The sequence below is a fragment of the Sphingopyxis sp. genome (assembly GCF_016463645.1).
Lineage (GTDB): Bacteria > Pseudomonadota > Alphaproteobacteria > Sphingomonadales > Sphingomonadaceae > Sphingopyxis.
The window spans coordinates 1-57,671 of the sequence record NZ_JAEMQX010000008.1 but is presented as its reverse complement, the minus strand read 5'-3'; the positions used below and the strand labels follow the sequence as shown (position 1 = coordinate 57,671).

Here is a 57,671-nt window from a genome sequence, read left to right as displayed (position 1 = left end):
CGATCGGGATATAGGCGGCGGGCTTGTCGCCGCCGATGTCGAGCAGGCGGACGATGACCGGCTTCTCCGCTAGCGCATCGGCGATCTCCTGATAGGCGGTGTGCTGTTCGTCCTCCGAGGGAGCGGTCTCGCGATCGAGAAAGAGAAACTCGCTGCGGACGAGCCCCGATCCTTCGGCGCCCTGTGCCGCCGCCAACTGTGCTTCGTCGACGCTGCCGATATTGGCGAAGAGTTCGATGCGAACACCGTCGGCGCTATGGCAGGCCTCCCTTGCGGCTTGCAGCGCCGCCTCGCGCCGGGCGTCGCGTGCGGCGAGACGCGCCGCGAACGGTTCGGCCTCGGCGGGCGAGGGCGCGGCTGTGACATGCCCCGTCTCGGCGTCGAGCAGCAGCATCGTCCCGTCCTGAATGGCGTCGTCGAGCCCGTGTCCCATCGCGACAAGCGCGGGCAGGCCCATGCCGGCACACAGGATTGCGATGTGCGACGTGGGCCCGCCGCGGATGAGGCAGAGACCCGCGGGCTTCGCTGCCGCCAGCGCGACGAGTTGCGACGGAAACAGATCTTCGGCGACGACGATCGCGCCGGCGGGTATCTCGGCGCCATCGATCAAGGTTCCGGTCAGTGCCCCGAGCATTTGCCGTTCGATGTCGACGAGGTCGTCGATCCGTTCGATCAAATGCGCGTTGCCCGTCGCGCGGATCGCGTCGATCTGGTCGTGGATTGCGCCGCGCCAGGCAAAGCCGGCGCTGTTTCCTGCCACGATCCGGCTTTCAGCGGCCGCGACCAGTTCGGGATCGTCTATCAGCGCGAGGTGCGCCTGCATTACCGCGGCGATGCTGCCGCTCGCTGCATCCGCACGCGCTGCGATCCCGGCGCGAACCTCGCTTCGCGCTTCAAGTAAGGCGGCGCGTTCCCCGGCGGCACCGACGCCTTCGCGCGCGACCACGATTTCGGTCTGCCGCAGCCGCGCTGCCGGTCCCATCGCCAGCCCGGGCGACGCGATCACGCCGCCGATTTGGCCGGCGCGCAGCGGCTCCGTCGCAACCTTCGGCACAGAACGCGGCGCGACCGTCGCTCCTTCGCCCATGTCGGTTGCAAGCAGCGCGACGACCGCGGCCAGTGCCGCCTCGGCATCGTCGCCGCGCGCCCGCACGACCACCTCGTCGCCGAACGCAGTGTCGAGCGCGAGCAGCGCGACCGTGCTCCGCGCGTCGCCACGCCTGTCGCCCTTCACCAGATGCACATCGGCCTCGAAGCCGCGCGCCGCCTCGCCGATCCGCGCGGCGGGCCGCGCATGTATGCCATGCGGCAGAGACAGCGTTACCGTCTGCTCGACCAGCGTTCCGTCATCCGACCGGCGGCGCGCCTCGGCCTGCACCGGCACAAGCGTCATCAGCGTCTCGCACGCGCCCACGGCTGCCTCTGTCGTGCGGCGGCTGATGACAAAGGCCTCGGCATTGGTCACGATTACCGGCGTGATCAGGCTGGTCGCAGCGAGCGCTACGGCGTCGAGGTCGAAGCGGATCAGCGGGTCGCCGCGCGACACCCTGTCGCCGACTGCGACGAGCGGGATGAAGCCTTCGCCCTTCAGCATCACCGTATCGAGCCCGATGTGGATCAATATCTCGGCGCCTTCGGCGCTCCTCAGCGACACCGCATGGCCCGCCTCGTGCAGCGTCGCCACCTCACCATCGAACGGCGCGACGACGGTATCGCCGAGCGGCTGGATCGCGACCCCATCGCCCATCATCCGCTGGGCAAAGACCGGATCGGGGACATCGTCCAGTGTCGTCGCCCACCCTCTGAGCGGAGAGGTGATAATCAGGCTCATCGGTATAATCCCCAAAACTTCCGCCGCTTCTTGTCGTGCGGCTTGTGTATCATTGTGCGGCTTGAGCAAGGTCCGGTGCCGATTCCGAAATGATCCGCCCGCCGATCCAAGTCGCGCGCAGCGCAAGCCTGGGATCGAGCCATACCCAATCTGCCCGCTGCCCCGGCGCGATCGCCCCGATACGATCCTGTAGCGACAGGAAGGCCGCCGGTGTCGCGGTCGCCATCGCCGACACCTCGGGGACGGGCAGGCCGGTGACCTCGACCGTTTTGCGCAACGCTGACGCCATGTCGAGGTGCGTGCCCGCAAGCGTCCCGTCCTCGAAGATGCAGACACCGTCCTTCACTGCGATGCGCTTGCCCTGCAGCGTGAATTCGCCGACATCGGTGCCGACGCTCGGCATCGCATCGGTAACCAGCATGATGCGATCCCTGCCCTTGGCGTGAATAGCGAGCCGGACGACCGCGGGGTGCAGGTGAACGTCGTCGACGATCAGCCCGCACCAAGTGTCGGAATCGAACGCCGCGCCGACCGCGCCGGGATTGCGGTGGTGCAGCGGCGACATCGCATTGAACAAATGGGTGAAGCCCGACAGTCCGGCGGCGATCGCGCGCTGCGCCTCGTCATAGGTCGCATCACTATGCCCTGCGCTGACGATCACGCCGTGGCGAACCAGCGTGCGAATATCCTTCTCGTCGCACAGCTCGGGGGCGAGCGTCAGCATCACGCGCCCGCGATGCGGCGCGGTGAGTGTCGCCAATATATCAGCGTCAAGGCGACGGATGCGATGCGCCTCGTGAATGCCGCGTTTTACCTCGTTGATAAACGGGCCTTCGATATGGATGCCGACGACGCCAGGCACACCTTGCGCGATCGCCGCATCGACCGCAGCGAGCGCCGACGCGATCTGCGCCGGCGTGTCGCTGATCAGCGTCGGCAGGAAGGCGGTGGTGCCGAAACGCGCATGCGCGGCGCCGATCGCGGCGATCGCCTCGACATCGACCTGGTCGTTGAACAGCACCCCGCCGCCGCCATTGACCTGCGTGTCGACGAAGCCCGGCAAGAGCCAGCCGCCGCCAAGGTCGATCTCGAAATCGGCACGACCGGTGCCAGGCGCCGACACCGTGGCGACGGCGCCATCGGCGATCGCGATATCCGCCGCGTTGACGGCGCCGCCCGGCAGTGCGACCCGGCCGTTGTGGAAACGAAAGATCATAAAGTCTCGGTAACCTTGTTGAGGTGCGGAGGCGAGTCGGGGTCGCAGCCGCGCGCGAGCCCGAGCGCGCTCGCCATGCGGTAGAAGCTCTGGATCGTCAGGATCGGCTCGATCGCGGGATGCGCCGCGATTGCGGGCAGGTCGCCGCCAGCCGGATCGGCGAGCAACACGGTTGCGCCGCGGCCGCGGAATTCGTCTGCGGTGCTGCGCACGCTCGCCGCGGCGCGGTCGCTGCCGCCGAACGCCAACACGTGAAATGCGTCGTCGACGATCGCCATCGGGCCATGGCGCACTTCGGCGGCGCTGAAGCTTTCGGCATGGAGCGCCGATGTTTCCTTGAACTTGAGCGCGGCTTCCTGCGCGACGCCGAGGCCATAGCCGCGGCCTAGCACGAACAAATTTGTCGCGCCCTGAAACGACGTGACCGCGGGCGACCAGTCGAGCGCGAATGCTTGCGCGAGCTGTTCGGGAAGAGTGGTGAGCGCGCTTTCAAGCGCATCGTCCTCGGCCCACGCCGCGACCAGCGCGGCGATAGCTGCCAGCGAGGCGATATAGGATTTTGTCGCCGCGACGGAACGTTCGACTCCCGCCGATAGCGGAATCACGATGTCGGCGAGGCCCGCGAGCGGCGACACTCCGGCGTTGACAAGCGCGACGACAAAGGCGCCGGCGTCGCGCTGCTGTTCGACGGCGGCAAGCAGGTCGGGGCTTTTGCCCGACTGCGACACTGCGAGGCACAGCCGGTTTCCGACGACCGCGGGTGCGTCATAGAGCGACGCGATCGACAGCGCGGCCGACGCTGTAGGCGTACCCGCCTTCGTCTCGATCAGATATTTGGCGTAAGTGGCAGCATGGTCCGAGGATCCGCGCGCGCATGTCACGACCGCCGCGGGCGGCGAGGCGCGAAGGCGCTGGCCGATCTGCGTGAAGGCGTCACGATTCGCGGTCAGCATCGTGGCAACTGCCGCCGCCGCCTCCCCGGCTTCCCGCTCCATCAGCGTCTGTCGTCCGTCTACTGCGGCGCTCGGTGTCATTCATCTGTCTCCGGATCGGATGACGTAGCGGCATCCGATGCATTGGTACTATATAGGTTATATATGTCTCATCAAGGGGTATGTTCGGCGATCAGATTTTGATGATCCAACCCTTGCTGTGCAGCCATTCCATCACACCCCAGATCAGCAGCATGTAGATGAGGATCGGGAGCAGCGACGCAACTGGATCGCCCAGCGTCTCGCGCAGCGCGCGGAAGGGCAGCAGCAACAGATCCCACGTCACGACTCCGGCTGTGATCTGGTGCAGCGTATAGGCGGCAATGGCGTTGGTGCCGAAGGCGAGCATGGCAGTCGCTCCGATTCCCGGAGCGCGGCCCTCGCGGTCAAGCCCCTGGTGGAGCAGCGCGAGCGCGAGCACGGTGATCCCGCTGGTGACGAGTACGAAGCTGCTCGACCAGATATCCTTGACGATCGGGAACGCGAGACTCCATGCGCCGCCCACGACGAGCATCGCCGCGCCGATCATTGCCAGCTCGCGCGCCGCCGTGCCCTCGCGGCGGATCAGCATTTCGCCGATCGCGACCCCGATCAGCCCCTGCGCGATCGCGGGCAGGGTGCCCAATATACCCTCGGGGTCATAGCCTTGGGGTCCTTTTACATAGAGGTGGTTGTCGAGCAGAAGCCGGTCGACCGACGCGACGAAATTATGCCCGCGGACCCAGATATCGGTCCCGACGCCGTCGAGCGAGGGGAGCAGGGCCAAAGGCCAATAGACGGCGAGCATGGCGGTGATCGCGATCATCCGCGCGCGCGGCCCGATCAGCAGGAACAGAAAGGCGCAGGCGCAATAGATGAGCCCGATTCGTTGCAGCACCCCGAACAGGCGCCAGTCGCCCGAGGCAAAGCTGGTGAACCAGTACAGATTGCTGAGGATGAAACCCAGAAGCAGCAGGCGGGCAGTGCGGCCGAGGATATGGCGCCGCTGCGCCGAATCGAGCTTCGCCTCACGCATCGAAAAGGGGATCGCGATGCCCACCATCGTCAAAAAGCCTGGAAAAACAAGGTCGGCGAGCGTGAGGCCATCCCAGCTGACATGGAGAAGGATCGGCGCAACATTCGCTTCCGCGCCATATTTCATCGCCGCAGCGGAATTCACCAGAATCATTCCGGCGACGGTCAGCCCCCGGAGCACATCGAGTGAAATCAATCGCATGGCTTTGTCTCTCCCGTTGTCGCCGTCCCCGGCGCGTCCTCTTGGCTCTGCCATAAATTTGCAATGGACAGCGCCTTGGATTTGTAGTCTATTGGTAATATTCCAAAGACGCAATTGGTCTTATATGGATTGTGGGAAGGCAATCTGGACCGGACGGGATGGGGGGAAATCATAATGGTTAAGGGGCCTGCCAAGACAAACGGGATTCGCCGAGGTCTGCTTCACAGCATCTGCGGAGCGGCGCTTTCGAGCGCGATGATCCTTCCCGCCGCGGCGCAGGAAAGCCCTGCGCCGGCATCGGCCGACGAGGAAAATGCGGACGACATCGTCGTTACCGGTATTCGCGCCAATCTCGAATCAGCGCAGAACCGGAAACGTAACGCCGACACGGTCGTCGATTCGATCACCGCCGAGGACATCGGGTCCTTCCCCGACAAGTCGGTCGCCGAGGCGCTCCAGCGCGTGCCCGGCATCACCGTGATCCGTTTCGCCGGTACCGATGACACGTCGCACTTCTCGGCCGAGCCGTCCGGCGTCATCATCCGCGGTCTCAATCAGGTCCGCTCCGAATTCAACGGTCGTGATACCTTCAGCGCGAACTCGTCGCGCGGCCTGTCGTGGCAGGACATCTCGCCCGAATTGCTCGGCGGCATCGATACCTACAAGAACCAGACCGCCGACCTGATCGAGGGCGGGATCGCCGGCACCGTCAACCTGCGTACCCGCTTGCCCTTCGATCAGGATGGCCGCCTGATCTCGATTTCGATCAAGAACACCTATGGCGATATCGCCAAGAAATCGACGCCCGAAATCTCCGGCATCATTTCAAACCGTTGGGAAACGGGCATCGGCGAGATTGGCCTGATGCTCAACGGCGCCTATTCGCATGCCATCACCGCGAGCCAAGGCGTCCAGTTCGACCGCATGGGCATCTTCGACGGGGCGTTCGACACCGATGGAGACGGCGCGCTGAATGCGGGCAAGACCTACGTTCCCGGCGGCATCTATCTGCGCGAAAATGAATATGACCGGAAACGCTATGGCGTTGCGGCGGCGTTCCAGTGGCGGTCGACCGATGGATCGATGGAACTGACCGGACAATACAACCGGTCGCAATATAACAACAGCTGGCGCGAATACTCGGTGCTGTCCGCGGCGCTTATCCCCGATCTCTACGGCAAGCCCAGCGATTTCGTCTATGGCGATGCGCTGCAGGTCAGCCCGCTGGCGGGGGTCGCCAATCCCTATGCCACGGGCGCGGTCCGTGACCGTTTCACTTTCGATGACGACGGCAATTTCCTGTCGGGTTGGTGGACGCAGCCGACGGGCTATCACGGCGATTTCCCGGGTGACAATGCGGGCTATGGCCTCAACGAGGATGGCGAGCCGTTCTTCGCCCAATGCTATTCGTGGGAGGCGTCCTGCGCCAGCCCGCGCAAGGCGCCGCACGTTGATACGGCAGCCAACGCCTTGCGCAACAAGCAGATCACACAGGATTTCGGCCTCAATCTCCGCTGGGACGTGAACGACCGGCTGCGCGTGACGCTCGACGGGCAATATGTGGACGCCAGCGTCAGCAACTACAACGCATCGGTGACGACGCGCAGCTATGCGAACACCTTCGTCGATCTGACCGGCGAATATCCGCGGCTCGAGTTCATTCCGACGGTTGCGAACAATATCAACCTGTCTTTGGGCGGCCTCAACAACGCGAACAATTACCACTATTACGCGGTCACCGATCACACCGAGGACAGCGACGGCAAGGAAGTCGCGCTCCGCGCCGATGTTGAATATGATGTCGATTCGGGGTGGCTCGACGCGATCAAGGTTGGCGCGCGCTATGCCGACCGCGACCAGACGGTGCGGTGGGGTGCGTATAACTGGGCGAACATCTCCAATAACTGGACGAATACCCAGGCATCCTATTTCAACGTCGATAAGCCGGTTTACGGCGTGAACGGCTACCAGACCCACACGTTCGATCGAAGCTTCTTCGCGGGGAGCCAGACCAACCAGCATTCGTTCGTCTTTTTCAACATGGACAAGCTGGTGAACCGCGAGGATCTCGCCAGCACGCTGGGACGGCCGACGATCGGTGTCGGCGAATATTATCCGGTTTGCTCGGGCGCTGGATATCGCGCCGGCGAAACGATCGAAGGCGACTACGGCTGCTATCTGCCGAGCGAGGTGCACAAGGTAAGCGAGCGCACTGTCGCGGCCTACGCGATGGCGAAGTTCGGCGGGGACGGCCTTGCGATCGGTGGTATCGGCATTTCGGGCAACCTTGGCGTCCGGCTTGTATGGACCCGGGACAAGACGCAGGGCGCGACGACTTTCGCCAACCCGTTCACCCCAGATCAACTGGTCTGCGACCGTTCGACGCCGCCACCGCCCGCTACGCCAACCGCGACGGCCGGTTGCGTCATCACGGCGGCGGAGATCGCGTTCAACGACGGCGGGATCGTCGCGGACACGTCCAACGATAACCATTTCCACGCGCTGCCCAGCTTCAACGTCAAGTTCGACCTGACCGACAAGCTGGTGTCGCGCTTCGCCTACTCGCGCGCGATGTCGCGGCCCGACTTCGGGTTGTTGCGGAACTATCTGACGATCAATCGCCTGTCGCCCAATCTGAACGATCCGTCCGACCCCAATGTCACACGCAACGCGGCGGGCGAGGCGATCGCTTACGATTGGCAATATACCGGCACGTCGGGCAATCCCGGACTCAAGCCGATGACGGCCGACCAGTTCGACCTGACCATGGAATATTACATCGCGCCGGCTGCATCGGTGACGGTCACCGGCTTTTACAAGAAGTTCTACGACTATATTCAGGCGGGGCAGTTCAATCTGTCGATCACCAACAATGGCGTGACCGAGGATGTTCGCCTCAACCGACCGGTCAATGGCGACGGCGCCAAAATCTACGGTTTCGAAGCAGCCTTCCAGACCTTCTTCGACTTCCTCCCGGCGCCGTTTGACGGCTTCGGAATCCAGACCAACTACACTTATGTGAAGAACAGCGGGATCGAGACGGTCAATCTGACCAACGAGACCGCCGGCGGGACGGCGGGCGGTGGCATCACCTACGAAAACAGCACGGTAAAACCCGATGCGCTCGAAGGTATTTCGAAGCACAGCTACAACCTCGTCGGCATGTTTGAAAAGGGCCCGGTATCGGCGCGCGTCGCCTACAACTGGCGCTCGAAATATCTGGTGACCGCGATCGATTGCTGCGTGGGTTTCCCGATCTGGCAGAAGAGTACGGGCTATCTCGACGCATCGCTTCGCCTCCGCGCGACCGATCGCCTCGAATTCGTCCTCGAAGGCACCAACCTGCTCGGTACCGACACGGTCCTGATGCAGCAGGTGGATTCGGATGGCCTGCTCAAACCGAATGCCTGGTTCAAGAACGACCGGCGCTACCAGTTCGGCGTGCGGCTCAACTTCTAAAGGGGGAGCGGTGTCGGCCCTGTCACGGGGCTGGCGCCTGCTTTCTGTTGCGCTAAGCTAGGTCGCCATGGGGGATCGGTTCGAACTGGTGATTGTCGGCGGCGGGACCGCAGGGTGGATGTGCGCTGCGGCGTGCGCGGCCAAACTCGATCCCGTGCATTTCCGCGTCCGCCTCGTCGAATCCGAGGAAATCGGCACCGTCGGCGTCGGCGAAGCGACGCTGCCACAGATGAAGGATTTCAACGACTTCCTCGGCCTCGACGAAGCTGAATTCATGAAGGCGACGCAGGCGAGCTTCAAGCTCGGCATCGAATTCGTTAACTGGGGGCGCGAGGGTGACCGCTACATTCACCCGTTCGGCACCTTCGGTCGTCCGATCGGCGAAGCCGATTTCTTCAGCTACTGGATCCGGGCGCACCGCGCCGGCACCGCGGCACCGCTGTTCGACTATTGCTTCCCTATCGTCACAGCGCGGCAGAACCGCTTCATGCTGCCGAACGGTGACGCGGGCGACGTCTGCAACGCCTTCGCCTACGCCTATCATCTCGATGCTTTTCTCTATGCCCGCTATCTGCGCGGCTGGGCCGAGGCTCGCGGGACCGAGCGCGTCGAGGGGCGGGTCGTCGAGGTTGAGCAGGACAACGAAAGCGGCGACATCGCCGCGGTCAAGCTCGCCTCGGGCGTGCGCATCGCGGGCGACATGTTCGTCGACTGCTCGGGTTTTCGCTCGCTGCTTCTCGGACAGACGCTCGGCGTCGGTCTCGAGGACTGGTCGCACTGGCTGCCCTGCGACAGCGCGCAGGCGGTGCCGTCGGTCCGCTCGGCCGACTTCACGCCCTACACCCGCTCGACGCGGCGCAAGGCGGGCTGGCAATGGCGCATCCCGCTCCAGCACCGCACCGGCAACGGCTACGTTTATTCGAGCGCGGATATCTCGGACGACGAGGCCGCGACCACCCTGCTCGCCAATCTCGACGGCGAGGCGCTCGCCGACCCGCGCTTGCTGCGCTTCAGTGCGGGCAAACGCGAACGGGCATGGGCGAGGAATTGCATTGGCATGGGGCTCGCGGGCGGCTTCCTCGAACCGCTCGAATCGACCAGCATCTACCTCGTTCAGATGGCGATCATGCACACGCTGACGCTGATGCCCGCGGGGCGCGCGATCGATCCTGCCTTACCCGCCGAATTCAACCGCGTGATGGAGGTCGAATATGACCGCATCCGGGATTTCCTGATCCTCCATTATGTCGGGAACGAACCCGACGCCCCTCTGTGGCAGCGCGTGACGGCGATCGACATGCCCGATACGCTCGCGGGCAAGATCGAACGTTTCCGCCATCGCGGCTATATCGAGGCTTATCGCGACGGGCTGTTCGGTCCACCGAGCTGGCAGGCGGTGTTCATCGGGCAGGGGATCGAACCGCGCGCCGCCGATCGGCTCGCCGATGTGCTGCCCGCGGCGACCGTGGACGAGCGGCTGTCGAGCTTTGCCGCGGCCATTGCCGACGCCGCGGCGATGGTGCCCTCGCACGCCGATTTCATCGCATGCTATTGCCCGGCGCCCGCGCCATGAGCAATTCGGTGCAGCGCGTCGTCGTCTATGGCGGCGGAATTGCAGCGGCGATGGCTGCGCTCGCGGTTTGCCGCGCCTATTCGCGGCTGGGTACCGATATCGTCTGGGTCGACACCGGCGAGGTGCCCGTACCGCACGCCGCGCTGATCGCGCCGCCCGACCTTGCGACCTTTCACCGTCTGCTCGGCATCGAAGGAACCGAGCTGGTCCGCCATGCCGCCGCGACAATCGCCATGGGCCAACAGTTCGCCGGCTGGTCAGGCGGCGACGACGCCTTTCTCCATGCTTATGGCGACGCGGGCAGCGCCTTCGCCGACCTGCCCTTCGTTCAGCACTGGACACGTGCGCGACAAGCGGGGCTGCGCGTCGGGCTTGAGGATTTCTGCCTCGCTGCCGTCGCCGCCAAGCAGGGCCGCACCGGCGTGCCGCACGAGACCGCGACGCGGCAGGCGGTCAAGGCGGGCTGGCACCTCGACGCAGCCGGCTATACCGGGCTGCTGCGCGCGGCGTGCGAGCAGGCCGATGTCCGCATCCTTGCCGGGGCGGAAGCTATTCCCCATGTCGGCGGATCGGGCCTCGATCGGATCGAACTCGCCTACGGTGAAGTGCTGGATGCCGACTTGTTCGTCGATGTCCACGGCGCGCTGATCGCCCGCGTCGATCCTGACGACCGCGCCGTGCGCGCCGGCTTTTGCGACCGCATCATCCGCGCCTCGACGTCTGCCTTCGATCCGCTGCCGCTCTACAGCCGCGTTGCCGCGCACCCCGCCGGCTGGCTGACGATGATCCCGCTCGCGAACCGGACCGCAATCGAATTCGCCTATGACGGCCGGTTGTTGCCCGACGCTGACGCCCCCGTCGCATTGGCCGCCGCCCTTGGACGCCCTGTCGACGCCGCACCGCCAGCGTCGCTCGCCGCCACCGCGCGCGCGCGCGCGTGGGTCGGCAATGTCGTCGCTCTGGGCCCGGCATCGGGTACCGCGCCACCGCTCGATGGTGCCGAGCTGCTGCTGCTCCAGCTTGGCATAGCGCAGCTCGTCCTCTTGTGGCCGATCGATCGCGCTGCGATGCCGGAGGCTGATATCTACAGTGAGGAAATGGCGGGCACCCGGGCGCGCGTGATCGACTTTACCGCGCAGCATTTCCGCCTCAATACCCGCACCGAGCCCTTCTGGGATGCCGCGCGCGCCGCGCCGGTCTCGACCGAGCTCACTGCCAAGATAGACCTTTTTGCCGCGCGCGGCATGTTCGCGCATTTCAATCACGAGGCGCACGTCGAGGATAGTTGGGCGCTCGTGATGGCGGGGCATGGCGTGATCCCGCGCAGCTTCGACCCGCAGGCGCTGCTGGTCGAGGATCGGGTGCTGATGACCGAATTCCAGCGCCAGCTCCGCGCCATCGCGGGCGATGTCCACGCGATGGAGACGCACGCCGAAGCGCTCGGGCGGATGCGCGGATGAGCGCACGCGCGCGCGCCGTCCGGCGCATCGTCATCGTCGGCGGCGGCAGCGCGGGCTGGATGACCGCTGCGGCGCTTGGACGCGCGCTTGCGGGGCAACCGCACCGCATCACTCTCGTCGAATCCGAGGCGATCGAAACCGTCGGCGTCGGCGAGGCGACGGTGCCCCCGATCCACGAATTCAACCGCTATCTCCGCCTCGATCAGGCCGAGTTCCTGCGGGCGACGCACGGGACGATCAAGCTCGGTATCGAGTTCGCGGGCTGGGGCGGGGCGGGGCACCGCTATTTCCACCCGTTCGGCTATCTCGGCATCGAAATGTCGGGCATCCATTTTCACCATCATTGGCTCCGCCATCTGGCCACGGGCGGCGACGCCGATCACGGCCCCTATAATCTCGAAACGATGGCCGCGCGGGCCGGCCGGTTTGCCCCCGCGACGCGCCACGGCCCCGTGCATCACGCGGTCCATTTCGATGCTGCCGCCTACGCTCGCTTCCTGCGCAACTATGCTGAGGACAAGGGCGTCGCGCGGATCGAGGGCAAGGTCGCCGACGTCCGTCTCGATCCTGAGGACGGCTTCATCACCGGGCTTGGGATGGATGATGGCCGCACGATGGAGGGCGATCTCTTCGTCGATTGCTCGGGCTTTCGCGGGCTGCTCATCGAAGGCGCGCTCCGGACGGGTTATAGCGAATGGAGTCACTGGCTGCCGTGCGACAGCGCGGTGGCGATGCCCTCGCATGGCGCGGCCGAACCCGCACCCTTCACCCGCTCGACCGCACGCGAGGCCGGCTGGCAATGGCGCATCCCGCTCCAGCACCGCGAGGGCAATGGCTATGTCTATTCGAGCGCGCATCTGGAGCACGACAAGGCTGAGGCGCTGCTCCGTTCACGCCTTCCCGACGCGCCGCTCGCCGATCCCAACCGGCTCCGCTTCGTCGCGGGGCATCGCAAAGCGATCTGGAATCGTAACTGTGTCGCGATCGGGCTCGCGGGCGGCTTTCTTGAACCCTTGGAATCGACCTCGATCCATCTCATCCAGACAACGATCATCCGGTTACTGGCACTGCTGCCGCGCGACACGATCGATCCCCGTATCGTTGCGCGCTTCAACCGTGATGCCCTGCACGAATATCGTACGGTCCGCGATTTCGTGATCGCACATTATGCGCTCGCGAATCGCGAGGATACGCGCTTCTGGCGCGACGTCGCCGCGGCGGGCATGCCCGATACGCTCGCCGAACGGATCGAAGCGTTCCGCGCCACCGGCAATATCCTCTTCGAACCCGGCGACCTGTTCGGGCCGACGAACTGGTATGCGGTGCTGACCGGGCAGGGGGTGTGGCCGCAGAGCTGGCATCCGATCGCCGACGGCCTGTCCGGCGCCGACCTCGCTTCGCGCTTGGCGGCGTTGCGCGGCCGGGTCGCGGAGCAGCTCGCCGAACTGCCCCCGCATGTGGAATTTCTGCGCCGGCTAGCTTAGCTGTTCAGCTCCGCCACCACGTCATAGGCGTCGCCGCGATAGAAGCTCTGCGTGAATTCGGCGGTGCGCCCGTCGGCCAGAAAGCCCCGCCGCTCGATGAAAAGGCCGGGCGTGCCCGGCTCGATCTCCAGCATCTCGGCCTGCTCGGCTGTTGCCGCGATCGCCCGAAGCCGCTGCAGGGCGCGCACGGGCAAATGCCCGGCGGCTTCCAGCGCCTCATAGAGCGACGCGCCCACGGCGTCGACCGAGGGGAGGCAATATGCGGGGATCGTGGCAATCTCGAGCGCCATCGAGGTGTCGTCGGCGTAGCGGATGCGGTGGAAACGGTAGACCAGCGAGCCCGGCGACAGGCCGAGCGACAGCGCTTCCTCCGGCGTCACGGCACCCGTGGTCCTGCTCACCCATTTGCTGTGCGGCTTGCGCCCGCGCGACACCATGTCTTCGGAAAAGGAGGTGAGTTTCGAAAAGCTCTTCTCGACCCGCGGCCGCGTGACGAAGGTTCCGGCGCCGCGACGCCGCGTGACGATCCCGTCGCCGACCAGCCCGTCGATCGCCTTGCGCACCGTGATACGCGAGACGTCGAATTCCTCGGCCAGGTCGCGCTCGGTCGGGATGGCCTCCTCGGCCTTCACGATCTGCCCTTCGATCGCGTCGCGCAGGATTTTCTGCAGCTGCAGGTAAAGCGGTGTCGGATCGTCCTTCTGGAGCGGACCCACGCGTTCGATCAGTGACAAGGATGATGCTCCACACGATTTCCCCGGCAAGGCCGGTCGATAAGACCAGCCTTAGCGCAGCATGTGTTGCATTGGTATCCTCGCGTCAACCTTGTTGCGACTTATTCGCGCGAAAGCCCCCGCCGGATTGCCTTGGTCAGCGCGTGATCGGGACTGTCCTGCGACAATTCCCATACCATCACGCCGCCTGCCTTTTCTGCGGCCAACCGCGATTTTTTCTCGATCGTCGCGGGGCTGTTGTGCGTGATGTAGCGACACCCGCCGCACAGTTCGCCGATCACATCGGCTTTGGTCGCATTTATGCCCTGTGCGCTCGCAAGGTCGCGATAGGACCAATTTTCCTTCTCGCCGCCGAATCCATATCCATAAAAGGGTACGCCGAGTATGAGTCGCTCGCGCGCGACGCCGCGTGCAAGCCACAGGTCCAGATCGCGTGCCGCCATCGCATAGCTGCTGTGCTCGGTGCCTGCCTGACCCCAACTCGGCCCGATCGCGTCATAGGACATCACGTTGACCAAGTCGAACCAGGCGATCGAGTCCACCGGGATCATCCCGCCGTCATAGGATGCGGTGGAGCAGGTCAGCAGCTTGCCGCGTGCCTTCATCGCTTCGGACAGCGCCGCGATGAACGGCGTATAGTCGCCCGCGCGGTCGATCTCGGTCAGCAACTGCCCCTCGATGTCGATATCGACCCCGTCGAGTCCGAGCGTGTCGGCCATTTCGACGAGCGCCGCGACCGTCGCCGCGCGTCGCTGGGGCGTTAGCAGCGCCCTCCAGTCGCCCGAGCAGCCTGGAATCACTCCGCCCGCGGTCGAAATCAGCACCTTCGCGCCGTTCGCCCGCAATCGCGTCACCGTCTTTCGCAGCGCCTCGACTGACAGGTTGGCGCCAGTCTCGTCACCCATGCACGTCATTCGTCCCTCGCGGGTGAAGCGCCCGTCCGCGTCGGGGTTGGCGAAGGACAGGTTGTAATGGGTGAAGGCCGAAAGGTCGGTGCGCGCGATCGACAGGTCGAGCCCCTTGAACGCGGCGAGATAGCCGACCACAACGGGACGCCGCTCGTCCGCCCGGGCGGAAAGAGACAATACTAATGTAAAACCAATCAGAATTGACGCGATGAGGCGAAAAGCGCGAATATCCGTCATTTCTCAGTTTTTCCCTCAATTCCGGCCAAGCCGAAAGGCGTTGACCTACCCGATACCACATGACAAATCAGATACAAATTGTCGAGCGGGAGAAATTTGATGCGGGCTGCGGGGTGGATCACGATGGCGATGGCGGCGCTCGCCGCGCCGCAGGCGCCGGCGGCCGAAACGGGACCGCAAGCGTCGCTCGACCGCCTCGCCGACACGCTCGGCTACCGCCTCACGATGGTCGACAACGGCCCGACCTGCCCCGCGGGGATCGACGGCTGTTTCCTCACGACGATCACGCTCACCGTGCCCGAAACGCTTCCCGCGCACGTGCCGACCAAGGGGTTCGCGCTCTATTTCAGCTTCGTGAACCGGCTACCGCTCGTCGAAAGCGACATCTTCGTGCACCGGCTGATCAATGGCGACGTCCAGCAACTGACGCTCAAGCCCGGCGCAACGCTGCGTCCCGGCGCCAGGCATGAGATCAGGCTTTGGGGCATCGGCTCGAACTTCTCGAAGGCGTTCGGCATGCCCAATGCCTATCTCGTGGCCGACGGGCTCAAACCGCGCACGATTGCCGCGACGCGCCCCGTGATCGACCCTGAAACCGGCCTCGAAATCTTGCCCTTCGTGGCGCCGATGACCGACGAGGCGAAGCTCGCGACCAAGAGCGACGCCGACAAGACGCGCTGGCTCACCGCCGAACGCGCTTTCGATGTGCAGGCCGCGCGGCTCGCGCCCGAAGCGAAGGGTGTCGTCATCCTGCCGAAGCCGGCAAAGGCGGTGCAGGGCGAGGGCAAGGCGATCGACCTGACTCGCGGCGTTGCGCTCACCCTGAATGGTGTCGAACGTAGTGCGGTCGCCCCCGCGCTTGCCGCGCTGGGTGTTCCCGAAGGCGCGCTTCCGCTGACGATCCGTATCGATCCCGTTGCTTCGGCGAAGCCCGAATCCTATATCCTCGATGCCAAGCCTTCGGGCATAGCGATTGTCGCACACGACGCTGCGGGGGCCAGCCACGCGCTGCGCTCGCTCGCGCAGCAGGCGGCCTTCGAGAAGGGCAAGCTCACCCCGCTCCGCGTCGAGGACGCCCCAGAATATGGCTTCCGCGGTCTCCACATCGACCTCGGCCGAAACTTCCACGGCCGCGACGAGATTCTGAAGCTCATCGAGGCGATGGCGAGCTACAAGCTCAACAAGCTCCATCTCCACCTCGCCGAGGATGAAGGCTGGCGTATCGAGATTCCGGCGCTCCCCGAACTCGCCGAGATCGGCTCGAAACGCTGCCATGACCCGTCCGAGCAGACCTGCATCCTGCCGCAGCTCGGCGCGGGGCCCGACGGCGTCGGCGGCGTCAACGGCTATCTCTCCACCGCCGACTATGTCGCGATCGTCCGGGCAGCGGCGGCGCGGCAGATCGAGGTGATCCCGTCGATCGACATGCCGGGCCACAGCCGCGCGGCGATCAAGGCGATGGAGCTCCGTCATGCGCGGCTGTCCGCCGCGGGCAAGAAGGCTGAGGCCGACGAATATCGGCTGATCGACCCCGCCGACACGACCGAATATCGCAGCATCCAGAATTACAGCGACAATACGCTCAACGTCTGCTTGCCCGCGACCTACCGCTTCGTCGATACCGTCGTCGACGCGCTGGCCGCGATGCACCGGCAGGCCGGGGTTCCGCTCAGAACCTTCCACCTCGGCGCCGACGAGACCGCGGGCGCGTGGGTCAAGTCGCCCGCGTGCAAGACGATGATTGCCGGGAATGGCGGCGATGCGGGCAAGCTGACCCCGCGTTTCATCGAACGCGTGACCGCCAGCCTCGCCGCCAAGGGACTGCGCGCAGGCGGCTGGAGCGACGGCATGGGTCACACCGAAACGGCCGCAATGCCGAAGGAGCCGCATATGGTGCAGACCAATATCTGGGGCGTGCTCCACACCGGGGCGATCCGCGAGGCGCACGACCAGATGAACCGCGGCTGGGACGCCGTGCTGTCGATCCCCGACCTCGGCTATTTCGACATGCCCTATGCGCCGCACCCCGACGAAGGCGGCTACGACTGGGCTTCGCGCGGCGTCGATCCGTATCAGGTCTATGGCTTCATGCCGGGCAATCTGCCCGCCAACGCGGCGACGATCCGCAACATCCACGCCGAGGGCAAGTCGATCGAGGACAAGCCCGCTCTCCAGCCCGGTCACCGCGTCGCCGGACTGCAGGCCCAGCTCTGGAGCGAGACGATCCGCACCGACGCGCAGGTCGATTATATGCTCTTCCCGCGCCTGCTCGCACTCGCCGAGCGGGCGTGGGCTCCGGCGCCATGGACTCCCGCCTATCAGGCCGGCGCGACATACGAATGGGGCGACAGCCGCGTCGACGCCGCAAAGCTCAAGACGGGCTGGCAGGATTTCGCCGGCCGCGTCGCCGCGCAATTCCCGATGCTGGAAAGGATCGGCGTCGCCTACCGCGTCGCGCCGCCGGGCGCGTGCATAGTCGGCGGCAAGCTGGAGGCGAACAGCATGTTCCCCGGCACCGCGATCGAATATCGTATCGGTGATGGCGCCTGGACGCGTTATGCCGGGCCGGTCGCGGTCGACGGCGCGGTCGATCTGCGCAGCCGCTCGGCCGACGGCAAGCGCGCCAGCCGGACGGTGCGGGTCGAACCCGCCCGCTGAGGGCAGGGGGAGACGGAGTGACGGACACGCTGGAAGAGATATCGGGCAGCGACCGTGCCGCGATCGCGCGCGCGATCGCGGCGGCCGACCGTCCCGTCATTGTCCGCGGCATCGCGGCGAACTGGCCCGCGGTCGCCGCAGCGGGTGCGGGAGACGAGGCGATCGCCGGCTATCTCGCGGCGCGCGACAACGGCAAGCCGCTTACCGTGCTGGTCGGCCCGCCCGAAACCGGCGGGCGCCATTTCTACACCGACGACATGCGCAGTGTGAATTTCCGCAGCGAAAAGATGCCGATGACAGCGCTCGTCGAGCGGCTGCTTGCGCTGCGCGGCACCGCCGATGCGCCGAGCCTCTATGCCGGATCGACCCCGACCCCCGAAAGCGTCGCGAACTTCGCCGCCGAAAATCCGCTGCCGGTCGACACCGGCGTCGATCCGCGCATCTGGGTCGGCAACGCCAGCCGCATCGCGCCGCATTACGACATGGCGGCGAACATCGCCGTCGTCGTCGCGGGGTGCCGCCGCTTCACGCTCTTTCCGCCCGGGCAGATATCGAACCTCTATGTCGGCCCCGTCGAGCGCACGATCGCGGGCCAGCCGACGAGCATGGTCGATCCCGACCATCCCGACCATGCGCGCTACCCGCTCTATGCCGAGGCCGAGCGGCACAAGATGGTCGCCGAGCTCGTACCGGGCGATGCGATCTACATGCCGCCGATGTGGTGGCACCATGTGCGCAGCGAGGGCGCGCTCAATGTCCTCGTCAACTATTGGTTCGGACAGCGGCAGGACCGCTTTCCCTTCGCCGCGCTGATGCTCGCGATGCACTCGATCCGCGAGCTTCCCGACAGCGAACGCGAGGCATGGCGCACCTGGTTCGACCATTATGTCTTCGGCGAGGGCGCGACCCATGCGGTCGACCATCTGCCGCCCCATGCGCAGGGGGTGCTCGGCCCGCCGTCGCCGCAGCGCGACCGGATGATCATCGACTATGTCGTCGGCTTTTGCCGCAGCGGCGGGAGCGGCTAGGCCGCCTTCATCCACACCACGAGCGCGAAGCGTGTCGCGCGCGCGGGCAGGGTGCGGTGCGGGGTGAAGCGATCGAGGAACAGCACCGTCCCTGCCGGACATATGGGCTGCACGCGCGGCAGGCCGGCGAGCCGCCATTCGGGGATTTCGAAACCATCGTCGCCCTCGCTCGCGAGCGGCGCGGGCTGGCGCCCCGCCGCAATCTCCAGCCCGCCGCTTTCGGGCCCGGCATCGCTCAGCGGGATCCACGCGGTCACCGCGACCTTGCCGCATCCGGTGCCGTCGTCGCGTGCGACGTCGCTGTGCCAGGCGTGGCGATGCTCGGGAAAGCAGGCGATGCTCGCGCGAACGCGCGCCATCTTTCCCGACAAGGCGCGGCCGCCGATCCGCCCGGCGGTTTCGATCAATCGTGGATCATTGACGAGCGCCTGCAGTCGCGCCCCGCGATGCGCATCGGTGCAGATCGCGACGCGCAGCAGGTTTGCGACGCTGCGTTCGTGCGCGAACACCCGGTCGATCCGCTCGGCCAGCGGCGTATCGGGGCAGCTTCGGTCGAAGGGCAGATAGAGCGCGCGCGACACGCGATCGATATGTTCGGCGATATCATCGGCTGCCGCGCGGACCTGCGCCGCATCGAACAGCGGCACCGCCACATATCCCTGTTCGGCGAACAGTGTTTCGGCGCTCATTACGCGCGACCGAACAGCGTGATTGTCGGCCACTCGCCGCCCGTCTCTACCTCTGCGTCGATGCCATAAACCGTGCGCAGCCTCTCGGCGGTCAGTACCTCGCCAGGCGTGCCGTCGGCAATGATGCGTCCACCGTTGATCAATAGGAGCCGATCGCAATAGCGCGCCGCGAGCGTCAGGTCGTGCAGCACAGCGATCACCAGCCCGCCGCCTCTCGCTTCGGCGTGGAGCAGCTCCATCACGTCGATCTGGTGCCCGGGATCGAGGCTTGCGAGTGGTTCGTCGGCGATCAGCGCCGGCGCCTCGACCGCGAGTGCGCGCGCGAACAGCACGCGTGCGCGTTCGCCGCCCGACAGTTCGGTCGCGATCCGGTTGCGCAAATCGAGCACGTCGGCGCGCGCCATCGCGCGCTCGATCGCCGCCGTGTCGGTATCGGTGATCCGCGACATCGGCGCGAGGTGCGGCAGGCGCCCAAGCCCGACGAGTCGCTCGACGGTCAGCGGCCAGTGCAAAGTCTGCCCCTGCGGGACATAGGCAATCCGCCGCGCCAGCTCGCCGCGCGGCATCGCCGTCACGTCGATGTCGTCGATCTCTGTCCTGCCGCTGGCAGGCACCAGCGCAAGCATCGCGCGCGCCAGCGTCGATTTGCCCGCGCCATTCGGGCCGACGATCCCGGTCAGCGTGCCGGGGCCGAAGGCGGCGCTGACGTCATGCACGACGGCGCGGCGGCCGAGCGTCACGCCGACATGGTTCAGGGCGATGCTCACCATAGCCGCCGCTCCCGCATCAGGTGGAGGAGGAAGACCGGAACTCCCAGAAAGGCCGTAACCACGCCGAGTTTCAGTTCGTTCGTCGTCGGAATGATCCGGACGCCCAGGTCGGCGAGCGTCAGCAGCGCGGCGCCGCCGATCGCCGAGGGAAGCAGGATCGCCGACGGGCTGCGGTCGGTGAGCGGACGGATCAGGTGCGGCACGATCAACCCGACGAAACCGATCGCCCCCGACACCGCGACCGCGCCGCCGACTCCGATCGCGGTGCCGATCAGCAGCCGGAGCCGCGTCCGCCGAAGATCCGTACCGAGCGCCTGCGCGGCATCCTCGCCGAGCGTCAGCGCATCGAGCGCGCGTCCGTTCCACAGCAGCATCGCGCCGCCGATCGCGATGCACGGCAGCGCGATCCACACATGGTCGAACGACCGGTTCTCAAGGCTGCCGAGCAGCCAGGTCATGATCTCCATCGCCGCGAACGGATTGGGCGACAGGTTGAGCGCGAGGCTCGTTCCCGCCACTGCCAACGTGCCAACCGCGATTCCGGCGAGGATCAGGGTCAGCGGGCTTTCGGCCCGGCCCGACAGGATGAACAGCAGCGCAAGCGACAGCAGCGCACCGCCCGTGGCGAGCAGCGGCAGCATCACCGGGTGCAGCTCGGCGATCCCGAAATAGAGCGCCGCGACCCCGCCCAGTGCCGCGGCGTTCGACGTGCCGAGCACCGACGGCTCGGCGAGCGGGTTGCGCAGATAGCCCTGCAGCGCCGCACCCGCGAGCCCGAGCATCGCGCCGACGCCGAGCGCCAGCATGGTGCGCGGCAGGCGCAGGTCGAAGAGGATGATCGACGCGACCCGGTCGCCGTCGCCGCTCGCGGCGGCGAGCAGCCGCGCCACCGACAGGTCAACCGCGCCGAACAGCAGCGATCCGGCGGCCGCGACCAGCGTGAGCGCCGCCAGCGCCGCGATCAGCAACCAGCGGGGAAGGGCGAAGCGGCTCATGAGCGACTCCTGTCGATCCGTGCGATCTGCGCCGCCATGCTGCGCGCCGCCTGCGTGTAGGCAGGGCTGCCGCACACGGTCCACGCCTGCGGAACGCTGATGCGCGGAATATCCCTGATCGCGGGATGATGCAGCATTTCGCTCCCCTGGTCGGTCACCAGGTCGGTTGCGCTCTCGACGATCAGGAAGTCGGGCCTCGCTGCGACCATTTCCTCGAGACTCAGTTGCGACAGCGGCGGCTTGCCGAGCTTGCCCGCGAGGTTCACCAGCCCGACGCGCCGCATCAGCTCGTCGATCAGCGTGCCCGTGCCTGTCATATAGCCGCGCCGCTGGTAATAGGCGGCGACGCGGCCCTTGCCGGGTCTGGCCAGACCCGCAAGCTCGCGCTGCATCCGCGCGATCAGCGCGGTGCCGCGCTCGGGATGGCCGACCGCGGTCGCCGTCTCGCGGATCGAGGTGTGGATATCGTCGAGTGTGTTGGCAGTGGAAAGGTCGAGCAGCGGATAATCCTGCTTCGGCAGCGCCGCGAGCGCCGCGCTACGGCTCGCCGGCATGCCGATGATCAGGTCGGGTTCGATCGCAAGGATCTGTTCGGCCGAATTGCTGAGCAGCGGAATGCCGCGCGCTTTGGCGGCTTCACCTGACATGGCGGTGTCGGCCGCGTTCTTCGTCAGCCCGGCGATCTGCTGCCGGTCGGCGAGCGCGAGCACCAGCTGGTCGGCACACAGGTTGATCGACACGATGCGCTGCGGGACTCCCGGCGCCTTCGCGTGCGGAGCGGGGGAGGCAGCCGACAAGAGGCTCGTGCCGCCGAGCAGGGCGGCCGCCGCCACAAGGCCGCGCCGCCGCATCAGAACTCGATCCCTTTCTGCGCCTTCACATTCTGCTCGCGGAACGGATGCTTCACCTGCGCCATCTCGGTGACGAGGTCGGCGGCGTCGATCAACGCCTCGGGCGCGTTGCGGCCGGTGATGATCACATGCGTCATGTGCGGCTTCGTGCCGAGCGCTTCGAGCACTTCATTCACCGGCAGATAGTCGTAACGGAGAATGATGTTGAGTTCGTCGGCGATCACCATCGCATAGCCCGGATCGGCGATCATGCGCTTGACCTCTTCCCATGCGGTGCGGGCGACGGCGATATCGCGCGTCCGGTCCTGCGTGTCCCAGGTGAAACCCTCGCCCATCGGCTTGAATTCGATGAGGTCGGGGAAGCGGTCGAACACCGCTTTTTCTCCCGTTGTCATCGCGCCCTTCACGAACTGAACGACGCCGACCTTCATGTCGTGCCCGATCGCACGCACCGCCATGCCCAGCGCGGCCGAGGTCTTGCCCTTGCCGGGACCGGTGTGGACGATGACCAGCCCCTTTTCGACCGTCTTGGCCGCGACCTTCTTCGCCTGCGCTGCCTGGATCTTCTTCATTTTCGCCGTGTGTTCGGCGTCGGTTCGCGTCTTCATTGGAAACCCCCGCACGCCGGCAACGAGGGCGGAGCCTGCCGACGCGCGGACGCAATCGACCGATGCTGGAGTCGCAAGTGGCGTAATGGCCTGCAACCCCGGCACCGAGGCGGCCCCAGCCGCCTGTTCGTCGCTCGACGGAAATCTCCGTGCCGTGGCCTTTCCCTGGGCCTTGGCATTGAGCGACCCACGCCGGCAGGTCTCCTGGCTTGCGGGTCAGGGCTCGATGCACGCCTTCCCAGGTGACCCCAGTGGCTGTCCGCGTCGAAACCCGGACGGTGCATCGCGCTCGCCGCTTACAGTTGCAGGGACAGCCTCGGTTTCGGTGCGATATATCGCCCCTTACCGCGTTCCCTATTAAACCCTTTCGGGCACCGGCGCGATCATGCGCGGGGAAACCCCGCGCGGGTCGGCCATAACGCAGGCGCGCTATTTCGCAACGACTATTGCCGCTCGACGATCATCGCCGCGCCGACGCCCATCGCGCCGGTCAGCACGACCAACCCATGCCGCCCGTCGCACGCGTCGAGTGCATCGAGCAAGGTAGAGGTCAGGATGGCGCCGCTGGCGCCCATCGGATGCCCCTTGGCGAGGTGCCCTCCCGACACGTTGACGCGCGCCGGGTCGACGCCCCGGTCGCGCCGGAATTTCGCCATTGTAACGGCAAAAGCCTCCATGAATTCGATCCGGTCCATGTCGTTCAGCGTCAGCCCGGCGCGCGTCAGCACCTTGTCCATCGCCGCAAACCCCGCGGTCAGCGACGCCGCGGGATCGCCGCCGATCTCGGCAAAAGCGACCACTCGGGCGCGGGGGGCGATGCCCAGTCCTTCGCCGCCGACCAACGCAAGCCCGGCACCGTCGCAGATCGGTGGCGCATGCGCGATGCTGTGGAGCGGTTCGAAGGTCGCGCCTTCGAGCGCGCCGGCATATTGCGCCTGCAGTTCGCCAAATGCGGCGGGCACAGCGGCGAGTGACTCCGCGCTCGTTTGCGGACGAATGCATTCCTCACCCGCGAGCGCACCGGTTGCGATGCGCGAGGCCTGCAGACACCGATCGGCTTCCGCCGCCGCCGCCTTCCGCTGCGAGGTGAGGGCAACCGCATCGAGTTCGGGGCGGGTGATGCCTTCGGCGTGTGCCAGCCGGTCGGCGCCGAGCACTGGCGGCACGAAGCGCGCGCGCGGCGGCAGTTCTTCGTTGGTATAGAAGCCCGCACGGTCGCTCAGAAAGGGCGCCGAACTCATCGATTCGACCCCGCCCGCGAGTGCGACTCCGATCTCGCCGCTAGCGACCTTCGCGACCGCTTGGCCGATCGCCGACAGCCCCGATGCGCAATAATTGTTGAGGCTGTGCGCGGCGCAGGCGTCGGGCAGGCCCGCGTGCAACTTTGCCAGCATCGCGATATGCCCGCCCTGTGTACCGCTCTGCGTAACGCAGCCGAGGATCAACGCCTCGGGCGTGAAGTCGCCGCAGCGGGCGCTGAGCGCCGCCATTTGGCCGCGTACCAGCTCCTGCGGGCCCAGGCCGGCGAGCCCGCCATCAGGCCGCGCCTTGCCGCGCGGTGTGCGCACCGCGTCATAAATATAGACTTCGGTCAAATCAGGTGCCGACGACGAAGCTGACGGCCGTGGTTGCGCTGCCGCCGACGTTGAAGGTTGCGAAGTTACGAGCGCTCTCGACCTGATAGTCGCCGGCGTTGCCGGTGACCTGCCGCCAGCTGTCGAGCAACATCCGCACGCCCGTGGCACCTACAGGGTGTCCAAGGCCGATCAGCCCGCCCGACGGATTGACCGGCAATTTCCCGCCGAGCGCAATGGTGCCGTCCTCGACGGCGCGCCAGCTTTCGCCCGGTTTGGTAATCCCGAAATGATCGATCGCCATATATTCGGTGATCGAGAAACAGTCGTGCACCTCCACCCCGTCGCAGGCATAGATGTCGGGCATTTCGGCGCGGCGCAGCGCGTCCATCATCGCCTTGCGTACGCTGGGGAAGACATAATCTCCGCCGCGGCTGTCCGCGACCTTGGTCGAATAGAGCAGGGGCGCGGTAGCATGGCCCCAGCCTTTGATACGCGGAATGCCGGCGAGCGGGATTCCGCGGCGTTTGGCATAGGCTTCGGCAACCTCGCGCGAGGCGAGGAAGATCGCGGCGGCGCCGTCGGTAACCTGCCCGCAATCGGACTTGCGCAGGCTCCCTTCGATCAGCGGATTGACTTCGTCATTCTCGCCGAGATGATCGTCGGTGACCGCCCAGCCGCGCGTTTGCGAGTTCGGGTTCCTCTTGGCATTGGCGAAATTATTGGCCGAGATGCCGCGCAGATGCGCGCGGTCGAGCCCGAAGCGTTCCTCATATTCCTCGGCGACGCGCGCGAACATGTACGGCCACAGGTAACGCGCCTCCTGCGCCTCGCGCCCCGCCCATGCAGCGGCGCCGAGATATTCGGCGGCGCGCTGGCCGGGGACGTTGCGCATCAGCTCGATGCCGAGCACGAGCGCGAGGCCATAGCGCTCGGCCTCGATCTCGGCCGCGGCGGCGAGGATCGCGATGCTGCCCGAGGCGCAGGCGGCCTCGTGCCGCGATGCGGGGATGCCGGCGAGATCGGGATGGACGTGGCCGAAGAAGCCCCCGAGCTGGCCTTGCCCCGCGAACAGTTCGCCGACGAAATTGCCGACATGCGCGGTCTCGACTTCCCTAGGTTCGATCCCCGTCGCGACGAAGGCCGCTTCGGCGACGTCGCGGAACAGTTCGAACAGGCCGCCGCCCTCGCGTTCGAGGTTGCGCGAGAAGTCGGTCTGCGCGCCGCCGAGTATGAAGACGTCTTTCGCCATGTCAGGCTTCCTTTTCGAGCTTTGCGAGCGCCATGTCGCGGACTTCGCTGCGCATCACCTTGTTGGTGACGTTGCGCGGCAAAGCGTCGAAGCGGAACAGGCGCTCGGGCAGTTTGAACACCGCGAGGTCGTGGCCGCGCAGATAGTCGGCGACTTCGCCGATCCCGACATCGTCGGCGCCGCGCGGGACATAGGCGAGGCCGATACGCTCGCCCATCGTCGGGTCGGGGAGCGAAAAGGTGCAGGCCTCGGCGAGTAGCGGATGGCCGCCCAGAAGCTGGTCGATCTCCTCGGGCGAGATATTCACCCCGCCGCGGATGATCAGATCCTTGCAACGCCCGACGAAGCGGTAGAAGTCGCCGCCCTCGGCGATCTCGAACAGGTCGCCGGTGCGGAACCAGCCGTCGTCGGTAAAGGCCTCGGCGGAGCGGTCAGGGGCGTTGTGATAGCCCTCGAACAGCGTCGGCCCCCGGATCTGCAATTCGCCCGATACGCCGTCGGCCTCGATCGGATCGCCGCCGCCGGGCGGGACGAGCCGGCTCTCGATATTGGGCGCGCGGCCTTCGCCATAGGGGCGCTGATAGGTGCCGCGGCGCGGAAACAGGCTCGCGCGCTTGTCGGGATCGGGCATGTCGCCTTCGCCGGTGATGAAGCTCATCCCCTCGTTCGACCCGAACACATTGACGATGATGATGCCGAGCTTTTCCTGAAAGCCGCGCACCATCGCGGGCGCGAGCGGGGCCGAGCCCGAGGCGATGACGCGCAGGCTCGACAGGTCGACGCTCGCCAGCAAAGCCTCGTTCTGCAGCAGCATGTTGAGCACCGCGGGCGGCGCGATCGTCAGGCTCGGCCGCTCGGTCGCGATCTGCTTGAGGTAGACGCCGGGATCGAAGGGATGGTGCAGCACCATCGTGCCGGCGCTGGTCAGCCAGCACATGGTGATGCCGCCGATGCTCGCCATGTTGATCAGCGGGAAGGGGTTGAGCAGGACATCGCCCGGCCCGACCTTCATCGCCTCGTAACCCGCGCCCGCGACCGCAATCCAGTGATTGTGGCTGCGCGGCACGCCCTTGGGAACGCCGGTGGTGCCCGAGGTCCAGCAGATGGTGAAGATATCGTCGGCATCGACCGGGTTCGCGGCGACATGCGCGGCGAGGGTTTCGGCGTCGCCGGTGGCGGTCGACAGGTCGAGCGCATCCGCCGGGGCATCGGGCCCGAAGGTCATCAACTGGATGCCATCGAGCAACGGCGCTGCGACGCCGACATGGTCGCAACCTTTGACCTGCGTCGAGCAGACGAAGGCTTTCGGCTCAGCGACGCCGATCATGCCCTTCAGCTCATGGCTGCGATATTGCACCGCCGCCGGGCTGACGATCGCGCCGATCTTCGCCGCCGCGAAATAGAGCGCGACGAACTCGCTGATGTTCGGAAGCTGGACGAGCAGCACATCGTCCTTGCCGGTCCCTGCGACTACCAGTGCTCCCGCGAGCCGATCGATCTCGGCCTCAAGCTCTGCATAGGTTAGCCGTCGCGCCGCGCCGAACGCAAAGTCCGCGCGGTTCGGTGCATCGACCAGCGCCAGCCGGTCGGGATGCGCCGCCGCGTTGGCGAAGAACAGGTCAGCGAAATTCTTGTCGCCCCACCAGCCGCTATCCCGATGCCGCCGCCTTTTTTCCTCTCCCGCAACGATCATCTCAGGCGGCCAGCACGCTGTTCGGACCCATGCCGATATCGTCGCCGCTCGCCCACACGGTGTGGGTGCCCGAGCAGATGCGTTCGGGCAGGATGATCCGGCACACCGGCCCTGCCGCGACATTTTTCGCGTCGATCAGCACGCATTCGGATGTGTCGGTTTCGAGGTCGGCGATGAAGGACACGAGATAGCCGTCATCCTCGTCCTTCGCATCGGTGCGCGGGGCGAAGGGCGCTTCGCTGCCGAAGCGGCCCGGCCCGAACTCATATTCCTCGCTCGTTCCGGCATCGAGGTCGTGCTTGACCAGCCCGCGGAACAGGAACCAGCCCGGCTCGGGGATCGCGCTATAGGCATAGCGATAGGGCTTGCCGGCATAGCGATGGTTGAACATGCCGAATTCGAGGTCGCGGTGGTCGAGCCGCTGTTCGGTCGTTTCGCCGGTCTTGAGGTTGAAGCGCCAGCGATGAAGGCGCGGCTTCAGCAATCCCTGGTCGAGATAGGCCATCATCCGTTCGAGCCCCTCGGGCGCGTTCGGATAGGATTTGGGCATCGGCTCTTCCTGATAATAGCCGTCGAGAATGATCTCGTCGCCTTCCTCCCACGCGTTGAGCCAGTGGAGCGTGTAGGTCGGCTCGGCCTCGAACCATCTGATATCCTCGGGACTCCCGTGGCGGGGGATGATCGCGAAGCGCGTCTTTTCGTCGGGATGGAACTGGACGACGTGCAGGTTCCGCTCGAGCAATTCCTCGTTCCAATAGAGCGGCATGTCGTTGAGGATCGTGTAATTCTCGGTGAACGCCATGTCGTGCGGCAGCCGCGGCCCCGCGAGCGGCACCGGGATATAGTGCTTCAGCTTGTTGTCCGCGCCGACGACGCCATAATGCATGTAAGGTGCGTGCTTCGAGTAATTGAAGAACATAAGCTCGCCGGTCGCGAGGTCGACCTTGCAATGCGCCGAAATCCCGTCGAGTGGCACCCAGCTCTCGGTACCGAACTGTTCGAGCGTGAAGGGGTCGAGCCGATAGGCTTCGCCGCACTGGTAGAAGGTCGAGATGATCTTGCCGGCATGGATCGCAACGTCGGTTGAGCTACTATCCTTCAACCACTCCTGCGCCCCCCAGCCGTGGCGCGTCGACTTGTGCGGCGGCTCCATCAGCCCCGCCCACAGCGAGCGGCCGGCTTCCTTTTCGGCTTCGAACCCCTTGGTGCGCACGAACCGGCTGCGATAGCTCGCGCGGCCGCCCTTGAATGAGATCGCGTGGATAAAGCCGTCGCCGTCGAAGGGGTGATAGCGGCCGATCGGCTCGTGAATCTGGTTCTCGCCGGTGCGGACGTAAACCCCGTCGATGTCGGTCGGGATATTGCCGATCACCTCGGCATCGCCGTTCGCGAAGATCGCGTTCCATTCATTATAGGTCGGGCGCCAGGCGTCTTTCATATAGGGATGGTCGTTCGGCTGGATCGTGGTCCGGATCGTGTCGACGAGCTGTGCGGTCATGCGAGGACTCCTTCGGCGGCGGCAAAGCGCGGCCTTGCGGCGGCGGCATCATATTCCCTGACGAGGCGGTCGACGATCTCCGCGACAGGTTCGACTGCGCGGACGGCGCCGACGCCTTGCCCGGCGGACCAGACATTCTTCCACGCCTTCGCGTCGTCCTGTGCGTCCGAGAAATTGGGACGTTTGTCTTCGGGCATATTGGCGGGGTCGTAGCCCGCGGCGATCAGGCTCGATTTCAGCCAGTTGGCGGTCACACCGGTGATACCCTTCGAAGGAACGATGTCCTCGGCGCCCGCCGCGACCACCATGTCCTTGTATGGCTGCACCGCCATGCTCTCGGCGCAGGCGATCAGCGAGGTGCCGAGATAGGCGAAATCGGCGCCGAGTATCTCCGCCGCGCGGACGGCGTGCCCGGTCGAGATTGCGCCGCCGAGGACGAGCGGCCCGTCCCAGAACTGCCGCACCTCCTCGACGAAGGCGAAACCCGCGGTCGCACCGGTGTGGCCGCCCGCGCCCGCGGCGACGAGCACGAGTCCGTCGACCCCGGCTGCGGCGGCCTTGCGGGCAAAGCCGACCGAGTTGACGTCGGCGAAGACGAGCCCGCCGTAGCTGTGGATTTCCTCGACCACCCGCGCCGGGCTACCGAGTGCGGTGATCACGAGCGGTACCTTGTGGCGCACGACGCAGGCGAGATCTTCGGGCAGGCGACTGTTCGACGGATGGACGACCAGATTGACCGCCCATGCGGCCGCTTCGGGCTCGTTCGACAACGCCGCGTCGATCCGGCTGACCCAATTCTCGAGATCGGCCGACGTACGCGCATTGGGGGCGGGAAAGCTGCCGATCACGCCGGCGCGCGATGCCGCGATCACCATCTCCGGCCCCGACACGAGGAACATCGGCGCGGCGATCGCAGGCAGCCGCAAATTGCGCGTCAGCGCTGGTGGAAGGCCGATTTTCGGCACTGTTCTGCTCTCCCGAATTATCTGACTTGCATAACGATACTTAAAGACGATAAGAGTCGCAAGGCCAGAAAAACATCGCGGGGTGAACTCGACGATGGTGGGAGGGAGAGAGATTATGAAGACCGGCTTTGCCATGCTGTTCGCCGCGACCGCGCTCACCGCGCCGGGGCTCGCATTCGCGCAGGACGCCGCCGCGCCGCAGGATCAGGGCGGGCTTGAGGAGATCATCGTCACCGCGCAAAAGCGCGCCGAGGGGCTGTCGGACGTGCCGATCTCGATCTCGGCGGTGAGCGGCAAGCAGGTCGAGGCCTATGGCCAGACCAACCTCGAGCAGATCAGCTCGTCGGTTCCGAACCTCAAGATCACCCAGACCGCCATCGCCAACCGCATCGCGATCCGCGGCATCGCGTCGGGCGACAACAAGGGTTTCGAACAGTCGGTCGCGATGTTCGTCGACGGTGTCTATTACGGCCGCGACCAGCTCTCGCGCCTGCCGCTCGTCGACATGGAGCGCGTCGAGGTGCTGCGCGGGCCGCAGCCGACTCTTTTTGGCAAGAATGCCATCGCCGGCGCGGTCAACATCACGACGCGCAGTCCCACCGACGAATTCGAAGGCTCGGTCAGCGGCCTCTATGAATTCAACCACAAGGAGTTCCAGCTCACCGGGGTTCTCTCGGGGCCGCTCTCCGAAGGCGTAGAGGCGCGCGTCGTCGGTTATCACCGCTCGATGGACGGTTATTTCTACAACCAGAAACTCGACCGCGACGAACCGAACGTCGATGAATATTATTTCCGCGGCAAATTGGAGCTCGATCGCGGCGGACCGTTCGCCGCGGAACTGAAGCTCGAATATGCCGACTTTGAAATGAAGGGGCAGCCGCGCGACGTGTTCGGTGCGGTCGGCAATTACAACACCGTCTTCCAAGGCCCCTTCTTCGTAAGCACCGATCCCGACTATGTCCGCGAGGACAATGGTTATGAGAGCAAGAACAAGGTGTTCGGTGCGACGCTTAATGCCGATCTTGAACTAGGCGAGCACACGCTGACCTCGGTTTCGTCGCTGCTCGACTACAAGACGCGCGAAATCGTCGACGTCGATTTTTCGGGAATCAGCTTCCTCGATGGCACCAACCTGCGTGAAGATTATCGCCAGTTTTCACAGGAACTGCGGCTGACTTCACCGGGCGGCGAGGCGTTCAACTATATAGCGGGCGTCTATTATCAGCACGCCAAGCTCGACGTGCAGGACTTCACCCTGTTCAACCCGACTTTCCTCGCGCTCGGTGCGCCATTCAACGCGCTCGGCGACACGCGCAACGACCGCGATTATGCGCAGAAATCGGACCTGATTTCGGGCTTTGCGCAAGGCGAGCTTTCGGTCACCGACCAGCTTCGCATCACAGCCGGCGCGCGTTTCAACCATGAGAAGAAGAGCGGGAGCCGCACGCTCGCCGTGGTGCAGGGACCGCTCAGCACCGCGCCGGCCGCGGTCGTCGCGGCGGTGTTCCGTGCGCTCAACATCGAGGCGCATAGCATTTCGGGCAAGATCAGCGAGGACAGCTTCAACCCGATGGTCAATGTCCAGTTCGACGCGACCGACGATCTGATGCTCTACGCCTCCTATGCCAAGGGCACCAAGGCGGGCGGCTTCGACATCCGTTCGAACTCGCTGCCGACATCGACCACCGTCGCGAAGCCCGGGGCGTTCGAGTTCGAGGACGAAAGCGCCGACAATTTCGAGGCGGGCCTCAAATACAAGGGCCGCAACGTCGCTTTCAACCTCTCGGTCTATCGGACCGACTATAAGGATCTTCAGGTCAACATCTTCGACGGCACGCTGAACTTCAACGTCCGCAATGCCGCAGAAGCGCGCACGCAGGGCGTCGAGGCCGATTTCCGTGCGGCAGTCGCTGACGGTCTGACGATCAGCGGTGCGGTCGCCTATCTCGACTTCAAATTCTCGAACTTTACCGACGGCCAATGCTATTATCTGCAGACGCCGGGCGCGAACGGCTTCTGCGACTATTCGGGCAAGCGCAACGCGCTCAGCCCCAAATGGTCGGGCAATCTGAACGTCGATTATACGACGCCGGTGACGAGCGACATGAAGGTCGCGTTCAACGTCAACGCCGACTTCTCTTCCTCCTATATCGCGTCGGCGAACCTCGACCCGCGCACGCATCAGGACGGTTATGTGAAGTTGGGGGCGCGGTTCGCGCTGGCGCAGGTCGACGACCGTTGGGAAGTCGCGCTGATCGGCCGCAACCTTACCAACCAGCGCATACTGCAGACTGCGAGCTCGATGCCGCTCGCGACCACGATCACCCGCAATGCCGGCAATGCCTACAACGGCATCGTCGATCGTCCGCGGACGATCGCGGTACAATTGACCGGGCGCTTCTGATGTCGCGGGGAGGACGGTTTTGGCCGTCCTCTATCGCGGAGGTGCCCAGCCTTGTCGATATATTCCCTGTGGTCTAGGGCGAGGAGAGACAAGGACGGCTGATTTGAAACACGACCGCACGATCAGGGCCTGTTCAATCTGGCGCGCGCTCGATGTCGTGGGCGACGTGCCGGTCCTGCTCATCATGGAACAGACGTTCCTCGGCATTCACAGCTTCGACGAGTTCGTTGCGCGTACGGGCCTCGCGCGCTCGGTGGTCAATGGCCGGCTCAAGAAGCTCGTCGATGAGGATTGCCTCGCCAAGGTACCCAAGAAGGGCGGACGCGGCTTTCACTACGTCCTGACCCCAAAAGGCCGCGACCAGTTCCCCAACGGCCTTATGATGCTTCGCTGGCAGCATAGATGGGAAGCAGGCAGCCGCGATTTCCAGGTCCGCCTGCACCATGCGGCCTGTGGCCACGCGACCGAGCCGGTCCCGGCGTGCGCGCATTGCCGTGCCGAAATCGATCCGCGCGACGTTGACTGGCGCGAAGGACCGGGGCTGGCGCAGGTCGTCCCGCACTATGAGCGCCGCCGCTTCAACGGCGAGGTCGGGGCGCGGCGCCCCGGCGGCCGTCCGCTCGTCGACACGATGATCGAGCTTTTCGGCGACCGTTGGGCGACGCTCGTCATCCGCGCGATGTTCACCAGTATCAACCGCTTCGACGACATTCAGCGCGATACGCTGATGGCGACCAATATCCTGACCGGCCGTCTCGAGCGGCTGGTTCGACAAGGCATATTGAAAACCGTGCCCTATTCGACGCACGCCGACCGCGTCGAATATCGCCTGACCGCGAAGGGACGCGATCTCTACCCCGTGCTGCTCGCGCTGCTGCAATGGGGCGACAAATGGTTCGCTGACGAGCGTGGTCCGCCGCTGCTTCTGACCCACCGTCCGTGCGGCCATGACCTTCAAATGGTAGCGGCATGCAATCATTGCAGTGCCGAATTGCAGCTTTCCAATAGCCGCTTCACCATTGAAACGGCGGAAGATGACCACAGCATCGCGTGACTTTGTCGGCATGCCGCCCTATAGGCCCGGCATGCGGACGCTCATGCGCTTCCTGACCGGCTTGCTCATTTCCCTGTCCATCGGGCTGGGAAGCGTCGTGCATGCCGCCGAGGCGCCGGTACCGGTCGCGGCCGAATCCTGCGCCGAAGACGCCGGGCATACGCAGGGCGAACCCGCGAACGATCCCGACAAGATGGGACTCCACAATCACGGCGGCTGCCACGGGCATCATCAGGTCGGCAGTGTCGCCGACGACCATATGGCGGCACGCCTGCCGCTTCACGGCGTCAATTTCGCCGCAGGCCATGATTTCGTACCCCAGCTGATTCCGCATGCGGATCTGAGGCCGCCGATCGCCTGAACCAGCCCGCGCCGCCGGTCCGCCCGGCGGCTGATTTTGGCTTGTTCAGGATAATCCCCAATGAAAGCATATCTTGCGGCCGTTCTGGCCGTTCCGCTCTGTGCCGTTTCGGCGCAGGCGCAAACTTCGCCCCCGCCTGCGGACGGCGAGGTGCTGACGCTCGATCAAGCGCTCGCCGACGCCGGCGAGACCACCCCGCTGACGCAGGCGGCCGAAGCCGGCGTCTCGGCCGCGCAGGCCGGGCGCGGGGTCGCCCGGCTCCGCCCCAATCCGTCGGTCAGCGTCGACACCGAAAATGCGCTCGGCACCGGACCCTATCGCGGACTCGACGAATCGGACACCACAGTCGCGTTCGCCATGCCCGTCGAACTCGGCGGGAAGCGATCGGCACGCATTGCGGTCGCCGACGCGAGGATCCGGCGTGCCCATGTCGACCTTGCGGTCGCCGAAGCCGACCGGCGCTTGGCGGTGACCGAGGCCTATGTCGCGACGATCGCGTCGGAACGCCGCGCCGCCATCGCCGAGGCGCAGGTTGCGATCACGACCGAAAACCTGCGCATCGCGCGCGACCGGGTGATGGTCGGGGCCAATTCGCCGATCGACGAACAGCGCGCGGCGCTCGAACAGGTCCGTGCGACCACCGACGCCGCGACCGCGCTGCGGACCGCGATCGCGGCGCGCGTCGCGCTGACGCAATATGTCGGCGAGGGTGCCCGCTCGGCGCTCGATCAGCGCTGGTTCGACGTTGCTGCGGCGACGGGGCAGGGACCGGCTACGCCGGTCGACGTCCGCGGAACGCTCGCGCTCGCCGCCGCGTCCGCCGATGCCGCGACGGCCGAGGCGGAGCTGCGGCTGGCGCGCAGCCAGCGCGCACCCGATCTCACGCTGACCGCGGGCACGCGGCGGCTCGAGGCGAGCAATGATCAGGCGATGGTGTTCGGAGTCTCGCTGCCGCTGCCGCTGTTCAACGGCGGCAAGGCGGCGGTGACGCAGGCTGCGCGCGAGCGCGACCGCGCCGACGCGCAAGGCCGTATCGCGCTGTTCGAAGCCGAGCGGGCGATCACCGCCGCCGAGGCGGAGCGCGACCGCGCGGCGACGGCGGTGCGGGCGTCGGAACCGGCGCTGGCCGCCGCGGCCGAGGCCGCGCGCATCGCGCGTATCGGCTATGCCGAGGGCAAGTTCGACCAGCTCATCCTGCTCGACGCCGAACGTACGCTGCTCGACACGCGCCGCGCCGGCATCGACGCGCGCGCCGCCTATCACGATGCCGTCGCTCGCCTCGAGCGGCTGACGGTCAGATTGCCCGCCGAAGGGGAAATCCAATGACGATATCGAAATATCGGGCGGCGCTGCCGCTCGCACTTGCATTCCTGTTCGCCGGCTGCGGCCAGCAGGCTGAGGCACCCGCCGAAAAGGCCGAAGAGCGGAAAGCCGAAGGGGAAATCCATCTGACCGCCAAACAGATCGCGGCGGCGGGAATATCGCTCGTTCGCCCGTCGACCGGTGGCACGGGGGTGCTCAGCCTGCCGGCGACGATCGAAAGCGATCCGCAGGCAACGCAGGTTGTCTCGGCCGCGATCGGCGGCCGCGTGGTCGCACTCAACCGCAATCTGGGTGAGGGCGTCCGGCGTGGCGAGGTCGTTGCGGTGATCGAGAGCCGCGACGCCGCCGGATTGCGCGCCGAAGTCGAGGCTGCGCAGGCGCGCGCCAATCTCGCGCGCTCGAACCTTGCGCGCGAGGAAAGGCTGTTTGCGCTCAAGGTCTCGCCCGAACGCGACCTGATCGCCGCGCGCACTGCGATGACCGAGGCGAATATCGCACTTCGCCTTGCCGGACAGCAAGTGTCGGCAGCGGGCGTCGGCGGCGGCGCGCTCAACCGCATCGGCGTCGTTGCGCCGATCGGCGGGCAGGTGACGGCGCGCAGCGTCGTGCTGGGCCAGACCGTGGCGCCTGACGCCGAATTGTTCCGGGTCGCCAATCTCGGCCGCGTCGCGATCAACCTGTCGCTGACCCCCGCCGATGCGGGGCGCATCCGCGTCGGCACCCCGGTCGAGGTCCGGTCGGGTGCGCGTACGGCCACCGCGCGTATCCATTTCGTGTCGCCGGTCCTCGACGCCGCGACGCGCCTCGTGCCTGCGGTCGCCTTGCTCGACAACGGCGGCGGCGTCTGGCGGCCCGGCGAGCCGGTCACCGCGCTGCTGCAGACCGGCGCATCGGGCGATGCGGTGAGCGTGCCAGACGGCGCGATCCAGACCGTCGAGGGTCGGACGAGCGTTTTTGTCCGGACGAAGGAGGGGTTCCGCGCCGTCCCCGTGACCGTGAGCTCGCGCGTCGGCGGCGTGGCCACCGTCACCGGCCTGTCGGGCCGCGAGAGCCTCGCCGGCGAGGGCAGTTTCACCCTGAAGGCGGAACTCGCCAAGGGCGAAGCCGAGCACGGGGGGCACTGACATGATCGCCTCCATCGTCAATTTCGCCGTCGCACGGCGCTGGTTCATCCTGCTTCTCACCGCGATCGCGACGCTGATCGGCGCCTGGGCGCTGAGCCGCCTGCCGATCGATGCCGTTCCCGACATCACCAACAACCAGGTGCAGATCAGCGCGCGCGCGCCCGCGCTCTCGCCCGAACAGGTCGAACGGCAGGTCGCCTTTCCGATCGAAACCGCGCTCGCCGGCATCCCGGGGCTCGAAAATACGCGCTCGCTGAGCCGCAACGGCTTTGCACAGGTCACCGCGGTGTTCACCGACGCGACCGACATCTATTTCGCACGCGCCCAGGTCGCCGAGCGGCTGCGCGCCGCCGAGCAGGCGTTGCCCGAGGGCGTCGATCCCGAAATGGGGCCGATCGCGACCGGGCTCGGTGAGGTCTTCATGTGGACGGTCCATATGGAGCATCGCAAGGACGACAGGCACAAGCTGGGCGAACCGGGGATGCAGCCCGACGGCAGCTATATCACGCCTGAGGGCGACCGCTTGGTCACCGATGCCGAAAAGGCGACCTATCTGCGTACCGCGCAGGACTGGATCGTCACGCCGCTGCTCAAGCCGATCCCGGGCCTCGCGGGCGTCGACACGATCGGCGGCTATGTGAAGCAATATCAGGTCGTGCCCGATACGCAGCGGCTCGCGGCGCTCGGCCTTAGTCTCGGCGATCTCGCCACCGCGCTCGAGGCGAACAACCGCGCGATCGGTGCGGGTGTGGTCGACCGTAATGGTGAAGGACTCGCGGTGCGTTCGGATGCGCGTATCAGCGGAGCCGAACAATTGGCGCAGACGGTAATCGCGACGCGCGGCGGGGTTCCGATCCGCCTCGATCAGGTCGCGAGCGTGCGCACGGGGCAGGCGATCCGCATGGGCTCGGCGTCCGAAAACGGCCGCGAGGTCGTTGTCGGTACCGCGATCATGCGCATCGGCGAGAACAGCCGCGACGTCGCGAGCCGCGTGGCCGGGCGGCTGGACGAAATCAACGCGTCGCTGCCGACCGATATCGTCATCCAGCCGGTGCTCGACCGCACCGGGCTCGTCGAGGCGACGGTCAGGACGGTCGCGAAGAACCTGACCGAAGGTGCATTGCTCGTCATCGTCATCCTCTTCCTGCTGCTCGGCAATTTCCGCGCGGCGCTGATCGCGGCGCTCGTCATCCCGATCACGATGCTGCTGACGAGCTTCGGCATGCTCAAGGGAGGGGTGTCGGCGAATTTGATGAGCCTCGGCGCGCTCGACTTCGGGCTGATCGTCGATGGCGCTGTCATCATCGTCGAGAATGCGCTGCGGCGTATCGGCGAGCGGCAGCATCAACTCGGACGCACCCTCGATCGCGACGAGCGGCTGGGTGTGGTCGCCGCGGCGGCGCGCGAGATGATTCGTCCGTCGGTCTATGGGCAGGCGATCATCATCCTCGTCTATGTGCCGTTGCTGACGCTGACCGGGGTCGAAGGAAAGACCTTCACGCCGATGGCGATGACCGTCATCGTCGCGCTCGCCGCTGCTTTTGTCCTTTCGCTGACCTTCGTTCCCGCAATGCTCGCGATCTGGCTGTCGAAGCCGGTCGAGGAAAAGGAGGGGCGGATCATGCGCTGGCTCGGCGCGCGCTACGAACCCGGGCTCGACCGTGCGATGGGGCAGCCGCGAAAGACGATGCTCGCGGCGGTTGCTGCGCTCGTCGTCGGGGCGGGGGCCTATGTCACGCTGGGGCAGGAGTTCCTGCCGCAACTCGACGAAGGCGACCTCACTGCGCAGTTGCTGCGCGTTCCGGGGACGTCGGTCGACCAGAGCCAGTCGATGCAGCTCCGCGCCGAACGCGCGCTTGCGGCGCTGCCCGAGGTGAAGTTCGTCTTTTCGAAGACCGGCACCGCCGAACTCGCATCGGATCCGATGCCGCCGAACATCTCCGACACCTTCATCATCATGAAGAACCGCAAGGACTGGCCCGACCCGCGCCTGTCGAAGGCCGACCTGACCGCCAAGGTCGAAAAGACGCTCGCCGGGCTTCCCGGCAATGCTTTCGAGATCAGCCAGCCGATCCAGATGCGCTTCAACGAACTGATCGCCGGGGTCCGCGGCGATGTTGCGGTCAAGGTCTTCGGCGACGACAGCAATGCGATGGTGGCGACCGCGAACCGGATCGCGGCGGTGTTGCGGAAGACGGAGGGCGCCACCGACGTTCGTGTCGAACAGACGGAGGGCCTTCCGATGCTCGATATCCGGCCAAAGCACGATGCGATGGCCGGGCTTGGCATCACCGCCGCAGCGCTGCAGGAAACGGTCGCGGCGGCGGTCGGCGGGCGCGATGCCGGGGTGATCTTCGAGGGTGACCGGCGTTTTGCGGTCACCATCCGCCTGCCCGACGCCGCGCGCGCCGATTTCGCGGCGCTGGGACAGGTGCCGGTGCCGACCCCGGGGGGCAGTTTCGTGCCGCTCGAAAGCGTCGCCGAACTGGCTGTCGTCGACGGTCCGAACCAGATCAGCCGCGAGAATGGCAAAAGGCGGATCGTCGTTCAGGCGAATGTTCGCGGCCGCGATGTTGCGAGCGTCGTCGAAGACGCGCAGGGCGCGATCCGCGAACAGGTGCGCCTGCCTGCGGGGCAATATGTCGAATGGGGCGGACAGTTCGAAAATCTCGCTTCGGCGCGCGATCGCCTGGCGCTCGTCGTTCCGGCGTGCTTCGCGCTGATCCTGTTGCTCCTTTACGGCGCGCTCGGCAGCGTACGCGATGCGGCGATCGTCTTCACCGGCGTCCCGCTCGCGCTCGTCGGCGGGATGCTCGCGCTGGCGCTGCGCGGGATGCCCTTCTCGATCTCGGCGGCGGTGGGCTTCATCGCGCTCTCGGGAATCGCGGTGCTCAACGGGCTGGTGATGGTGACGTCGGTCCAGCAACTGATCGCCGAAGGCAGAGCGCGCGCTGAAGCGGCAAAAGCCGGCGCGCTCGCGAGACTCCGTCCCGTCGTGATGACCGCGCTGGTCGCGTCGCTTGGCTTCGTGCCGATGGCGCTCGCGACAGGGGCGGGGGCGGAGGTGCAGAAACCGCTGGCCACGGTCGTCATCGGCGGGCTGATCTCGGCGACACTGTTGACGCTGTTCGTGCTGCCGGCACTCTATGCACGCTACGGAAGACCGCGCGCCTAAGGCAGCAATCTGCCTTCGTCGCGCCGCGGCATCGGCGCGACGAAGCGCAGTGCGAGGGCCGAGAGCAGTAGCCAGCCTGCCGAGCCGAGGATCGCAGCGGGCAGCGAGCCGAGGTCGGCGATCAACCCCAGTACATAGGCGCCCAGAGCCATCGCGCCAAAGGTTACCGCCTGATAGATCGACAGGCAGCGCCCGAGGATTTCCTCGGGCGAGCGAAGCTGCATCGCGACGTTGAGCGTCGTCAGCGTCGACACCCACGCCCCACCTGCGACGAAGGCGGCCAACAGCGTCGCGGGCAGGCTGGCGGTGAGGGCGACGGGAAGCATCGCGGCGGCGAAGACGAGCGAGGCGGCGGTCACCACCCGATCGCTGCCCCAGCGCCGCCGCGCCGCGCTTACCCACAGCGCGCCGAAGATCGACCCCGCACCGAAGGCGGCGAGGCATAGCCCATAGATGACTTCGGTTCCGTGCAACCGGTCGCGGACGAGCGACGGCAGCAGCGCCTGGAAACCCGTCGCGCCAAAGCCGAAGGCGAAACCGCGGATCAGCACGCGGCGTACCGGGTCCGAATGCGCACAGAAGCGGATGCCTGCGGCGATCGCGGTCAACATTGAGGTCCGGCGCGGCGGCACGGTTTCAGGGTGCCAGCGCAGCAGCACGGCGATCAACACTATATAGCTGATCGCGTTGAGGCCGAAGGCCGCTGCCGTTCCGACAATCGAAATCAGCAATCCACCAAGCGCCGGACCGACGCTGCGTGCAAGATTATAGGCGATTGTATTGAGCGCGATCGCTTGCGGCAGATCCCTTGGTCCGACCTGCAGTCGCACCGACGCTTGCCACGCCGGGCCGTTGAGCGCGGTACCGCATCCGACCGCGAGCGTGAAGAACAGCAGGCTCAGCGGCGTGATCGCATCGAGATACGTGGTCAGTGTCAGTGCCGCCGAAACGATCAGCATTCCCGTTTGCGCCGCAAGCATGACACGCCGCCGGTCGAAATTGTCCGCGATCGCGCCCGCGAAGATGCCGAGCAACAGGATCGGAATGGTCGCACCAGCCTGCACGAGTGCGATCAGAAGATGCGAATTCGTGAGTTCGGTCATCAGCCACGCCGCGGCGACCGACTGGATCATCGATCCCATGTTCGACGCGAGGTTCGCAATCCAGATCGCGCGGAAGGCCGGGTAGCGAAAGGGCGCGAGCGCGGAGGGCGGGGCAGGGGCGTCGGGATTCACTTGCTTTCGGGTAGACCCGCCCGCCGGTCGCGGCAAGACCGGCGGCGCGAGTTTGTTCCCGATGCTATTCGGTCAGCTCGAACGACGCTTCCGATCCTTCCGCCGACGACGGCCCGACCCACAGCCTGAACCCGCCGGGTTCGCTGCCCCAACTCATGTCCTGCCGCGTGAAGGCAAGGTCGGCGTCGCTCAGCGTGAAGCGGATCGTCCGTTTCTCGCCCTTCTTGAGGCTGATCTTCTCGAAACCCTTCAGCTCCTTCACCGGTCGCGTCACCGACCCGACGAGATCGCGGACATAGAGCTGCACGACCTCCTCGCCATCCCGCGCGCCGCTGTTGGTCACCGTCACGCTAGCGGTCAGTTTCTCTCCCGGCCGGATTTTCGCCTTGTCGAGCGTCACCGGCGAATAGGTGAAGCTCGTGTAGCTGAGGCCGTATCCGAAGGGATAGAGTGGGGTGTTCGGCGTATCGAGGTAGCGCGAGACATATTTGGCATTGGGGTCCGCCGGATTGATCGGTCGCCCGGTGTTCTTCATGTCGTAATGGATCGGCACCTGTCCGACGTTGCGGGGGAAGGTAACCGGCAATTTGCCCGACGGATTGTAATCGCCGTAGAGTATGTCGGCGATCGCATGGCCGCCCATCGTGCCCGGATACCAGGCCTCGAGGATCGCATCGACATTGGCGTCGGCCCACCCGATGCTGTTCGGCCGTCCGCTCATCAGCACGAGGATGATCGGTTTGCCGGTCTTCTTCAGTTCTTCGAGTAACGCCTGCTGGTTGCCGGGCAGGTCGAGTGAGGTGCGGCTTGCCGCCTCGCCCGTCATGTTCCAATTTTCGCCCATCGCCGCGATGATGACATCCGATTTCTGCGCCAGCGCGATCGCCTCGGCGAATCCGTCGCTCTTGCCGGCGTCGGCGAACTGATAGCTTGCGCCTTGGGCATAGCCGACTGACGTGCTTTTCGGCGCGCGCGCCTGCATCCCCTCGAGCAGGGTGACCGGCCGGGTCTTGCGATCGCCCGCGGCGGACCAGCTGCCGATCATGTCTTCCTTGCTGTTGCCGAGCGGGCCGATCACCGCGATCGACTTTGCGCTCGCCGCGAGGGGCAGGGCATTGTCCTTGTTTTTGAGCAACACGATCGACTTGCGCGCGACGTCGCGTGCGGCTTCGAGGAAGTCGGGGCGATAGATGGTCGCCTTTTCGCGCGCCTCGTCCGAATAACGATAGGGATCTTCGAACAGGCCGAGGCGGTACTTCATCTCGAGGATCGCCTTCACCGCAGCGTCGACGCGCTTTACGTCGACCTTGCCCTCGGCGACCGACCTGGCAAGGTGGTCCATGAACACCGCACCCTGCAAATCCATGTCGACCCCTGCGTTGATCGCCTGCTCGCCCGCCTGTTTCAGATCCTTCGAATAGCCGTGCGGAACCATTTCGTTGATCGACGTGTAATCGGTTACGACGAAGCCCTTGAAACCCCATTTTTCGCGGAGCACTTCGGTCAGCAGATAATGGCTGCCCGATGCCGGCACGCCGTCATATTCATTGAATGAGGTCATGAAGGTCGCGGCGCCCGCGTCGGCCGCTGCCTTGAACGGCGGCAGATAGACATCGCGCAGCGTCCGTTCGGAAATGTCGACCGTATGATAGTCGCGGCCCGCCTGTGCGGCACCATAAGCCGCGAAATGCTTGGCGGTCGCGAGTACGGTGTCGACGCGTTTCAGGTCGTCGCCCTGAAAGCCGCGCACGCGCGCCACAGCGATCTTGCTGCCGAGGTAGACATCTTCGCCCGCGCCTTCGGACATGCGCCCCCAGCGCGGGTCGCGGGCGACGTCGACCATCGGCGCGAAGGTCCAGTGAATGCCCTCGGCCGAGGCCTCGGTTGCCGATATTCGTGCAGCCTTTTCAATGGCCTTCAAATCCCAGCTCGCCGATTCTCCCAACGAGATCGGGAATATCGTACGATGCCCGTGGACGACGTCATAGCCGAAGAGCAGCGGGATTTTCAGGCGCGTTTCCTCGACTGCGAGCCGCTGCAACTCGCGGGTATATTTGGCGGTGAAGGCGTTGAAGATCGACCCGATCCGTCCCTTGCGGATATCGTCCTGATAGCCTTGGCGGATCGTCGGACCGGTCGAATCCCAGTCGCTCGTCAGTAGCGACAATTGCCCGATCTTCTCGTCGAGCGTCATCCTGGCCATCAGGTCAGCGATAAATCGGTCCATCTTCGGATCGGGGCGTGTCCAGCCCGCGGAATCCGCCGGCGCCTTTTCCGCCGCGCTCGCCGCGGGCTTCGCGAACAGCGGGGCGGGGGCAAGCTGTCCCGCCATCATCAGGGTGGCCAGCGTCAGGCATGTGAGGTTGCGCGTCATCGGCGGCATGATTCGTCCTTCCCGGTCGGGTTTGCTTATACATTGTCACGCGGATTGGCTGAATTTCGGCCAAAAACGGGCTGGCCCCCGATTGCATCCGTCTGTGTCGCTTCCCCCTATACAGTCATCGTGAAACCGGTTACAAATCAAAAAAACAACGACGCGGTTTCCCGCGACTCGTCGCTGCACCGGAGGCAAGGCCGGTCGGAGAATGAGGCGAGCGCGGTGAAGGTCGGGGTTCGCAATCAGGGAGGATGCCGTGAAGTTTTTACACGATTTTCAGACCGTTTCCGTACGCCAGTCGCGTGTCCGCCGGCTTGCCGCTGCGCTGGCATGGAGCAGTGCCGGTGCGCTTGCGGTTTCGGTCGCTGCGCCCGCCTATGCCCAGGTCGCCGGTGCGTCGCTGCGCGGCACGGTCAAGGCCGAGGGCGGGGTTTCCGAAGTGACCGCGGTCAACGTAAATACCGGCCTGACACGCACCTCGACGGTCACCGCAAGCGGCGGGTACAGCTTCTCCTCCCTGCCGGTCGGCACCTACCGTCTCGAACTGACGACGCCGCAGGGCAAGCGCCAGACCGACGAATTCTCGCTCAACGTCGCGCAAAATGCGGTGCTCGATTTCGACTTCTCACAGCCCGACATTGCCGAGGGTGGTGACGATGCGATCATCGTGACGGGCAGCCGCATCCGTTCGATGGAAGGCGGGGAGGTCGGCACCAACATCTCGCAGCGGCTGATTGAGCAGTTGCCACAGAACAACCGCAACTTTCTCGCCTTCGCCGATCTGGCGCCGGGTGTGCAGTTCATCACCAATGCGAGCGGTCAGTCGCGCTTGCAGGGTGGCGCGCAGGGCAGCAATTCGGTCAATATCTTCATCGATGGCGTCGGGCAGAAGGACTATGTGCTGAAGAACGGGATCACCGGGCAGGATTCCACGCAGGGCAACCCGTTCCCGCAGCTTGCCATCGGCGAATATCGCGTGATCGGTTCCAACTATAAAGCCGAATATGATCAGGTCAGTTCGGTGGCGATCACCGCGGTGACCAAATCGGGGACCAATGAATTCCACGGTGAGGGCTTCATCGACTTCACCAACCAGAGCTTGCGTGATCGGACGCCGGCCGAGAATTTCCCTTCCTATATTCCCAAGATCAAGACCCGCGATATTCAGTTCGGCGGCGCGCTCGGTGGTCCGATCGTCAAGGATATGCTGCACTTCTTCGTAACCTATGAAGGCAAGCGCCGCACCGAACCCCGCACGATCAGACCGGGTCTCAACCTCTCGCCCGATTTCTTCCCGAGCGAATATCAATCCTATTTCGGCTCGACCAGCGAGACGTTTGACGAGAATCTCTATTTCGGAAAAATCAATTTCACTCCGACCGCGAACGACCTGTTCGAATTTTCGGCAAAATATCGTGACGAAACGGGCGTTCAGATCAACAACGGGATCGAGGCATTCGACACGCGAACGCTCGCGAAGGTCAAGGAATGGCGCGGCCTCGCCCGCTGGGAGCATACAGCGGACACTTGGGTCAACGACTTCAAGGTCGCCTATGAGGACGTAACCTGGGGCCCCCGGCCGGCCGTGTTCGGCAACGTCACCCTGTTCAACGCCACGGTTCCCGGCGCGGAGCCGGGAACGACGCAGCGCGGCGATATCCTGCGCATCGGCGCGGGGCGCAATTTCCAGGACAAGGGCCAGACCGGCTGGCAGGTCTCGAACGACTTCACCTACACGGGCCTCGAAAGCCATACGTTCAAGTTCGGCGTGAAGGTGAAGTGGGTCAAGCTGAACACCAATGAGCAGGGTGGCGTCAATCCGCTCTTCATCTACAATGCGCTCTATCCTGCGGGCGGCGCGTTCAACGACAGCATCCCCTATCGGATGGAATTCAGCGCGCCGGTAACCGACGGCGATCCCAATATCCGCTCGAACAATTTCCAACTCGGCCTTTATGCGCAGGACGACTGGGAAGTCACCGACCGGCTTACAGTCAATGTCGGACTTCGCTGGGATTATGAGCGGACGCCGGCCTTCCTCGACTATGTGCACGATCCGGCGATCGCGGCGTTCGTGAGCGGGCAGGCGCCCTATACCGCACCCAACGGGACGGTGACGCCGCCTTATGCCAACTTGCTCAACGCCGATTACGATATCAACGACTATATCTCGACCGGCTCCGAACGGAAGGCGTTCAAGGGCGCGTGGCAACCGCGCATCGGCTTCACCTACGAACTCGATGACGAAGGCCGTTTCGCGATCTTTGGCGGATATGGTCGCTCCTACGACCGGACCCAGTTCGATTTCATCCAGCAGGAGCTTCGGCAGGGGCTGTTCGCTAACCGTATTTTCAATTTCAACAATCCGGGCGATACGACCAATGTCTGCGATCCCAGCCCGACCTGTATCGCATGGGATCCCGTCTATCTGACGCCCGAGGGGCGTGCCGACCTGATCGCGGGCCTGCCGCCGGGGGCCGGGCGCGAACTGCGCTTTATCAAGAACGACCTGAAGATGCCCTATTCGGACCAGTTCAGCCTGGGCGTGCGCGGACGCTTCAATCTGCTCGAAGCCGAAGTCGGCTACAGCTATGTCACCAGCAAAGACGGCTTCGTCTACCTGCTCGGCAACCGGCGGTCCGACGGCAGTTTCTTCCCGCCGACGGGCAGCCCCGATTCACCCTTTGGCTCGCCGCCGGCGCCGTTCGGATCGATCATTCTCGGCGACAATGGGCTGAAGACGAAGGCACATACGGCCTATCTCAAGCTGACGAAGCGCTACACTCAGGCGTCGCCGTGGAGCCTCGATGCGACCTACACCTACACTGATGCGAAGGAAAACCGCCAATTCGGTGAGGTGTTCAGCCTCGATTTCCCGAATATGGACGATTATGGCTACATCACCGCGACGGGCGTGCGGAAACATCGCCTCGTCATGGCCGGGACGGTCGATATTCCGTGGGGGCTGACCCTGTCGGGAAAATTCCAGATCGCCTCGCCCAAATATCTCGGCGCGATCGTCAATACCGTCGGAACGGGCGGTACGCCGCCGTCGCGTGGCGCGATTTCGACGGAGGCCGAGGGCAACGGCGATCGCTGGGGCTATCGTCAGATGGACCTTTCGATCACCAAATATGTGCCGATCGGTTTCATCAACGACGAAGCGCGCTTGCGTTTCCGTCTCGACATCATCAACCTGTTCAATGATCGCAACTTCGGCGGGTTCGACGCACTCACCGGATTGCGCAACCAGAACGACCTGGCTCTTGACGGGCCGCCGCGGACCATCAAGCTATCGGCCGGCTTCCAATTCTGACCGGCTGACAAGGCGCCCGGCCCGCAACCCCCTCCCCGCAGGCCGGGCGCCTCAATTTTTGGAGTATCGAATGTCGCTTCGTATCGGGGCATCGCTCCTGCCCCTGCTCGCGCTGACTGCGGCGTGCACGGGCGTTCCGGCGCCGTCGACCGCAGCCCCGGCTGCGAAATTGCCACCGCTGACCGAAGCGGCCTTTTCCGAAGAGCTGACCGAGCGGACCTTCCGCTATTTCTGGGATACCACCGACACGCAGCGATGCCTCGCGCCCGATCGCTGGCCGAGCAATCCCTTCTCGTCGATCGCCGCGACCGGCTTTGCATTGACCGCATACGGTATCGGCGCCGAGCGCGGTTATGTGACCCGCGCCGAAGCCGCGCTCCGCACGCGCGACTGTCTCCGTTTCTACTGGAATGCACCGCAGGGGCCGGGAGCGGCGGGCGCCACCGGCTACAAGGGCTTCTTTTATCATTTCCTGCGGAACGACGACGGCACGCGCTACAAGGCGAACGAACTGTCGACCGTCGACACCAGCCTGTTCCTCGGCGGCGCGTTGTTCGCGCAAAGCTATTATGACCGCGACGATCCGGTCGAGGACGAGATCCGCGATCTGGCCGAGAAAATCTACACCCGCGTCGACTGGACCTTCGTCCAGCGTACCAATACAGGCACCGACGCCGTCAATCATCCGGGCTCGCACGGCATCACCATGGGCTGGAAACCCGAGAAGGGTTTCGAGACGCACGACTGGGTCGGCTATAATGAGGGCATGCTCGTCTATATTCTCGCGCTCGGCTCGCCGACGCACCCCGTCGGCAAGGACGCGTGGGACAAGGGCTGGGCCGCCGATCTCGAAAAGGATTGGGGCAGTTTCTACGGGCAACAGCATCTGCAGTTCGAGCCGATGTTCGGGCACCAGTACAGCCATGTGTGGGTCGATTTCCGCGGGATCCGCGACGAATATATGCGCGGAAAGGGCATCGACTATTTCGAGAACAGCCGCCGCGCGACGTTGGCGCAGCGTGCCTATGGTGCCGACAATCCGAACAAATGGGTCGGCTATAGCGCCGACGTCTGGGGCTGGACCGCGTCCGACGGGCCGGCCTATTCCGAAGGCGAGCTGATCGTGAACGGCTTTCCGCGGAACTTCAACACATATATGGCGCGCGGCGTCAGCGCGATCCGAGTCGTGGATGACGGAACGGTTGCCCCGACCGCGGCGGGCGGCTCGGTCGCCTTTGCGCCCGAAGTGACGATCCCGTCCCTGATGGCCATGCGCAACAAATATGGTGCACGCCTTTACACGCATTACGGCTTCAAGGACGCGTTCAACCCCAGCTTCACCTTCACCGCCGCTGGGTCGCGGTCGGGTGAGGTCGATCCGGTCCACGGCTGGGTTGCGAACGACTATCTAGGCATTGACCAGGGGCCGATCCTCGCGATGATGGAAAATCATCGCAGCGGGTTCGTGTGGAAAGTGATGCGCAAGAATCCGCATATCGTGCGCGGGCTCAAGCGCATCGGTTTCACTGGCGGCTGGCTCGATGGAGCAAAGTCCGAATAGGCCTCAGCAGCCCTTCCCGATACAGAGGTCCGCCACCACTGGATAATGATCCGATGGCAGCTTGCCGCCATTCTGGTCGGTCAGCGTCGCGTGGCGCAGTACCGCCACGTCGTCGCTGACGAAAATATGGTCGATCGGGCTTGCGTCCATCCGCGCGATGTCGAAGCCGGTGAAGGTGCCGGGCGGGCCATAATGTGGCGTACGGCTGATCGTGGCGCTGTCGCGGAGCGCCCCTTTGCCGGGCTCGACGATCGCCGCATAGGGATTGCTCGTTGCCGGACTGTTGAAATCGCCCATCAGTACGACACTTTCGCCCGACCTCCGCTGGCCGTCGATCCAGTGGCGGATCAGGCGCGCGCTTTCCTGCCGCGCGACCTCGCCGATATGATCGAAATGGGTGTTGACGACGAGCAGCGTGCGTTTCGCCGTGCGGTCCTGCAGCCGCGCCCAGGTTGCGATCCGCGGCAGCGCGGCGTCCCAGCCCTTGCTCGGAACAGGCGGGGTGGGCGATAGCCAGAAAGTGCCCGACCCGGTCAAGGTGAAGCGGTCGCGGCTGAAACCCAGCATCGAATATTCGCCCTTTTCCTTGCCGTCGTCGCGCGCGACGCCGACAAACTGATAGGCGGGCAAGTCGGTTTCGACGGCCTGCTTTTGATGCAGCAAGACCTCCTGCATGCCGACGAAGTCGGGCGCCTGATAGGCAACGAGCGCGGTCAGGGCACTTCGCCGGTGCGGCCACGCGTTGCCACCGTCCGATGCGACGTCGAGCCGGATATTATAGGTCATCACTTCATAACGATCGGCGCGTTCTTTCGCCGCAGCGGGGAGCGCGAGCAGTGCCGCGACGAGAAACAGGGCTTTGCGGGTCATCCGAGATTCCCTCCGTTGGCGGCGATCACGCTGCTGTAGAAGCGCGCGCTGCGTTTCGGCGTGCGCACTTGCGTTTCATAATCGACATGGACGATGCCGAACCGCTTCGAAAAGCCCAATGACCATTCGAGATTGTCGAGCAGCGACCAGGCCATATAGCCGCGCACGTCAACGCCCTGCCGGATCGCATCGCCGATCGCCGAAATATGCGTGCGCAGATAATCGCAGCGCAGCGGATCGTCGATTCCGTCGGGTCCGGCCTTGGGCGGGTCGTAAAAGGCGGCGCCATTCTCGGTGATGTAGACCGGAATATCGCCATAGGTGCCGCGGAACCACACGAGCATGTCGGTCAGCGCGGGCGGATAGACTTCCCAGTCGGTCGTCGTGTGCGTCGCATTCTGCCGCACGGGCGACGCTCCGACCGGCCATTGGTGCGGGTCGGCCTTCACCACGTTGCGCGTGTAATAGTTGATGCCGATGAAATCGACCGGCTGGCAGATGTCCGCCATATCCTCGACGGGCCACCGTGGCCAGGCTTCGCCGAACACTTCGGCAAGTTCGTCAGGGTAGCTGCCCTTCAGCGCCGGGTCGAGATATTGGCGGTTCATATAAGCGTGCGCACGCGCGGTCGCGGCGATGTCCTCGGCGCTGTCGCTCGCCGGATATTTGGGCTCGATATTGACGACGAGGCCGATCTCGTGCGCGCCCTCGACGCGATAGGCCTGTACCGCGCGGCCGTGCGCGCGCATCAGATTATGGCTTGCGATCGGTGTCTCGAACAGGTTGCGGTGGCCGGGGGCGAGCGCGCCGTGGAGATAGCCGCCGTCGGTGATCACCCATGGTTCGTTGAGCGTCACCCACTTCTTCACGCGCCCGTCGAGGCGGCGGTACATCACCGATCCATATTCGGCGAACCAGTCGGCGCTGTCGCGGTTCAGCCAGCCACCCTTGTCGTCGAGCGCCACGGGCAAATCCCAATGGTGGAGCGTCAGCAGCGGCTCGATGTCGTGCTTGAGCAGTTCGTCAACGAGGCGCTCGTAGAAGTCGAGGCCCGGTTCGTTCACGCGCCCGATCCCTTCGGGCAGCACGCGGCCCCAGTTGACGCTGAAACGATAGGCCTTGAGCCCCAGTTCCTTCATCAGCGCGACATCGGCGGGCATGCGATTATAATGGTCGCACGCGACGTCGCCGGTGTCACCCTTCGCCGCCATCAGTCTGGGGTCGTGGCTGAAGCGCTGCCAGATGCTTGCACCCGCGCCGTCGGCGAGCGGCGATCCCTCGATCTGATAGGCGGCCGTCGCGGCCCCCCACAGGAAATCGTCGGGGAAAACAGTCTGCGTCATTTCTCGTCCTTGTCGGTGTTCGTCGGGGAGGAAAGTTTCTGTTCGAGCAACCAGGCATAGAGCGCCGGATCGTCATAGGCGGGATCCCATGCGTTATGGCCGAGGTCGGGATAGATGGTCAGGCGGACCTTGCGCCCGCCGCAGGCACGAATTGCTCGCGCCATATTGAAGCTGCCTTCGGGCATGACCACGTCGTCGCGGTCGCCGTGGAAGGCCCAGACGGGCAGGTCCATCAACCGGCACGCCTCGCCGGGATTGCCGCGTCCGGCGACGGCCGCAACCGCGGCGAAGCGCTTGGGCTCGGAGATCGCCCAGCGCCAGCTTGCGTGGCCGCCGCGGCTGAGGCCGGTGAGGTAGATGCGCGCGGGATCGACGCGCCAGGTCTTCGCGACATGGTCGACGAGGGCATCGAGCTTGCCGATATCCCAGTCCTGATCGGTGCCGAGCAGGGGTGAGACGGTCAGGAAGGGGAAGGCGGGGTCGCGGTCGGCGATCTTCGGCGGGCCGTGCATCTTGACTTTCGCGACATCGCCGCCGCGCTCGCCCGAGCCATGGAGGAAGATGAGCAGCGGATATTGCTTCGCCGTGTCGGTCAGATATCCCCGCGGGATGAACAGCTGATAGGGGTAATTTCCGGGCGCGACCGGTTGCTGTGGCGTCTGGCCTTCGACCACCGGCGGCGTTTTTGTTCTTGCGGCGGCGGGAGAGGCGGCGAGGGCGAGGCCCAGCAGCGCCGCGGTCCAGTATCTCATTCGGGATTCCTTGATTGAACGGCTCATCCCTTCACGCTCCCGGCGAGGAGCCCGTCCAGATAATAGCGCTGGAGCGCGAGGAAGAGGATGAGGACGGGAAGGGTGGTGACAACCGCGCCGGCCATCATGATCTCGTAATCCTGCACATTCTGCCGACTGCTCGCGGCGAGCGCGACGGGCAGCGTGTAAAGCCCCTGGTCGGCGAGGACGATCAGCGGCCACATGAAATCGTTCCAGCTCGACAGGAACACATAGAGCGCCAGCGTGACAATGATCGGGGTCAGGATCGGCAGGACGATGCAGCGGAGGATCTGTCCCTCGCTCGCCCCGTCGATGCGCGCCGCCTCGAGCATCTCGTCGGGGATCGACAGGCAATATTGGCGGACGAGGAAGATGCCGAAAATCCCCGCGAGCCATGGCACGAGCGCGCCGGCATAGCTGTTGACCAGCCCCATCGCCTTGAGTTCGAGGAACAGCGGCAGCATTCCGATCTGCCCCGGCACGACGAGCGCCGCGACGAGCATGCGGAAAATCGCGTCGCGCCCCTTGAAGCGCAGCTTGGCGAAGGCGTAGCCCGCCGGGATGGTGAAGAGCAGCGCGAGGCCGGTCGCGAGCGTCGAGACGAGGATACTGTTGAACAGGAAATGGCCGACCCCGAAGGTGCCGAAGAGCAGGTGGTAATTTTCGAGCGTCGGGCTCGCGGGCCACAGCGGCGGCGGGAATTGCGCGGCCTCGCCGCGCGCCATGAAGCTGACCGAGACCATCCAGATGAGCGGGGCGATCGTGACCAGCGCGACAAGCGCGGCGAGCAGGGTGACGGACCAGCGGCGCAGGCTCATATCGCGCCGCTCCGCTTCGCGAACCTGAGCTGCACCAGCGTCACCGCCATGATGCAGAGGAAGAGCAGGAATGCGACCGCCGCGCCCGATCCTAGGTTCCACCATTTGAACCCCTCCTCATACATGAAATAGAGGATGGTGACGGTCGACTGGGCGGGGCCGCCCTGCGTCATCACATAGGGTTCGGCGAACAGCTGGAACATGGCTGCCACCGTGAGCACGGACACGAGCAGCAGCGTGGGGCCGATCGCGGGCAGGGTGACGTGGCGTAGCCGGGTTAACCAGTTCGCGCCGTCGATGCGCGCCGCCTCGTCAAGTTCGCGCGGCACCGTCTGCAACGCGGCGAGGAAGATGATCATGTTGTAGCCGAAGGTCTTCCACCCGACGAACAGGAGGATCGCGGGTAGCGACGCGGTCGGACTGCCGAGCCAGTCGATGGGCGGCACGCCGAAAAAGGAGAGCAGATAGTTGAGCAGCCCGTAGCGCGTGTGGAGCAGATAGCGCCACACGACCGCGGTGGCGACCAGCGTCGTCACATAGGGCGCGAACAGCGCAACGCGCCACACCGGCCGCCATTTCAGCCAGCGCGAATTGACGAGCATCGCTGCGAACAAGGATAGTGTAACGATGAAGGGCGTGCCGAAGGCGACGAGCAGCAACGTGTTCGTCATCGCCTTCCAGAACAGCGGGTTTTCGAGCAGGCGTTGGTAGTTCGCCAGTCCGACGAGGCGCAGGTTTTCGATATCGGCGAGCGCATAGATGTCGAAATCGGTAAAGCTCAGGAACAGCGAGGCGATCGCCGGCAGGACGAAGAAGAGCAGGATTGCCGCGAGCGCGGGTGACGACATCGCCCAGCCCGCGCGCGTCTTGTTTGCCCGGCCGACCGCACTCGCGCTTTTGCCGGTTCGCGGCTGCGCGTTCACAATGCTCGTCCCTTGTCGAGCATCCAGCGCCGCTTTTCGAGCAGCCGGTCGGCACGTGCGTCCATCTCCTTCGCAGCTTCGTCGACACTGAACTGGCCACGAACCATGCGTTCGGCGACGATCTGCATCTCGGTGACGATGCGCTCCCATTCGGGCACCTTCGGCAGCGCGGTCGCGCGCTCGAGCTGGATGCGGAAAGGCGCGACCGCCGGATCGTTCGCGAGCCCGGCTTCGGCCCAGACCGAGCGGCGTGCGGGAAGGTCGCCCGTCGCCTCGTGGAGCGCGAGCTGTGCGCCGGGCGCCATCAGTCGCGCGACCAGATCCCACGCCGCCTCGCCATGCGGGCTTCCCGCAAAGACAACGAGGCTCGACCCGCCCGGGGCAGCCGATCCGGTGCCGCCGGGGCCGGGATTCGCGGCGGTACCCCAATTTCCTTCAAGCGCTGGTGCGAGGCGGCTCCTCATGTCGCCTATCGTCCACGGGCCCGACAGGAACAGGCTGAAATAGCCGCGCGCGAACTCGGTCCACACGTTCGAAATCTGCGCCATCGACACGCGCGGCGCGAGCCCCTCATCGAACAGCGATTTGTAGAAGGCGAGCGCTGCCTTGAACTCGGCGTCCGAAAAGGCGCCGCGTCCGCCGTCGTCGCGCAGCATCCGTGCCCCCGCCGACAGCGCGAGGGTCGTCAGCTGCTCATATTCGTTGAGCGGATAGAGAAGGGCGAAATTGCCGTCGCCTGCGACTTTCTTGACCTTGTGGAGCGCGGCTTTCCATCCGGTCCAGTCGGGCGGTGGCTCCACATATCCGGCCCGTTCGAAGAGATCCTTGCGGTAATATTGCAGCCGCGTATCGACGTACCACGGGATACCCCAGCTCTTGCCTCCGATCCGGTTAGTATCGATCACCGCACCGAACTGATCGTCGAGCAGGCGCCTCGCGTACGCGGGTACCGGCGCGATTGCGCCGATCGCGGCCAGTTCGGCGATCCAGCTGTTGCCGATCTGTCCGACGCTGGGCAGCGACCCGCCGGCAAAGCCGGTGAGCAATTTCTCGTGCGCGGCGGCCCACGGCAGCGGCTGGACCGAGACCGGCGGCGCGCTCGCGGGCCAGTCGATTCCCTGCAGCAGCGCTGGCAGGCTAGCCGCTTCATTGCCCATCGCCCAGACGGTCAGGACGTCACTGTCGCGCGCGCCGCATGCACCGAGCGTCGGAAGCAGGGGCAGGGCAGCGAGCGCGCCCGTCAACTGGCGCCGCGTCAGCTGCATCGGGCGCCAGTGGAAGTCATGCCGGGGTGCCAGCTATTGCCATCGCATCCGTCGTACCCCGTGCGATGAGCGCGGGGGTCAGGATCGTCGCGCTTGCCGCGCCGAGCGTCTCGCCGCGCAGGATGCGCAGCAACATCATCATCGCGGTCGATCCCAGCCGGTCGATATGGACCTGCATCGTCGAGAGTGAGGGATTGAGGTGCCGCGCGAGCGGGATATCGTCGAAGCCCGCGACCATCATATTGCCCGGCACCGCCTTGCCCGCCTCCGCGAGCCCGGCGATCAGTCCGACCGCCATCTGGTCGTTCGCGGCGAACACGGCGTCGGCCGGCAGTTGCCCTTCCAGGAGCAGGCGCGCGGCTTTCAGGCCGCTTTCTTCGGAGAAATCGCCCGGCAGGATCGCCGGATTCCGCACGCCGCCGACCTTGGTCATCGCATCGACGAAGCCGCGCTGGCGGTCGCGCGCGTCGCGGTTGTGCTTCGGGCCGGCGATATGGACGACCTGTCGCGCGCCGCGCGCGAGCAGCGCCTCGGTCATCGCATAGGCGCCGCGATAATTGTCGACCGCCACGAAAGGAAGGTCGAGCGAGCCCGCATCATAGTTGAGCAGTACCGTCGGCAGTGCCGGGTCGAGATAATCGGCGAGCAGTTCGGGCTTCAGGTCGGGCGGCATGACGAGCAATCCGTCGACGCGTCCGCGCATCGATGCGATGGCCGCCGCGGTCTCGTGCGTACTGCCGTGCATGTTGCCTAGCAGCAAGTGCATGCCCGCCTCATGTGCAACCAGATCGATACCGCGGATGATTTCGGAGAAGAATTCGCCGAACAGGTCGGGCAGGATGACGCCGACGGTGTCGGTCTTGCGCCGTGTCAGGCTGCGCGCGCCGCTGTGGGGTACGAAATTCAGCTTTTTCACCGCAGCCATCACGGCCGCCCTTGTCGGTGCGGTGACATTACCCAGCCCGTTGATCGCGCGTGATGCCGTTGCCACCGAAACCCCGGCTTCGCGGGCGACGTCCCTCAATGTTGCCATGCCGCTGACCCCCTTTCCCTCATATGACGCCGGGCCACGGTTGCGACTCCGTTCCTCTGCGTTCGGCGGGCGCGGAAACATCCGCAGAGTAACCGGTTACACGGGCGAAATGCAAGGTCATTCCCTTGCCTTTCCCAATGCTTGGCCGTCGGCGTCGAACAGGTGCAGACGGTTAGCGGGAAAGGAAGCGGCGACCGCATCGCCTTCGTCGAAACTGCCGTCGTCGCGTAGCTGGCAGGTGACGAGATCATCGCCATTGCCCCCGTCAAGGTGAAGCGTCGCGAGCCCGCCGAGCCGCTCGATAAAACGGATCGTGAAGGGCAGGTCCACCGCCGCGTCGCCGATCGCGATGTCCTCGGGCCGGATGCCGATCGATAGCGGCGTTCCGTCCGCAAGCGGAACCGTGAGCGCGGGCAGGACGATGTTCCGTCCGTCCGGCAGAATGGCCTTGCCCGCGCCGTCCGCCGTCGCGGCGGCGATGTTCATTCGCGGCGTGCCGAGAAACTGGGCGACGAAGATATTAGCTGGCCGTTCATACAGCTCGCGAGGCGTTCCGACCTGCTCGATCCGCCCGTCACGCAGTACGACGATCCGGTCGGCGAGCGTCATCGCCTCTACCTGGTCGTGCGTGACATAGAGCGTCGTCGTACCGAGCTTGCGGTGGAGTTCGGCAAATTCGTAGCGCATCCGCACGCGCAAATCGGCATCGAGGTTCGACAGCGGTTCGTCGAACAGAAAAATCTGCGGCTGGCGAACGATCGCGCGGCCGATTGCGACGCGCTGCCGCTGCCCGCCCGACAATGCCCCAGGCTTGCGGTCGAGCAGCGTCTCTATACTCAGGGTCGTCGCCGCGCGCCGTACTGCCTCGTCGACCGCTGCTTTGTCGGCCTTCGCGATCTTGAGCCCGAATGCCATATTCTCGTAGACGGTGAGGTGGGGATAGAGTGCGTAGGACTGGAAAACCATCGCGATCCCGCGCTCGGATGGTGCAAGGTCGGTCACATCGCGGCCGCCGATGACGACGCGGCCGCTCGTCAGTTCCTCCAGTCCCGCCACGGCACGTAGCAGCGTCGATTTTCCGCACCCCGACGGGCCCACGATCACCGTGAACTCGCCATCGGCGATGTCGATCGACACGCCCTTCAGAACCTCGGTCGCTCCGAAGCTCTTGCGCGCATTCTCAATCGACAAGCCGGCCATCGTCTCCCCTCGGTCTCGAGCCTTAGTGAACCGTCACGCCTTCGCTCACCTGCCGCGCCGGCGCGCGACCCGCGGCAATGGCAAAGACGCACAGCGCGATATAGCAGGCGGCGGGCAGGATCAGCGCCACCGCATAGCCGACCGCACCCGACAGCAAGCCGATGAAATATGGGATCACTGCGCCGCCGACGATCGCGGTACAGAGCAGCCCCGATGTCGCTTCGGCGCGTGCGGTCGAGCGTTCGAGCGTCAGCGTGAAGATCACGGGGAACATGATCGAATTGAAGAGGCCGATCGATAGCGCGACGAAGCCCGCGTTCACGCCGCCGACGAACACGACATAGAGGCAGAGCAGCGCCGCGATCGCAGTGAACAGCGCGAGAAGCTTCGATGCGGAGAAGCGTGCAAGTAACACCGATCCAATCGCGCGCCCGATCATCGCGCCGCCCCAATAGAGCGCAACCGCCTTGCCGGCTTCCTGCAGCGACACGCCGGGATCGCCGTCGTTCCCCATGATCCAGCCGAAAATGCCGAAGGGCGCGTCTGACTGGCCCCAGATCGCATCGCTGTTGAGGAACAACGCCATTTGCGTTCCGATCGCGACCTCGGCCCCGACATAGAGAAAGATGGCGAGGCCGCCGAGCAGCGCCCAGCGCGATGAAAAGGCCTCGCGAATGAGTTCGCCCATTCCGGTGCGGTGGCCGATCGGGGCGGGGGGGACGGCGTCATTGACGATTCGCCGGCTGAACCAGAAGAAGAAGAGCAGGGCGATGATCAGCCCGCAAATCCAGAAATAGGCCGCGTCGATGCCGCCGAGTGCCTGCGCACGCACCGCTTCGGTGACCACCGTGCCTTCCTTGACCTCGACACCCTCGAGGAACAGGTGCGCGCCGATCAGCGGTCCGAGGAAGGTGCCGAAGCTGTTGAAGGTCTGGCTGAATGTCAGGCGGAAATGGCTGCGCTTCGGATCGCCGAGCGCCGCTGCGAGCGGGTTCGCAGCGACCTGCAGGATGGTGATACCGCTTGCGAGAGTGAACAGGCCCGCGAGTACCAGCGGGTAAACCGCGAGATTTGCCGCAGCGAGCATCACGAGGCAACCGGCGACCATCGTCGTCAGCGCGGTCAGGATCGACGGCACCGAATGAAAACGCGCGATCAGCGCCGCGGCGGGAAAGGACATCAGGCCATAGGCGATGAAGAAGGCCGACGCCGACAACTGCGCTTCGGCGTCGCTCAGCGTGAAGATGCCCTTCACCGCGGCGACCAGCGGATCGATCAGCGACGTGATGAAACCCCAAGCGAAGAACAGCACGGTGACCGCGGCAAAGGCCGCCATGGCATTCGATCGACTACCGCTGTGGGTTGCCGCCTGGCTGGACACGTTCATCCGGAATATCCTCTTCGCCGAAACTATGTTATGCGCAGCGGTCTAACGAGCGGCCAGAGGCAATGCAATCGGTTACATTTTCGGGCTATCTTCCTCGTTTTTCTGTGCCTTCGCAATTGATCCCGCGCCACGCGAAATAATCGTTCGTCACCCACTGGCGCGCCCGCGCGCGACTGGTTACATGGGCCGCCACCAAACGAATCGCGTGTGCCGTCCGGAAAACCGGGACAGGCGCCGCCCGCACCAGAAAGTGGCACCCATGGAAATCATCACCGGTCTGACCTTCGACGATGTGCTGCTGGTGCCCGGCGCGTCGGATATCCTGCCGTCGGATGCCAATCTGTCGACCCAGCTGACGAGCGAGATCAGCCTCAACATCCCGGTCCTGTCGTCGGCGATGGACACGGTGACCGAGGCCGACATGGCGATCCTGATGGC

At 65.3% G+C, this 57,671-nt stretch carries 42 protein-coding genes and 1 riboswitch (1 of these 43 running past the window's edge); of the genes, 15 read left to right on the top strand and 27 right to left on the bottom strand.

Annotated features, from left to right (window positions below; translation table 11 throughout):
* The 4 genes from ptsP to JHC57_RS03965 all read right to left on the bottom strand — a co-directional run.
* Positions 1-1,831 carry the 5' portion of a phosphoenolpyruvate--protein phosphotransferase gene (gene ptsP, locus JHC57_RS03980; protein ID WP_294028750.1) on the bottom strand. It extends 665 nt beyond the left edge of the window, so only the first 1,831 of its 2,496 coding nucleotides appear in the window; it begins with the start codon at positions 1,829-1,831; its stop codon lies off the left edge, out of view.
* Between the two features lie 49 nt (positions 1,832-1,880).
* Complete coding sequence (gene nagA / locus JHC57_RS03975) at positions 1,881-3,047, bottom strand: N-acetylglucosamine-6-phosphate deacetylase (protein WP_294028749.1); 1,167 nt, start codon at positions 3,045-3,047, stop codon at positions 1,881-1,883.
* Positions 3,044-4,081 (bottom strand): SIS domain-containing protein, encoded by a 1,038-nt coding sequence (locus JHC57_RS03970; RefSeq protein WP_294028748.1) that lies wholly within the window; start codon positions 4,079-4,081, stop codon positions 3,044-3,046. Before JHC57_RS03970 ends, nagA begins: the two co-directional genes overlap by 4 nt.
* 91 nt (positions 4,082-4,172) lie before the next feature.
* Positions 4,173-5,255 (bottom strand): heparan-alpha-glucosaminide N-acetyltransferase domain-containing protein, encoded by a 1,083-nt coding sequence (locus tag JHC57_RS03965; RefSeq protein ID WP_294028747.1) that lies wholly within the window; start codon positions 5,253-5,255, stop codon positions 4,173-4,175.
* A 174-nt stretch (positions 5,256-5,429) separates the two neighbouring features.
* On the opposite strand from JHC57_RS03965, the gene JHC57_RS03960 reads away from it, so the two are divergent.
* The 4 genes from JHC57_RS03960 (at position 5,430) to JHC57_RS03945 (ending at position 13,231) form a co-directional block, all read left to right on the top strand.
* The gene (locus JHC57_RS03960; RefSeq protein WP_294028746.1) at positions 5,430-8,714 is read left to right on the top strand and encodes a TonB-dependent receptor; all 3,285 of its coding nucleotides are present in this window, start codon (positions 5,430-5,432) and stop codon (positions 8,712-8,714) included.
* A gap of 67 nt (positions 8,715-8,781) precedes the next feature.
* Positions 8,782-10,287 carry a tryptophan halogenase family protein gene (locus JHC57_RS03955; RefSeq protein ID WP_294028745.1) on the top strand — a complete coding sequence of 502 codons (1,506 nt, stop codon included), beginning with the start codon at positions 8,782-8,784 and terminating at the stop codon, positions 10,285-10,287.
* Complete coding sequence (locus JHC57_RS03950) at positions 10,284-11,747, top strand: tryptophan 7-halogenase (RefSeq protein ID WP_294028744.1); 1,464 nt, start codon at positions 10,284-10,286, stop codon at positions 11,745-11,747. The genes JHC57_RS03955 and JHC57_RS03950 overlap by 4 nt, the downstream gene beginning before the upstream one ends.
* A complete protein-coding gene (locus JHC57_RS03945; protein WP_294028743.1) occupies positions 11,744-13,231 on the top strand; it encodes a tryptophan halogenase family protein in 1,488 nt (495 codons plus the stop codon). The genes JHC57_RS03950 and JHC57_RS03945 overlap by 4 nt, the downstream gene beginning before the upstream one ends.
* Here the strand turns inward: JHC57_RS03945 and JHC57_RS03940 are convergent.
* Together JHC57_RS03940 and JHC57_RS03935 are read right to left on the bottom strand one after the other, a co-directional pair.
* Positions 13,228-13,965, bottom strand: a complete 738-nt coding sequence (locus JHC57_RS03940) for a GntR family transcriptional regulator (RefSeq protein ID WP_294028742.1) — start codon at positions 13,963-13,965, stop codon at positions 13,228-13,230. The two genes, JHC57_RS03945 and JHC57_RS03940, sit on opposite strands and share 4 nt — an antisense overlap.
* Positions 13,966-14,066: 101 nt before the next feature.
* A complete protein-coding gene (locus JHC57_RS03935) occupies positions 14,067-15,011 on the bottom strand; it encodes a glycosyl hydrolase family 18 protein (protein WP_294028741.1) in 945 nt (314 codons plus the stop codon).
* Between the two features lie 198 nt (positions 15,012-15,209).
* Between JHC57_RS03935 and JHC57_RS03930 the strand changes: the two genes are divergently transcribed.
* Both JHC57_RS03930 and JHC57_RS03925 read left to right on the top strand, forming a co-directional pair.
* Positions 15,210-17,768, top strand: a complete 2,559-nt coding sequence (locus tag JHC57_RS03930; protein WP_294028740.1) for a family 20 glycosylhydrolase — start codon at positions 15,210-15,212, stop codon at positions 17,766-17,768.
* Positions 17,769-17,785: 17 nt separating this feature from the next.
* The gene (locus tag JHC57_RS03925) at positions 17,786-18,796 is read left to right on the top strand and encodes a cupin-like domain-containing protein (RefSeq protein ID WP_294028739.1); all 1,011 of its coding nucleotides are present in this window, start codon (positions 17,786-17,788) and stop codon (positions 18,794-18,796) included.
* On the opposite strand, the gene JHC57_RS03920 is transcribed toward JHC57_RS03925, so the two are convergent.
* The 10 genes from JHC57_RS03920 to JHC57_RS03875 all read right to left on the bottom strand — a co-directional run bounded on the left by JHC57_RS03920 (position 18,793) and on the right by JHC57_RS03875 (position 29,691).
* Positions 18,793-19,485: a hypothetical protein gene (locus JHC57_RS03920; RefSeq protein ID WP_294028738.1), complete on the bottom strand. Its 693-nt coding sequence runs from the start codon at positions 19,483-19,485 to the stop codon at positions 18,793-18,795. The genes JHC57_RS03925 and JHC57_RS03920 overlap by 4 nt on opposite strands.
* On the bottom strand, positions 19,485-20,255 hold the full coding sequence (locus JHC57_RS03915; RefSeq protein ID WP_294028737.1) for an ABC transporter ATP-binding protein: 771 nt from the start codon (positions 20,253-20,255) through the stop codon (positions 19,485-19,487). The genes JHC57_RS03920 and JHC57_RS03915 overlap by 1 nt, the downstream gene beginning before the upstream one ends.
* Positions 20,249-21,250, bottom strand: coding sequence for an iron ABC transporter permease (locus tag JHC57_RS03910; protein ID WP_294028736.1), 1,002 nt, complete (start codon positions 21,248-21,250; stop codon positions 20,249-20,251). Before JHC57_RS03910 ends, JHC57_RS03915 begins: the two co-directional genes overlap by 7 nt.
* Positions 21,247-22,101 (bottom strand): ABC transporter substrate-binding protein, encoded by an 855-nt coding sequence (locus JHC57_RS03905; RefSeq protein ID WP_294028735.1) that lies wholly within the window; start codon positions 22,099-22,101, stop codon positions 21,247-21,249. Before JHC57_RS03905 ends, JHC57_RS03910 begins: the two co-directional genes overlap by 4 nt.
* The gene (cobO, locus tag JHC57_RS03900; protein ID WP_294028734.1) at positions 22,101-22,709 is read right to left on the bottom strand and encodes a cob(I)yrinic acid a,c-diamide adenosyltransferase; all 609 of its coding nucleotides are present in this window, start codon (positions 22,707-22,709) and stop codon (positions 22,101-22,103) included. The genes JHC57_RS03905 and cobO overlap by 1 nt, the downstream gene beginning before the upstream one ends.
* Before the next feature lie 176 nt (positions 22,710-22,885).
* Positions 22,886-23,103, bottom strand: a riboswitch (cobalamin riboswitch).
* A 49-nt stretch (positions 23,104-23,152) separates the two neighbouring features.
* Complete coding sequence (locus JHC57_RS03895) at positions 23,153-24,304, bottom strand: acetyl-CoA C-acyltransferase (RefSeq protein WP_294028733.1); 1,152 nt, start codon at positions 24,302-24,304, stop codon at positions 23,153-23,155.
* A 1-nt stretch (position 24,305) separates the two neighbouring features.
* Positions 24,306-25,535 (bottom strand): acetyl-CoA acetyltransferase, encoded by a 1,230-nt coding sequence (locus JHC57_RS03890; protein ID WP_294028732.1) that lies wholly within the window; start codon positions 25,533-25,535, stop codon positions 24,306-24,308.
* 1 nt (position 25,536) lies between these two features.
* A complete protein-coding gene (locus JHC57_RS03885) occupies positions 25,537-27,228 on the bottom strand; it encodes a class I adenylate-forming enzyme family protein (RefSeq protein WP_294028731.1) in 1,692 nt (563 codons plus the stop codon).
* A gap of 1 nt (position 27,229) precedes the next feature.
* Complete coding sequence (locus JHC57_RS03880) at positions 27,230-28,726, bottom strand: carotenoid oxygenase family protein (RefSeq protein WP_294028730.1); 1,497 nt, start codon at positions 28,724-28,726, stop codon at positions 27,230-27,232.
* Positions 28,723-29,691, bottom strand: coding sequence for a nitronate monooxygenase (locus JHC57_RS03875; RefSeq protein ID WP_294028729.1), 969 nt, complete (start codon positions 29,689-29,691; stop codon positions 28,723-28,725). The genes JHC57_RS03880 and JHC57_RS03875 overlap by 4 nt, the downstream gene beginning before the upstream one ends.
* A 115-nt stretch (positions 29,692-29,806) precedes the next feature.
* Between JHC57_RS03875 and JHC57_RS03870 the strand changes: the two genes are divergently transcribed.
* The 6 genes from JHC57_RS03870 (at position 29,807) to JHC57_RS03845 (ending at position 39,132) form a co-directional block, all read left to right on the top strand.
* Positions 29,807-32,095, top strand: coding sequence for a TonB-dependent receptor (locus JHC57_RS03870; RefSeq protein WP_294028728.1), 2,289 nt, complete (start codon positions 29,807-29,809; stop codon positions 32,093-32,095).
* A gap of 103 nt (positions 32,096-32,198) precedes the next feature.
* The gene (locus JHC57_RS03865) at positions 32,199-33,149 is read left to right on the top strand and encodes a winged helix-turn-helix transcriptional regulator (protein ID WP_294028727.1); all 951 of its coding nucleotides are present in this window, start codon (positions 32,199-32,201) and stop codon (positions 33,147-33,149) included.
* A gap of 31 nt (positions 33,150-33,180) precedes the next feature.
* Positions 33,181-33,510 (top strand): hypothetical protein, encoded by a 330-nt coding sequence (locus JHC57_RS03860; protein WP_294028726.1) that lies wholly within the window; start codon positions 33,181-33,183, stop codon positions 33,508-33,510.
* Between the two features lie 60 nt (positions 33,511-33,570).
* Entirely contained in the window at positions 33,571-34,836 is a 1,266-nt protein-coding gene (locus JHC57_RS03855; protein WP_294028725.1) for a TolC family protein, read from the top strand.
* The gene (locus JHC57_RS03850; RefSeq protein WP_294028724.1) at positions 34,833-35,957 is read left to right on the top strand and encodes an efflux RND transporter periplasmic adaptor subunit; all 1,125 of its coding nucleotides are present in this window, start codon (positions 34,833-34,835) and stop codon (positions 35,955-35,957) included. Before JHC57_RS03855 ends, JHC57_RS03850 begins: the two co-directional genes overlap by 4 nt.
* Position 35,958: 1 nt before the next feature.
* On the top strand, positions 35,959-39,132 hold the full coding sequence (locus JHC57_RS03845; RefSeq protein ID WP_294028723.1) for a CusA/CzcA family heavy metal efflux RND transporter: 3,174 nt from the start codon (positions 35,959-35,961) through the stop codon (positions 39,130-39,132).
* Here JHC57_RS03845 and JHC57_RS03840 read toward each other — a convergent pair.
* Together JHC57_RS03840 and bglX are read right to left on the bottom strand one after the other, a co-directional pair.
* Complete coding sequence (locus JHC57_RS03840; protein WP_294028722.1) at positions 39,129-40,367, bottom strand: MFS transporter; 1,239 nt, start codon at positions 40,365-40,367, stop codon at positions 39,129-39,131. The genes JHC57_RS03845 and JHC57_RS03840 overlap by 4 nt on opposite strands.
* A gap of 64 nt (positions 40,368-40,431) precedes the next feature.
* Positions 40,432-42,750, bottom strand: coding sequence for a beta-glucosidase BglX (gene bglX, locus JHC57_RS03835; RefSeq protein WP_294028721.1), 2,319 nt, complete (start codon positions 42,748-42,750; stop codon positions 40,432-40,434).
* Between the two features lie 250 nt (positions 42,751-43,000).
* On the opposite strand from bglX, the gene JHC57_RS03830 reads away from it, so the two are divergent.
* Positions 43,001-46,060 carry a TonB-dependent receptor gene (locus JHC57_RS03830; protein ID WP_294028720.1) on the top strand — a complete coding sequence of 1,020 codons (3,060 nt, stop codon included), beginning with the start codon at positions 43,001-43,003 and terminating at the stop codon, positions 46,058-46,060.
* A gap of 70 nt (positions 46,061-46,130) precedes the next feature.
* Positions 46,131-47,621 (top strand): glucoamylase family protein, encoded by a 1,491-nt coding sequence (locus JHC57_RS03825; RefSeq protein WP_294028719.1) that lies wholly within the window; start codon positions 46,131-46,133, stop codon positions 47,619-47,621.
* A 3-nt stretch (positions 47,622-47,624) separates the two neighbouring features.
* Here JHC57_RS03825 and JHC57_RS03820 read toward each other — a convergent pair whose 3' ends face one another.
* From JHC57_RS03820 to JHC57_RS03780, 9 genes are all read right to left on the bottom strand, one after another.
* The gene (locus JHC57_RS03820; RefSeq protein ID WP_294028718.1) at positions 47,625-48,491 is read right to left on the bottom strand and encodes an endonuclease/exonuclease/phosphatase family protein; all 867 of its coding nucleotides are present in this window, start codon (positions 48,489-48,491) and stop codon (positions 47,625-47,627) included.
* Positions 48,488-49,834 (bottom strand): GH1 family beta-glucosidase, encoded by a 1,347-nt coding sequence (locus JHC57_RS03815; RefSeq protein WP_294028717.1) that lies wholly within the window; start codon positions 49,832-49,834, stop codon positions 48,488-48,490. The genes JHC57_RS03820 and JHC57_RS03815 overlap by 4 nt, the downstream gene beginning before the upstream one ends.
* Complete coding sequence (locus tag JHC57_RS03810) at positions 49,831-50,586, bottom strand: PHB depolymerase family esterase (protein WP_294028716.1); 756 nt, start codon at positions 50,584-50,586, stop codon at positions 49,831-49,833. The genes JHC57_RS03815 and JHC57_RS03810 overlap by 4 nt, the downstream gene beginning before the upstream one ends.
* Positions 50,587-50,609: 23 nt before the next feature.
* Positions 50,610-51,425 carry a carbohydrate ABC transporter permease gene (locus JHC57_RS03805; protein ID WP_294028715.1) on the bottom strand — a complete coding sequence of 272 codons (816 nt, stop codon included), beginning with the start codon at positions 51,423-51,425 and terminating at the stop codon, positions 50,610-50,612.
* On the bottom strand, positions 51,422-52,348 hold the full coding sequence (locus JHC57_RS03800; RefSeq protein ID WP_294028714.1) for a carbohydrate ABC transporter permease: 927 nt from the start codon (positions 52,346-52,348) through the stop codon (positions 51,422-51,424). Before JHC57_RS03800 ends, JHC57_RS03805 begins: the two co-directional genes overlap by 4 nt.
* Complete coding sequence (locus JHC57_RS03795) at positions 52,345-53,613, bottom strand: extracellular solute-binding protein (protein WP_294028713.1); 1,269 nt, start codon at positions 53,611-53,613, stop codon at positions 52,345-52,347. The genes JHC57_RS03800 and JHC57_RS03795 overlap by 4 nt, the downstream gene beginning before the upstream one ends.
* A 16-nt stretch (positions 53,614-53,629) precedes the next feature.
* Positions 53,630-54,646 carry a LacI family DNA-binding transcriptional regulator gene (locus JHC57_RS03790; protein WP_294028712.1) on the bottom strand — a complete coding sequence of 339 codons (1,017 nt, stop codon included), beginning with the start codon at positions 54,644-54,646 and terminating at the stop codon, positions 53,630-53,632.
* Positions 54,647-54,763: 117 nt separating this feature from the next.
* Positions 54,764-55,846 (bottom strand): sn-glycerol-3-phosphate ABC transporter ATP-binding protein UgpC, encoded by a 1,083-nt coding sequence (gene ugpC, locus JHC57_RS03785; RefSeq protein WP_294028711.1) that lies wholly within the window; start codon positions 55,844-55,846, stop codon positions 54,764-54,766.
* Positions 55,847-55,868: 22 nt separating this feature from the next.
* Complete coding sequence (locus tag JHC57_RS03780) at positions 55,869-57,233, bottom strand: sugar MFS transporter (protein WP_294028710.1); 1,365 nt, start codon at positions 57,231-57,233, stop codon at positions 55,869-55,871.
* A gap of 259 nt (positions 57,234-57,492) precedes the next feature.
* Here JHC57_RS03780 and JHC57_RS03775 point away from each other — a divergent pair.
* On the top strand, positions 57,493-57,671 hold a 179-nt coding region (locus tag JHC57_RS03775), incomplete at its 3' end, for an IMP dehydrogenase (protein ID WP_294028763.1).

Coding starts and splice junctions, on each gene's coding strand:
- nagA (WP_294028749.1), bottom strand. CDS start 3,047: ATGATCTTTCGTTTCCACAACGGCCGGGTCGCACTGCCGGGCGGCGCC.
- JHC57_RS03970 (WP_294028748.1), bottom strand. CDS start 4,081: ATGACACCGAGCGCCGCAGTAGACGGACGACAGACGCTGATGGAGCGG.
- JHC57_RS03965 (WP_294028747.1), bottom strand. CDS start 5,255: ATGCGATTGATTTCACTCGATGTGCTCCGGGGGCTGACCGTCGCCGGA.
- JHC57_RS03960 (WP_294028746.1), top strand. CDS start 5,430: ATGGTTAAGGGGCCTGCCAAGACAAACGGGATTCGCCGAGGTCTGCTT.
- JHC57_RS03955 (WP_294028745.1), top strand. CDS start 8,782: ATGGGGGATCGGTTCGAACTGGTGATTGTCGGCGGCGGGACCGCAGGG.
- JHC57_RS03950 (WP_294028744.1), top strand. CDS start 10,284: ATGAGCAATTCGGTGCAGCGCGTCGTCGTCTATGGCGGCGGAATTGCA.
- JHC57_RS03945 (WP_294028743.1), top strand. CDS start 11,744: ATGAGCGCACGCGCGCGCGCCGTCCGGCGCATCGTCATCGTCGGCGGC.
- JHC57_RS03930 (WP_294028740.1), top strand. CDS start 15,210: ATGCGGGCTGCGGGGTGGATCACGATGGCGATGGCGGCGCTCGCCGCG.
- JHC57_RS03920 (WP_294028738.1), bottom strand. CDS start 19,485: ATGAGCGCCGAAACACTGTTCGCCGAACAGGGATATGTGGCGGTGCCG.
- JHC57_RS03915 (WP_294028737.1), bottom strand. CDS start 20,255: ATGGTGAGCATCGCCCTGAACCATGTCGGCGTGACGCTCGGCCGCCGC.
- JHC57_RS03910 (WP_294028736.1), bottom strand. CDS start 21,250: ATGAGCCGCTTCGCCCTTCCCCGCTGGTTGCTGATCGCGGCGCTGGCG.
- JHC57_RS03905 (WP_294028735.1), bottom strand. CDS start 22,101: ATGCGGCGGCGCGGCCTTGTGGCGGCGGCCGCCCTGCTCGGCGGCACG.
- cobO (WP_294028734.1), bottom strand. CDS start 22,709: ATGAAGACGCGAACCGACGCCGAACACACGGCGAAAATGAAGAAGATC.
- JHC57_RS03890 (WP_294028732.1), bottom strand. CDS start 25,535: ATGGCGAAAGACGTCTTCATACTCGGCGGCGCGCAGACCGACTTCTCG.
- JHC57_RS03885 (WP_294028731.1), bottom strand. CDS start 27,228: ATGATCGTTGCGGGAGAGGAAAAAAGGCGGCGGCATCGGGATAGCGGC.
- JHC57_RS03880 (WP_294028730.1), bottom strand. CDS start 28,726: ATGACCGCACAGCTCGTCGACACGATCCGGACCACGATCCAGCCGAAC.
- JHC57_RS03870 (WP_294028728.1), top strand. CDS start 29,807: ATGAAGACCGGCTTTGCCATGCTGTTCGCCGCGACCGCGCTCACCGCG.
- JHC57_RS03860 (WP_294028726.1), top strand. CDS start 33,181: ATGCGGACGCTCATGCGCTTCCTGACCGGCTTGCTCATTTCCCTGTCC.
- JHC57_RS03855 (WP_294028725.1), top strand. CDS start 33,571: ATGAAAGCATATCTTGCGGCCGTTCTGGCCGTTCCGCTCTGTGCCGTT.
- JHC57_RS03850 (WP_294028724.1), top strand. CDS start 34,833: ATGACGATATCGAAATATCGGGCGGCGCTGCCGCTCGCACTTGCATTC.
- JHC57_RS03845 (WP_294028723.1), top strand. CDS start 35,959: ATGATCGCCTCCATCGTCAATTTCGCCGTCGCACGGCGCTGGTTCATC.
- bglX (WP_294028721.1), bottom strand. CDS start 42,750: ATGCCGCCGATGACGCGCAACCTCACATGCCTGACGCTGGCCACCCTG.
- JHC57_RS03825 (WP_294028719.1), top strand. CDS start 46,131: ATGTCGCTTCGTATCGGGGCATCGCTCCTGCCCCTGCTCGCGCTGACT.
- JHC57_RS03820 (WP_294028718.1), bottom strand. CDS start 48,491: ATGACCCGCAAAGCCCTGTTTCTCGTCGCGGCACTGCTCGCGCTCCCC.
- JHC57_RS03815 (WP_294028717.1), bottom strand. CDS start 49,834: ATGACGCAGACTGTTTTCCCCGACGATTTCCTGTGGGGGGCCGCGACG.
- JHC57_RS03810 (WP_294028716.1), bottom strand. CDS start 50,586: ATGAGATACTGGACCGCGGCGCTGCTGGGCCTCGCCCTCGCCGCCTCT.
- JHC57_RS03805 (WP_294028715.1), bottom strand. CDS start 51,425: ATGAGCCTGCGCCGCTGGTCCGTCACCCTGCTCGCCGCGCTTGTCGCG.
- JHC57_RS03795 (WP_294028713.1), bottom strand. CDS start 53,613: ATGCAGCTGACGCGGCGCCAGTTGACGGGCGCGCTCGCTGCCCTGCCC.
- JHC57_RS03790 (WP_294028712.1), bottom strand. CDS start 54,646: ATGGCAACATTGAGGGACGTCGCCCGCGAAGCCGGGGTTTCGGTGGCA.
- ugpC (WP_294028711.1), bottom strand. CDS start 55,846: ATGGCCGGCTTGTCGATTGAGAATGCGCGCAAGAGCTTCGGAGCGACC.
- JHC57_RS03780 (WP_294028710.1), bottom strand. CDS start 57,233: ATGAACGTGTCCAGCCAGGCGGCAACCCACAGCGGTAGTCGATCGAAT.